This window comes from Streptomyces sp. SudanB182_2057 (assembly GCF_964272715.1).
GTDB classification, from domain to species: domain Bacteria; phylum Actinomycetota; class Actinomycetes; order Streptomycetales; family Streptomycetaceae; genus Streptomyces; species Streptomyces rubradiris.
Genome location: NZ_OZ186798.1, coordinates 114870 through 172540, shown reverse-complemented (window position 1 = coordinate 172540; position 57671 = coordinate 114870). Strand labels below are relative to the sequence as shown.

22 protein-coding genes and 4 pseudogenes (1 of these 26 only partly in view) are annotated in these 57671 nt (G+C 72.5%); 14 read left to right on the top strand and 12 right to left on the bottom strand.

Annotated features, from left to right (window positions below):
• The 3 genes from ACSURM_RS00520 to ACSURM_RS00510 form a co-directional block, all read right to left on the bottom strand.
• Positions 1-489: the 5' portion of an FAD-dependent oxidoreductase gene (locus tag ACSURM_RS00520; RefSeq protein ID WP_436952329.1), read on the bottom strand. Its footprint begins 906 nt before the window's first position; the window shows 489 of its 1395 coding nt (coding positions 1-489); it begins with the start codon at positions 487-489; its stop codon lies off the left edge, out of view.
• Positions 490-498: 9 nt separating this feature from the next.
• Entirely contained in the window at positions 499-894 is a 396-nt protein-coding gene (locus ACSURM_RS00515) for a YybH family protein (protein ID WP_436952327.1), read from the bottom strand.
• Positions 895-1143: 249 nt separating this feature from the next.
• Positions 1144-2052, bottom strand: coding sequence for an NAD(P)-dependent oxidoreductase (locus ACSURM_RS00510; RefSeq protein ID WP_436952325.1), 909 nt, complete (start codon positions 2050-2052; stop codon positions 1144-1146).
• A 64-nt stretch (positions 2053-2116) separates the two neighbouring features.
• On the opposite strand from ACSURM_RS00510, the gene ACSURM_RS00505 reads away from it, so the two are divergent.
• The gene (locus tag ACSURM_RS00505) at positions 2117-2557 is read left to right on the top strand and encodes a MerR family transcriptional regulator (RefSeq protein ID WP_436952323.1); all 441 of its coding nucleotides are present in this window, start codon (positions 2117-2119) and stop codon (positions 2555-2557) included.
• Positions 2558-2835: 278 nt separating this feature from the next.
• Here ACSURM_RS00505 and ACSURM_RS00500 read toward each other — a convergent pair whose 3' ends face one another.
• From ACSURM_RS00500 to ACSURM_RS00480, 5 genes are all read right to left on the bottom strand, one after another.
• Entirely contained in the window at positions 2836-3684 is an 849-nt protein-coding gene (locus tag ACSURM_RS00500) for an AfsR/SARP family transcriptional regulator (protein ID WP_436952321.1), read from the bottom strand.
• Between the two features lie 520 nt (positions 3685-4204).
• Complete coding sequence (locus tag ACSURM_RS00495; protein ID WP_436952319.1) at positions 4205-4396, bottom strand: hypothetical protein; 192 nt, start codon at positions 4394-4396, stop codon at positions 4205-4207.
• Positions 4389-5006 (bottom strand): flavin reductase family protein, encoded by a 618-nt coding sequence (locus ACSURM_RS00490; protein WP_436952317.1) that lies wholly within the window; start codon positions 5004-5006, stop codon positions 4389-4391. Before ACSURM_RS00490 ends, ACSURM_RS00495 begins: the two co-directional genes overlap by 8 nt.
• Positions 5007-5028: 22 nt before the next feature.
• Positions 5029-7260 carry a BTAD domain-containing putative transcriptional regulator gene (locus ACSURM_RS00485; protein ID WP_436952315.1) on the bottom strand — a complete coding sequence of 744 codons (2232 nt, stop codon included), beginning with the start codon at positions 7258-7260 and terminating at the stop codon, positions 5029-5031.
• A gap of 211 nt (positions 7261-7471) precedes the next feature.
• Positions 7472-9076 carry an aspartate aminotransferase family protein gene (locus tag ACSURM_RS00480; protein WP_436952313.1) on the bottom strand — a complete coding sequence of 535 codons (1605 nt, stop codon included), beginning with the start codon at positions 9074-9076 and terminating at the stop codon, positions 7472-7474.
• A 371-nt stretch (positions 9077-9447) separates the two neighbouring features.
• Here ACSURM_RS00480 and ACSURM_RS00475 point away from each other — a divergent pair, with 371 nt between their 5' ends.
• The 3 genes from ACSURM_RS00475 to ACSURM_RS00465 all read left to right on the top strand — a co-directional run bounded on the left by ACSURM_RS00475 (position 9448) and on the right by ACSURM_RS00465 (position 39355).
• On the top strand, positions 9448-23268 hold the full coding sequence (locus ACSURM_RS00475; RefSeq protein WP_436952311.1) for an SDR family NAD(P)-dependent oxidoreductase: 13821 nt from the start codon (positions 9448-9450) through the stop codon (positions 23266-23268).
• Between the two features lie 71 nt (positions 23269-23339).
• On the top strand, positions 23340-32741 hold the full coding sequence (locus tag ACSURM_RS00470; protein WP_436952309.1) for a type I polyketide synthase: 9402 nt from the start codon (positions 23340-23342) through the stop codon (positions 32739-32741).
• A gap of 41 nt (positions 32742-32782) precedes the next feature.
• Positions 32783-39355 carry a type I polyketide synthase gene (locus tag ACSURM_RS00465; RefSeq protein ID WP_436952307.1) on the top strand — a complete coding sequence of 2191 codons (6573 nt, stop codon included), beginning with the start codon at positions 32783-32785 and terminating at the stop codon, positions 39353-39355.
• Positions 39356-39412: 57 nt separating this feature from the next.
• Here the strand turns inward: ACSURM_RS00465 and ACSURM_RS00460 are convergent, their stop codons facing one another.
• Both ACSURM_RS00460 and ACSURM_RS00455 read right to left on the bottom strand, forming a co-directional pair.
• On the bottom strand, positions 39413-40096 hold the full coding sequence (locus tag ACSURM_RS00460; RefSeq protein WP_436952305.1) for a ScbR family autoregulator-binding transcription factor: 684 nt from the start codon (positions 40094-40096) through the stop codon (positions 39413-39415).
• 458 nt (positions 40097-40554) lie between these two features.
• Entirely contained in the window at positions 40555-41346 is a 792-nt protein-coding gene (locus ACSURM_RS00455; protein WP_436952303.1) for an aminoglycoside adenylyltransferase family protein, read from the bottom strand.
• Positions 41347-41368: 22 nt separating this feature from the next.
• Here ACSURM_RS00455 and ACSURM_RS00450 point away from each other — a divergent pair.
• Positions 41369-41575 (top strand): annotated as a pseudogene (locus tag ACSURM_RS00450) (IS630 family transposase); the annotation flags it as partial.
• A gap of 117 nt (positions 41576-41692) precedes the next feature.
• Here the strand turns inward: ACSURM_RS00450 and ACSURM_RS00445 are convergent.
• A complete protein-coding gene (locus tag ACSURM_RS00445; RefSeq protein ID WP_436952301.1) occupies positions 41693-42562 on the bottom strand; it encodes a helix-turn-helix domain-containing protein in 870 nt (289 codons plus the stop codon).
• A 301-nt stretch (positions 42563-42863) separates the two neighbouring features.
• Here ACSURM_RS00445 and ACSURM_RS00440 point away from each other — a divergent pair, with 301 nt between their 5' ends.
• The 7 genes and pseudogenes from ACSURM_RS00440 to ACSURM_RS00410 all read left to right on the top strand — a co-directional run bounded on the left by ACSURM_RS00440 (position 42864) and on the right by ACSURM_RS00410 (position 54403).
• Positions 42864-43778 (top strand): MBL fold metallo-hydrolase, encoded by a 915-nt coding sequence (locus tag ACSURM_RS00440; RefSeq protein WP_436952299.1) that lies wholly within the window; start codon positions 42864-42866, stop codon positions 43776-43778.
• Between the two features lie 21 nt (positions 43779-43799).
• Positions 43800-45290, top strand: a complete 1491-nt coding sequence (locus tag ACSURM_RS00435; RefSeq protein ID WP_436952297.1) for a carboxylesterase/lipase family protein — start codon at positions 43800-43802, stop codon at positions 45288-45290.
• Between the two features lie 658 nt (positions 45291-45948).
• Positions 45949-46627 (top strand): annotated as a pseudogene (locus ACSURM_RS00430) (replication-relaxation family protein); the annotation flags it as partial.
• A gap of 417 nt (positions 46628-47044) precedes the next feature.
• Positions 47045-48238 carry a trypsin-like serine protease gene (locus ACSURM_RS00425; RefSeq protein ID WP_436952295.1) on the top strand — a complete coding sequence of 398 codons (1194 nt, stop codon included), beginning with the start codon at positions 47045-47047 and terminating at the stop codon, positions 48236-48238.
• A gap of 601 nt (positions 48239-48839) precedes the next feature.
• Complete coding sequence (locus tag ACSURM_RS00420) at positions 48840-53570, top strand: glycosyl hydrolase family 18 protein (RefSeq protein ID WP_436952293.1); 4731 nt, start codon at positions 48840-48842, stop codon at positions 53568-53570.
• Between the two features lie 123 nt (positions 53571-53693).
• A pseudogene (locus tag ACSURM_RS00415) lies at positions 53694-53943 on the top strand (IS1380 family transposase); the annotation flags it as partial.
• Between the two features lie 49 nt (positions 53944-53992).
• The gene (locus ACSURM_RS00410; RefSeq protein ID WP_436961273.1) at positions 53993-54403 is read left to right on the top strand and encodes a hypothetical protein; all 411 of its coding nucleotides are present in this window, start codon (positions 53993-53995) and stop codon (positions 54401-54403) included.
• Positions 54404-55231: 828 nt separating this feature from the next.
• Here ACSURM_RS00410 and ACSURM_RS00405 read toward each other — a convergent pair.
• Positions 55232-55726: a TipAS antibiotic-recognition domain-containing protein gene (locus ACSURM_RS00405; protein ID WP_436952292.1), complete on the bottom strand. Its 495-nt coding sequence runs from the start codon at positions 55724-55726 to the stop codon at positions 55232-55234.
• A gap of 854 nt (positions 55727-56580) precedes the next feature.
• On the opposite strand from ACSURM_RS00405, the gene ACSURM_RS00400 reads away from it, so the two are divergent.
• Positions 56581-57063 (top strand): alcohol dehydrogenase catalytic domain-containing protein, encoded by a 483-nt coding sequence (locus tag ACSURM_RS00400; protein WP_436952290.1) that lies wholly within the window; start codon positions 56581-56583, stop codon positions 57061-57063.
• Between the two features lie 16 nt (positions 57064-57079).
• Positions 57080-57358 (top strand): annotated as a pseudogene (locus tag ACSURM_RS00395) (zinc-binding dehydrogenase); the annotation flags it as partial.
• Between the last annotated feature and the right edge of the window lie 313 nt (positions 57359-57671).

The following is a 57671-nucleotide window of genomic DNA, read 5'->3' as shown; positions in this document are numbered from 1 at the left end:
GCCGTCGTCCTGACGGGCCACCACGGCACCGGTGACCCGGTCGTGACCGGGCGTGGTGCACAGCCGCAGGATGTCGCGGCGCTCCAGGAACTCCACGTTGGGCAGGGCCTGGACGCGCTCACGGACATGGCGTTCGAGGAACGGCCGGCTGGACGTGAGTGCCTGTACCCCGGTCCGGCTCCGCCGCAGACGCACGCCGTTCACGTACCAGCGCAGGTTCCCGGCCAGGTCACCGAGATGGGCCCCGGCCCGCACCATCTCGTCCGTGATCCCGGGGAACAGTTCCTCGATGACCTGGTGACCGCTGGCCAGCAGGCCGTGCACCTGGCGTCCCTGGGGCACGCCCTTGCGCGGTTCGATCGCGCCGGTGAGGGTGTCCCGGTCGATGACGGTGACATGTGTGTAGGCGTCGGAGAGGACCCGGGCCGCGAACAGCCCCGCCATGCTCCCGCCCAGGACGATCGCCCGGTCTCCGCATTTCGTACCCACGGCCGGCGGTTATCCGGCCGTGTTGCGCGGGTCGCCGTACGGGGCGTCCACGGCGTAGCGCCAGTTGCCGTCCGCCCCGCGGGTCAGGACGTCCGTGCCGATGCCGGAGAGCCGCTCGACGTTGCCGTCCTCGCCGGGCGCCTCCATGGTCCAGTCGACGGTCAGCAGCGCGGTGTCACGGGTGACGTGGGATTCGCGGATCTTCGCCGTCAGCGTCGGCTTCAGCGCCAGGAACTCCGCGAGGCTGTCCTTGCGCGCCTGACCGGTCAGCGGCTTGTCGGGATCCCAGGCGGAGACCGCTTCGTCGGTGTAGTGCTCGTTGACGGCGTCGGGATCACCCGAGTTGAAAGCCCGGACGTAGACCTCGAGGTGCGCTTCGACGCCGCCAGCATGGGTAGTGGTCACAGTGAAACCGCCCCAACCAATCGTCGTGCTTCCACATTGACCGGATCGGGTCTTCGCATGACCCGAATCCGGCGAGAAGCCTATGAGCGGTGATCCACTGGCCGGACATCAGCGAGTAACGCGTTCTCCACCGCGGCCGTGACGCGGTGCCCCGGCCCGGTCCGGCGGAGTCACGGGGCGGAGAACAGACGGTCCCAGCCCCCGGGGCGGGGCTGGGACCGTCTGTTCGCCCTGATGGCTACAGGAGCGTCAGGGGCGCGGCGTCGCCTTCTTGAACAGCTCGTAGATCGCCAGGTAGCTCTGGCCGCTGTGGCCCTCGGCGATGGCGCGCTCGGCGAGTTCCTTCATCAGCCGCGGGTGGTCGGAGTGGACGCCCTGCTCCTCGCTGGTGCGGGTGATGTGGTCCAGTGCGTTGAGGTTCATCTCCAGGGTGTTCAGGGTGCCCGGGTAGTGGCCGGCGTCCAGGTCGGGCGCCTGCTTGGCCAGGCCCGCGTAGTCGACCACGACCGGCATGAACCAGCCGAGCGCCAGCTCCGCGAACTTCTCGGCCGACACGTTCGCCGAGCCGACCAGCGCGGTGGCGTGCAGCCAGCCGTTCAGGGTCGTGTACATCATGTCGAGCATGGCGGTGTTGTAGAGCACCGCGAGACCGGGGTCGTCCCCCAGGAAGCGCGGGTCGCCGAGGCTGGTCAGCGGCTCCAGATGCTGCTCGTAGACGGACTGGGAACCGCTGTAGAGGAACACCGCGCCCGGCTCGCCCACCAGGAACGGCGGCACCATGATGGCGCCGTCGAGGTAACCCGCGCCCCGCTCCTCGAACCACTTGACGGCCGCGTGCGCCTCGGTCGGCGTACCGGAGTTGAGGTTCACCAGGGCGCGGCCCCGCAGCGCCTCGGCGGCCGGCTCCAGGACCTTGTACATGGTCTCGTAGTCGGTGAGACACACGATGGTGACCGGGCTCGCGGCCACCGCGTCGGCCACCGTCGCCGCGCGCCGGGCCCCCTTGGCCACGAGGCCGTCGGCCTTCTCGGGGCTGCGGTTCCAGACGGTGAGGGAATGGCCCTTCTTCAGCAGGGTCTCGGCCAGGGCCATGCCCATCGGGCCGAGACCGATCAGGGTAACGGGCTTGTTCTGCTGGTCAGTTGACTGCGTTGTCATGACGATTAGGCTAGGGTCTCACATCGATGTGAGAGTCAACTCGAATTGGTGTGGTGAGCGACACATGCGCATCGGAGACCTTTCCCGTCGGACCGGCGTCAGTGTGCGCCTCCTTCGCTACTACGAGGAACAGGGACTGCTGCGCCCCCTGCGCCGCCCCAGCGGGTACCGCGAGTACTCGGAGGACGATGTCCGTACGGTGCAGAACATCCGTACGCTGCTGGGGGCCGGCCTTTCCACGCGGACGATCGGCGCCCTGCTGCCGTGCATGGTCGACGACGGCCAACTGCTGGCGCCGGCCTGCACCGGGATGCTGTCCGACCTTCAGCACGAGCGGGAGCGCATCGACCGGGCGGTGGCCGATCTCCAGGCCGCGCGCGTCGTGCTGGACACCATCATGACCGCCACGCTGCCGCGCGACGTCGTCGAGGACGGGGCCTGCCATGCGGCGTCGGAACGGGAACCGGCCGATTTCGAGGCACTGCTGCGCGGCGCGCACAGCTGAAGCGGGCCCGGCCTCCCGTCGCGGGCCCGCCAGGTCCCTGCTCCCGGCGGAAAACCGGGCGCCCCTTGCGGCCCGCTGGAACTCAGGACGGCGCACACGCCGGTACGGTCGCGGAAATCCCCAAACCGGATCGCGGACCGGTTACGGGCTCGCCCCGGCCTCGCCGTCCTCGCCGTCCACCCTCCCCCCGTACCGGACCGCGACCCGGTGACAGGGCGTGCGACGGCCCGCCGTACGTGTGACGGCGGACCGGGCGGTCGCACGAGCCGGCCGTGGGATCAGCCGGCCGCCGTGCAGGTCCAGAAGGGCGGGGCGCCGTGCGGCGCGGGCCGGCGCTCCTTGAACCGCGACAGCTGCGCGGGGATCTCGGTGACGGTGGAGTCCAGTATGCGGGCCTGGAGTTGGCGGAGTTCCGGCGCGGGTTCCAGGCCCAGCTCGCGCTTGAGGATGCGATAGAGGTTCTGGTACGCCTCCAGGGCCTCGGCCCGGCGACCGGCCCGGTACAGCGCCGAGATCAGCTCCCCGTGGAACCACTCGTGCAGCGGGTAGTCGTCGACCAGGGTGCGCAGTTCGGGGAGCAGCTCCCGGTGGCGGCCGAGACGGTTCTCGGTCTCCACCCAGAACTCCAGGGCACGCAGCCGCAGTTCCTCGAAGTGGGCGATCCGGGACGCCAGCACGCTGCCATGCGGCACATTGCTCAGGATGGGGCCGCGCATCAGCTCCCTGGCCGTGACGAGGTGTCTGGAGGCCTGTTCCGGCGAGCCCTCCGCGAGCTCCCACTGGGCGCGGCGCACCAGTTTCTCGAAGACGCCCACGTCGACCTCGTCCCCGGAGACGTCCAGGAGGTAGCCGGGCGCCTCGGTCGTCAGCAACTGGCGTCCGGAGGCGCTGACACGGGCGTCGTTGAGCATCCGGCGCGCGTGGTAGACGTGCGTCTGCAAGGTGCGGACGGCGCCGGCCGGCGGGTCCGCCCCCCACAGTTCCCGGACGAGGACGTCCGTGGTCACCGCCTTGCGTGCGTGCAGGGCCAGGACGGCCAGCGTCTGGCAGACCTTGGGCGCCTTGGGAGTGAGCCTCTCGCCGTCGTCGGTGATGATCTCGAACAGGCCGATGAGATTGAACCGCACTACGCACGCTCCTGTTCCAACGCTTGTCACGCCCCGGGGCGGGGTGGTGGTACTGCCCCGAGGGTAAGGAGTCATCGGGATAGGACGCCTGTATCTGACAAAGAGAGAGTCAAGTTACCGGATGGTAGTCCGGTATTGGTTACTCAAATGCCGCATCCGGCCGCTGGTGTACGGCGCGGTGGACGGGCCGGTCGGGACGCTGTGGCCGGGTGGAAGGGGTGGTGGGCGGATCGCGCGGGGCAGGGGAAAGCGGACGACGATACGGATTCCGGTCGCGCGCGCGGCCGGTCCCGGTGCCGCATGCGGGGTTCCGACGTTGCGTGCGAGCGTGGCCTGGCAGAGCGCGCGACACCGCTGCGTGCTCCGCCCCACACCCCGGCCCCTGACACCCTGGAAGAGGATCCCGGTCCTCTTTCCGCCGGTGCGCCTGGCGTCGGTCGGTGAGCATGACTGTGGCCCGGTCCGCACTCCGGTGCGGGCCGGGCTCACTGTCTTCGCCGCCGACGCTGGGCAGTGGTGCTTACGACGGAATGGCGGACCGGTGGGACGAGCGGGACCGGGCTCCGGACGGATGCTCGTCCGGCCGGCCGAGCCTGGTGGTGGCCCGTACCGCCGCCGACCGGGCGAGCCCCACGTTCAACGCCCGGACGATGAGGCCCGCGTTGGGGGTGCCTGCGATGTCGTCACCGTCCGGCCCGTCCTCGTCAGGCATGGGCCGGCTCCCCGGTGTGCCCCGCGCCGCCGGCCCCGGTGCCCAGGAACGCGCTGCCGAAGAAGAGCAGCCCCGATCCGCCGGTACGGGTCCTGGCATCGACGACCCTGCCGAGGAACAGCGTGTGGTCACCCGAGTCATGACACTCTGTCAGCTCACACTCGAGCCATGCCAGCGCGCCGTGCAGCAGCGGCGCCCGGCTGAACTCGCCCAGGTCCCAGTCGAGGCCGTCGAACTGCTCCGGCCCCAGGGGGCGCCGCTTGTCGGCGAAATAGCGGGCGAGTCGTTCCTGCCCCGCCTCCAGGATCGAGACGCCGAAGCGCCGTTGGGAAGTGAGCGCCTTGTGCATGACCGCGTCCTGGGCCACACAGCACAGGATCGTCGGCGGTTCCAGGGAAACGGAGGTGAACGCGTTGGCGGTCATACCGTGGATGTCCTCGCCGCCGACGCTCAGCACGGTGACACCCGTCGCGAAACACGACATCGCGTCTCGCAGGGAGGAGGAGGCCAGGGGGATGCGGTCGGTGGATTTCACGACGGACGCCGGATTCATGCCAAACCCTTCGTCGGACTCATGAAGCGAACATAGGCCGCTGCGTACCACGGACACTCATTCCCGGGTAACCGGATGATCAGCGGCCCTGCCCGCCGACCCGCTGGGCATGCTCGCCACGCGCCGCGGCCACCGGGATGCCCATGGACCGCTCGGTGCCGGTCCGCTCCGAGGGGCCCAGCGTCACGGTGGTGGCGTGAGCCAGGCCGCCGCTCCACGCGGGGCGCCGCAGCAGCAGTTCGGGCCTGGCGGTGGCGACCACGAACAGGGGCACCGGCGCGGTGTTCCCGGCCAGTCCCGCGATCGCGTCGATCACGGCGTCCCCGGCCCGGTGCAGGTCGTCGACGCACAGCACGAGGGGCTCGCCGCGTGCCGCGCGGTGGAAGAACTCGTGCCAGGCGTCCAGGACCTCGTCGGCGGGCGCGGGCGCGAGGGCCGGGTCGACGAGGGGCAGCAGCCGGGACAACAACCACCGCGCGGTCCGTTCGGAGCGGACCAGGGCCTCGGTCCGCCGGGTCACGGCGGCGCGCGCGGTGAGGGTGTCGTCGCCGGGGCGGACGCCGCAGTACAGGGAGAACAACCGGGCCTGCACGCGCGCCGGGCCGTCGTCCGGAGCCACGGCGGCAGACAGCACCCTGACCGGCACCGGCTGCCCCGCCATACGGCGGGCGAACTCCCCGAGCAGCCGGCTCTTACCGGTCCCGGCGCCGCCCACCACCGTGACCAGATGGGGCACCGACCGGTGGCGGGTGCGCTCGGCCAGGGCGCACAGGACGTCCGCCTCGGACGACTGGTCCGCCGCCAGAACACCGCCCCCGCGGGCCAGCACCTGCCGCGTGCCGATCGCCTGCCAGGGGGCCGCCGTGCTGCCCGAGGAACGGTACGCGACAGCGTCCTCGGTCAGGCGGCGGACGGCGTCGCTGACCCGCACCTCACCGGCGGGCACGTCGAAGAGCATCGGCTGGGACTCGTCGAGGACGGTGCCGATGACGATCGGCACATCGCTCTTCGTGGAGTGGCGCAGCAGCACCTCCCCGGTGTCCACGTAGGCGTGCACCGTCAGGCCGGCCGCACCGGCGGCCGAGGCCGAGCGGGACCCGAAGGTGTCACGTACGGCCAGAGCGGCCGACACCGCCTGGCGGACGTGGTCCTCGGCGGCGGAGGAGCCGATGCCGAAGAGGGCCAGCGAGACGGATCCCAGCGACGCCGTCACGGTCCCGCCGAACCGGGCGATCTGTTCGCCGACCACCGAGGCCGCGTCGTCCAGGAGGTCTTCCAGCCCCTCGCCGGACACCTCACCCGGCGGGGGCACGAACTGGGTCCGCAGCGCGACCACGCTCACCCACCGGCGTTCGGTGCCCCGGTCCGCCGTAGCGTCCGGGGAGCGGCCCTCCGGGCCCCGCGGGGCCGGACCGGCGGCGGGGCGGGCCGCCCGTCCCCCGTTCCCGGCGGCCGCCGGCGCGGACACCGCGACGGCCTTCCGCGGCTGGTCGCCGGTCAGGCCGGCGACGGTCAGACCGGCGACCGGGCCGGGCCCGGTGCGCAGGGACAGCGCCGGGTCCTGGGTGAGGATCGCCTGCTGCAACCGTTGCAGGGGCTGGCCCGGAACCAGCCCCAGGTCCTCGACCAGCAGGTTGCGCACACGGCTGTAGGTGCTCAGGGCGTCCGCCTGCCGGCCGCACCGGTACAGCGCCAGCATCAGCTGGCCGCACAGGCGCTCCCGCAGCGGCTCGGCCTGCACCGTCGTCTCCAGCTCCGCGAGCACGGTGTGGTGCCGGCCGAGGGTCAATTGCGTGTCGAAGTAGTCCTCCAGCACGTCGAGCCGGGAGTTCTGCACCGTGACCAGTTCGGGCCACTCGAAGCCGACCTCCACCAGGTCGGCGAGGGCGGGGCCGCGCCACAGTGCCAGCGCGTCGCGCAGCAGTTCCGCGGCCTCCTCCGGGGCGCCCTGCGCCTTCTTCTCCCGGGCCTGGGCGACCCACTTCTGGAACACATGCAGGTCGATCCGTTCCGGAGCCACCTGCAGCATGTAGCCGGGCGACCTGGTCAGCAGTCGCGCGGCTCCCGACGAGCCGTCGGACGCGGAAGCGAGGACGCCGCGCAGGGCGTGCACGGCGTTCTGCAGGATCTTCCGCGCGGTCCGGGGCGCCTCGTCCTCGTCCCAGAGCGCGTTCAGCAGCCGGCTGGCGGCCACCGTACGGTTGGCCTGGAGCAGCAGGAAGCCGAGCATGGCCCGCCGCTGGCTGCCGCCCAGTCTGACCTGATCACCGTCGTGGACGACCTCCATCGAACCGAGAACGCGAAACTCCATCGGTATCCCCCCATGTCAGTGTGCGCCCGTGGCACGAAGCCTGGGCGACAGGACGTACCTGTACCGGTGGCTACCATCCTGCGGCGGTCCGGTCCAAGCGCACACAAACCTCGGCCAAAGCGCCCCGGGAGGGGGCCGCGCGGCTCCCTGTCCGGATCGGAAGGGGGGACTTTTCCGGACAAGGAGCCGCGCCGTCGGCCGGGGACACGGTTCAGGACGTCGCGGGACCGCCTCCCAGGAAGCGCTGTCCGTCCTCGTCGCGCAGGACGGAGCACACCCCGCGCAGGGCTGTGCGGAGTTGCTCGATGCCGTCGTCGGTGAGCCGGACGGACGGTTCGAGGCGGAGGGTGTTCACGGCGCTGCCGGTCGGGAAGAGCCGGACGGAGTGCTCCCGCAGCAGGTACCCGGCGACGGCGTAACCGAGGAAACCGGACCGCGCCAGGTCCCGGACGGCGGGCGCGCCGGCATCGGACCGGTCGTGGAACTCCACGCCCAGCATCAGCCCCCTGCCCCGCACGTCCTTGATCACGTCGGGGAACTCGGCCCGCACCGCTTCCAGCGCGGCCAGCAGCTCGCGCCCCAGCTCCCCGGCCCGCCGGTACAGGGCGCCGCCGTCCGCCTCCAGCAGTTCGAGAACCTTCAGGGCGACGAGGCTGGAGAACCCGTCCTTGGCGAAGGTCGAACTGTGCACCAGCTCGAACTCCTTGTGGTAGTGCGACTCCCGGATCAGGGCGACGGAGGTCTTCGCCACACCGCCCCCCAGACTCTTGGCGAGGGTGTAGTAGTCACCGCGCAGCCCGACGGACGGGGCGGCGAGGAAGGAGCCGGTGCGGCCCATGCCGCTCTGGATCTCGTCCACGATGACCGGACAGCCGATGGCGTCGCAGACCCGGCGCACCTCCCGCGCGAACTCCGGCGGCACTTCATGGATGCCGCCCTCGCCCTGGAGCGGTTCGAGCACGAAGGCACAGAACACCGGGAAGTCCCGGTCGACCACGGTGACGGCCCCGTCCACGACCGCGACGTCGTACAGCACCCCCCGCTCGGCGTCGACCGTCTTCCGGATCGCCTCGGGCTGTTCGAGGGGGATGAAACGTGTCTGCGCGGCCAGCGCCCTGAAGGGGACCCGGAAGGCCTCGTTGTGCGTGAGCTGCACACTGCCCATCAGCTTCCCGTGGAAGGCGCCTTCGGGGGCGAGGAACAGCGGCGGCGCCGACAGCCGGCGCGCGTTGTGCCGCTCGATGCCCGCCACCAGGGCGTCGAACGCCGCCCCGGGGTCCTGGGGCCGCTCTCGGACACCGGCCCGGTCGAAGGCGCCGTCCGCCACCACGGCCTGTCCGGCACGCACCAGGGCGCGTGCCGCCTCCACGTTCGCCTCGATCTCACCGGTCAGGGCCGCCACCCGGAGCGTGCGGCCGAGTTCGGCGTGCTTGACCGCGGCCTCGATCGCCTCCGCACCGCTGTTGGCGAATATCGCGAAGTACCGTTCGTCGTCCCCGTGCTCCCGCTGAAGTATCTCGTTCAGCGCGGCGGCGAGCCTGTTGGCATGGGACGCCCGGGAGAACTGGGCATGGATCGGAAGTTGATTGTCGAGCAGTTTCCGGGCGTATGCGACGATCTCCGGATCGTTGTGCCCGAGGAGGACGGATCCGAATCCGCCGACGAAGTCGAGCACCGGGACTTCCCGGCCGTTGTCGTCGAGCCGGAAAAGATGGTTTCCCGCCGCACGTACATACTCGACGTCCAGGCTGACCGTCGTCAGAACTTCGGCCAGATGGGGTTCCGCAAGGCCGGTTTCCGGTGCTCCAGGGTTCATTGTGGCCCTCGCTGTATTCGGTCTCGGTGCGCCGCCGGCGCGAATCTGAAACAGGGTAAGCGCGTTCCCTCATCACGGGTCAATCAGCGGGTAACGGCCCGGCCATCGAATCGGCGGAACAGGAATTGTCGGTTGATGACTGCACATTGACCTTGCCTGTCCCGGGCGCCGCTAGCATCGCTGGCAGCACCAATTAAACGTTCTTATCAGGGCTCTGCGGAAAGCTGAGCGGGATCGAAATACCTCGCCCGCTGGGGCGGCTAGGAAAGGGCGGACGAGCGGTGACGGCACCTGAGCAGGCTGAGTCAGCGACGTCGTACGAGGAAACGGACCGGGCAGTCGCCGTCATCGGAATGTCCTGCCGACTGCCGATGGCCGACGGCCCCGCGGAATTCTGGGAACTGCTGCGGGACGGCCGGAGCGCCGTCACCCGGGCACCGGCCGGCCGGTGGGACACGACGGCGCCCGGCGAAGAGAACGGGGACGGGAACGGGAACGGGAACGGAGAAGGGCACGGGGAGGGCAACGGGGAAGGGGAAGCCGCCGGACCGCGGCCCGGTGAACGGCCGTACCAGGGCGGCTTCATCGACGGCGTCGGTGACTTCGACGCCGCCTTCTTCGGAATCTCACCGCGCGAGGCCGCGGCCATGGACCCGCAGCAGCGGCTCGTCCTCGAACTCGCCTGGGAGGCACTGGAGGACGCGCAGATCGTCCCGGCCACCCTGCGCGGCAGCCGCACCGCCGTCTTCGTGGGCACGCTGCGCGACGACTACACGAGCCTGCTCTACCAGCACGGCACCGACGCCATCACCCAGCACACGATGGCCGGGGTGAACCGGGGCGTCATCGCCAACCGGGTCTCGTACCACCTCGGTCTGCACGGGCCCAGCCTCACCGTGGACTCCGCCCAGTCGTCCTCCCTCGTCGCGGTGCACCTGGCCTGCGAGAGCCTGCGCAACGGCGAGTCCTCGCTGGCGCTCGCGGCCGGCGTCAACCTCAACATCCTCGCCGAACACGCGGTCACCCAGGAGCGGTTCGGCGGCCTGTCCCCGGACGGCCGCAGCCACACCTTCGACGCCCGCGCCAACGGCTTCGTCCCCGGCGAGGGCGGCGGCGTCCTGGTGCTCAAGCCGCTGGCCGCCGCCCTCGCAGACGGCGACACCGTCCACGGCGTGATCCGGGGAAGCGCCGTGAACAACGACGGCGCCACACCCGGACTGACGGTGCCCAGCGAACAAGCCCAGGCACAGGTGCTGCGCGAGGCGTACCGCAGGGCCGGGATCGAGCCCGGCGAGGTGCAGTATGTCGAGCTGCACGGAACCGGCACACCGGTCGGCGACCCCATCGAGGCCGCCGCGCTCGGTGCGGTGCTCGGCTCGGCGCGCGACGCCGGCGAGCCGCTCAGGGTCGGCTCGGTCAAGACCAACATCGGGCACCTGGAAGGTGCCGCCGGGATCGCCGGCCTGCTCAAAGTGCTGCTCAGCCTGCGCCACCGAAGGCTGCCCGCCAGCCTGAACTTCGAGACCCCCAACCCCCGCATCCCGCTGGACCGGCTGGGACTGTCCGTACAGGCGGAGCCGGGCGACTGGCCGCGCCCCGACCGGCCGCTGATCGCCGGGGTCAGCTCGTTCGGCATGGGCGGCACCAACTGCCACGTGGTGGTGTCCGAGGCACCCGCGCCGGCCGGCCACCGCGCGGAGGGGTCCGCGTCCTGCCCGGCCGCCGAAGGCGGTCCGCTGCCGTGGGTGCTGTCCGCCCGCGACCCGCGGGCGCTGCGCGCCCAGGCCGGCCGCCTGCACGCGCAGTGGAGCGGTGACTTGGGTCCGGGTGCCGCGGACATCGGCTGGTCCACGATCACGACTCGCACCGTCTTCGAGCACCGCGCGGTGCTCATCGCCGACCCCGGGGAGCTGTCCGCGGGGCTCGCCGCCCTCGCCTCGGGCGACCCGGCGCCGGGAGTGGTGACCGGCACCGCCCGGCCCGGCCCACTGGCCCTCCTCTTCACCGGCCAGGGCGCCCAGCGGGCGGGCATGGGAGCCGGACTGTACGCGCGTTTCCCCGTGTTCGCCCAGGCCTTCGACGAGGTGTGCGCACAGCTCGACCCCTTGCTGGAACGGCCGTTGCGCGAGGTGGTCTTCTCCGGGGAGGGCCTGGACGGCACCGGATGGACCCAGCCCGCGCTGTTCGCCCTGGAGGTCGCGCTGTTCCGGCTGGCGGAGTCCTGGGGGGTGCGGCCCGGCCTGCTGGCGGGCCACTCGGTCGGCGAGGTGGCCGCCGCACACGTTTCCGGGGTCCTCTCGCTGGGCGACGCGGCCCGGCTGGTCGCCGCCCGCGGACGGCTCATGCAGGAACTGCCCGAGGGCGGGGCCATGACCGCCGTACAGGCGAGCGAGGAGGACGTGCTGCCGCTGCTCGCCGGACACGCCGGCCAGGTCGGGATCGCCGCGGTCAACGGGCCGCGGGCGACCGTGGTCTCCGGGACCGAGGAAGGCGTCCTCGCGGTGACGGCCGAGGCCGCGGCGCGCGGATGGAAGACCAAGCGGCTGACCGTCAGCCACGCCTTCCACTCGCCCCTCATGGAACCGATGCTGGACGACTTCCGGCGCGTGGTCGGGACACTGGCCTTCGCCGAGCCCCGCATCCCGGTCGTGTCCACGGTGACCGGTCGCGAGGTGGCCGCGGGGGAGTGGAGCTCCCCGGAGTACTGGGTGGAGCAGGTGCGCCGTCCGGTCAGGTTCCTGGACGCCGTACGCACCATGGAGGCCGCGGGGGCCGGCACCTTCCTGGAACTGGGGCCGGACGGGGTGTGCTCCGCCCTGGCCGCCGAATCCGTGCTCGACCCGGAGTCGGCCGGCGCGTTCGCGACGCTGCGCCGCGGACGCCCGGAACCGGAGTCGTTCCTGACGGCACTGGCCGCCGTCTTCGCGCGCGGGGCCGAAGTCGACTGGACCGTGGCCTACGAGGGCACCGGCGCCCGGCGCACCGCGCTGCCCACCTACCCGTTCCAGCGGGAGAGGTACTGGATCGACGGCGCCCTGCGCGCCTCGGCGGCGCACGGGCCCACGGCCCGGCCCGCACCCCTGCCCGGCCGCGACGCCCCGCGACCCGCGGCGGAGCGCGACGGATTCGCCGGCCGGCTCGCGCAGCTGCCGCCCGGCGAGCGCCCGCGCGCGGTCACCGAGCTGGTGGCCACGCACACCGCGGCCGTCCTGGACTACGCACCGGGCCAGCAGGTCGACCTCCGGGCGGCCTTCGCGGACCTGGGCTTCGACTCCCTGATGGCGGTGGAACTGCGCGACGCGCTCGCCGCCGCCACCGGCCTGCCGCTGCCCAGCGGCCTGCTGTTCGCCCACCCCACCCCGGACGCCCTCGCCGCCCACCTGCTCACCGAACTGACCGATGCGGCCGGCGACGACGCGGCGGACCCGCCCGGCACCGGGGCCGACCCCGGCGAACCGATCGCGATCGTCGGCATGGCCTGCCGGTTCCCGGGCGGTGTCGACACCCCCGAGGCCCTGTGGCGGCTGGTCGACGAGGGCGGCGACGCCATCTCGGCGTTCCCCGGCGACCGCGGCTGGGACGCGGATCTGCACGACCCGAACCAGCCCGGAGGCGGCCGGAGTTCGGTCGGCTCGGGCGGATTCCTGCACGACGCGGGCGCCTTCGACGCCGCCTTCTTCGGCATCTCGCCGCGCGAGGCGCTGGCCATGGACCCCCAGCAGCGACTGCTGCTGGAGACCGCCTGGGAGGCCGCCGAGAGCGCGGGCATCGACCCGGTGTCCCTGCGAGGCGGCCGTACCGGCGTCTTCGTCGGCGGCACCGCCCTCGAATACGGGCCCCGCATGCACGAAGCGTCCGACGGCGTCGAGGGCCACGTGCTCACCGGCACCACCCCCAGCGTCATGTCCGGCCGCATCGCCTACCAGCTCGGACTGATCGGACCGGCGCTGACCATCGACACCGCCTGCTCGTCGTCGCTGGTGGCGCTGCACATGGCGGTGCGCTCGCTGCGGTCGGGTGAGACCGGCCTCGCGTTCGCCGGCGGCGTCACCGTGATGTCGTCACCCGGCATGTTCGTCGAGTTCTCCCGGCAGCACGGGCTCGCCGCCGACGGCCGGAGCAAGTCCTTCGCCGCCTCGGCCGACGGCACCTCGTGGGCCGAGGGCGTCGGACTGCTCCTGATGGAGCGGCTCTCGGACGCGCGCCGCAACGGGCACGAGATCCTCGCGGTGATCCGCGGCAGCGCCGTCAACCAGGACGGCGCCTCCAACGGCCTCACCGCGCCGAACGGACTGTCCCAGCAGCAGGTGATCCGCCAGGCCCTGACGGACGCGGGCCTCACGGCCGGCGAGGTCGACGCGGTGGAGGCGCACGGCACCGGCACCCGGCTGGGCGACCCGATCGAGGCCGAGGCGATCCTCGCCACGTACGGCCGCGACCGCGACGGCCGGGAACCGGTCTACCTGGGGTCGCTGAAATCGAACATCGGGCACGCGCAGGCCGCCGCCGGAGTCGGCGGCGTCATCAAGATGGTCCAGGCCATGCGGCACGGCACACTGCCGAAGACCCTGCACGTCGACGAGCCCACCCCCCACGTCGACTGGTCCTCGGGCGCGGTGGAACTGCTCACCGACCGGCGCCCCTGGCCCCGCACCGACCGGGTACGGCGCGCGGCCGTGTCCTCCTTCGGCATCAGCGGCACCAACGCGCACGTCGTCATCGAGCAGGCCGACACCCCCGCGCTCCCGCAGCGGGCCGGGGCACCGGAACACCCCGGATCCGCGGAAGCGCCGGCCGCCGTACCGGTGCCCTGGGTGATCTCCGCCAGGGACGACAAGGCGTTGCGGGCCCAGGCGGCCCGGCTGCGGGACCACATCGCCGCACTGCCCGAGGTGCCCGTCGCCGGCGTCGGCCGGTCGCTCGCCGCCCGGACCCGCTTCGAACGGCGCGCCGTCGTGCTCGGCCGCGACGCCGCCGGCCTCCTCGCCGGCCTCGACGCGCTCAGCCGCGGGACCAAGCACCCGAACGTGGTGGAGGGCGACGCACACCGCACCTCGCTGACCGCGTTCCTGTTCACCGGCCAGGGCGCCCAGCGCGTCGGCATGGGCCGGGAGCTGTACCGCGCCCACCCGGTCTTCGCCGCCGCCCTGGACGCTGTGGCCGCCGCGACCGACCCCCACCTGGAACGCCCGCTGCTGCGGGTGATGTTCGCCGAGGACGGCACCGAGGACGCCGGCCTGCTGCACCGCACGACGTACACCCAGCCCGCGCTGTTCGCCGTGGAGGTGGCGCTGTACCGCCTGGCGGAACACCACGGTCTGGTCCCCGACCGGCTGGCCGGCCACTCGGTCGGAGAGCTGGCCGCCGCACATGTCGCCGGGGTGCTCACCCTGGAGGACGCCGCCGCGCTGGTGGCCGCCCGGGGCCGGCTGATGCAGTCCGCGCCCTCGGGCGGAGCCATGATCGCGGTCCAGGCGGAGGAGGCCGAGGTGGCGGCCGACCTGGCCGGCCACGAGGACGCCGTCGCCGTCGCCGCGGTCAACGGGCCCACCGCGCTGGTCGTCTCCGGGGACGAGACCGTCGCCGGTGAACTCGCCGACCGGTGGCGCGCACGGGGACGCAAGACGCGGCGGCTGCGGGTGAGCCACGCCTTCCACTCACCGCACATGGACGGCATCCTGGAGGAGTTCCGGGCCGTCGCCGCCGGACTCGACTTCCGGCCGCCCGCGATCCCGATCGTCTCGACCCTCACCGGCGCCCTCGCCGACACCGGCGAACTGACCTCGCCCGACTACTGGGTGCGGCAGATCCGCGGCACCGTCAGATTCCTGGACGCCGTACGGACCCTGGAGGCCGACGGGGTCACCCGGTTCGTGGAGATCGGCCCCGACGCCGTCCTCACCGCCCTGGCCGACACCTGCTTCACCACCGGCACCGCCACGGCCGTCCCCCTGCTGCGCGCCGGCCGCGACGAGACCGCCACCCTCGCCGCCGGCCTCGCCACCGCCCACGTCCACGGCGCCGCCCTCGACCTCACGTCCTTCTTCCCGGGCGCCACCCGGACCCCCCTGCCCACCTACGCCTTCCAGCGGGAGCACTACTGGCTCGTGCCCCGGGGCCGCGCGGACGCCACCAGCCTCGGCCTGACCCCCTCCGGCCACCCGCTGTTCACGGCCGCCGTCGAACTCGCCGACCGCGGTGAGCTGCTGTTCACCGGCCGGCTCTCGCTGAGCGAGCACCCCTGGCTGGCCGACCACACCATCGACGGCAGCGTCCTGCTGCCCGCGACCGCCTTCGTCGAACTGGCCACGGCGGCGGGCGAACAGGCGGGGACGGCACGCGTGGACGACCTCACCCTGGAGTCCCCGCTGGTGCTGCGGGAACACCGCGCCACCCAGGTCCAGATCGCGCTCGGCGCACCCGACACCACCGGCGCGCGCACCTTCACCATCCACTCCCGCCCGGACTCCGGCACCACCGGGCAGGCGCCGTGGACCCGGCACGTCTCGGGAACCCTGACCCCGCCGGCGGCGGGCGCGCCCGCCGCCGGGGAAGCCGGGGAACCCGCCGCCTGGCCGCCCGCCGGGGCGGTGCCCCAGCCGCTGACCGACGTCTATCCGCGGCTGGCCGGCCACGGTTACGCCTACGGCCCCGCCTTCCAGGCGCTGCGCGCCCTCTGGCGCGACGGCGAGGACATCTACGCCGAACTGCGACTCGCCGAGGAACACCACGAGGCCGCCGGTCTCTTCGCGGTCCACCCCGCGCTGCTCGACGCCGCCCTGCACCCCCTGGTGCTCGACGCGGCCGACCGAAGCGGCGACGCCACGCGGATCCGGCTGCCCTTCGCCTGGTCCGGAACGACGGTGCACGCCACGGGCGCGACCTCGCTCAGGGCCCGCCTCACCCCGGCCGGACCCGACAGCTTCACCCTCGCCCTGGCCGACCCCGCGGGACTGCCCGTCGCGACCGTCGAACGGCTGACCCTCCGGCCGGTCCCCAGAGACCGGCTCGCCCGGTCCGCCGCCGACACCGCCGACGCGCTGTTCACCGTCGACTGGCCGGCCGTCGCCGCACCGGAGAACCCCGGGACACGCCTGGTGGTGGCCACCGGCGAGGAACTGCCCGACCCGGACGGCGCCGACGCCGTCATCGTGACCTGCGCCCCCGAGACCGGGCGGGAAGACTCCGCCGAAGCCGCCCACGCCGCCGCGCACCGGGCACTGCGGTGGGTCCAGGACATGCTCCGGGACGACCGGTACGCCCGGACCCCGCTGGTGTTCGTGACCCACGGAGCCGTCGCGGCGCTCCCGGGCGACCCGGTGCCCGGCCTGGCACAGGCCCCGGTGTGGGGCCTGGTACGCGCCGCGCAGTCCGAGCACCCCGGCCGCGTCCTCCTCGTCGACCTGGCACCCGGCGACGAGGAGAACGCCCGGGACCTGCTGCCCGCCGCCGTCGCCTGCGGCGAACCGCAGGTCGCCGTACGCCACGGCCGGCTGCACACGCCGAGACTGACCCGGACGGCACCCGGGACCGGCGCGGCGCGGACCGCGCTCGACCCCGAGGGCACCGTCCTGATCACGGGCGGCACCGGTGGGCTCGGCGCCCTGCTGGCCCGGCACCTCGTGGTCCGCCACGGCATCCGCCACCTGCTGCTGGCCAGCCGCCGGGGCCCGGCCGCCCCGGGCGTCGACGCGCTGCGCGAGGAACTGACCGGACTGGGCGCCGACGTCACCGTCGCGGCCGTCGACGCCGCCGACCGCACCGCCCTGGCCGCCGTGCTGGCCGGCATCCCCGCCGCACACCCGCTGACCGCGGTGGTGCACACCGCCGGAGTCCTGGCCGACGCCACCGTGGAATCCCTCACCGGCGAACAGCTCGACTCCGTCCTACGGCCCAAGACCGACGCCGCCTGGAACCTGCACGAGCTGACCCGGGACGCCCACCCGGCCGCCTTCATCCTCTTCTCCTCCATCTCCGGCATCACCGGCACGGCCGGCCAGGCCAACTACGCGGCGGCCAACACCTATCTGGACGCCCTCGCCGCGCACCGCCGGGCCCAGGGCCTGCCCGCCACCTCGCTCGCCTGGGGACTGTGGAACGGCGACCACGGCATGGGCGGCTCGCTGAGCCAGGCCGACCTCGCCCGGTGGGCGCGGTCGGGCGTCTCGCCCCTGACCCCGCACCACGGCCTGGAACTGTTCGACACCGCGCTCGCGGACGGCGGCACGCTCCTCGTCCCCGTCGCGCTGAACCCGGCCCGGGCGGCCGCCGACGGCACCGAACCGCCCGCCGTGCTGCGCGCCCTGGTCCGGTGGCGGCCGCGCGCCACCGCGGCGCCCGCCGCCGGGGACACCGACTCGTCCTGGGCCCGGCAGACGGCACAACTGCCCGAGGAGGAGCGGCGGGAAGCCGTGCTCGGCCTCGTCCAGCGCACGGTCGCGGCCGTGCTCGGGCACAGTGATGTCGGCGCCGTCGACCCCGACCGCTCCTTCAAGGAGGCCGGCTTCGACTCGCTGTCCGGCGTGGAACTGCGCAACCAGCTCGCCGCCGCGACCGGCCTGCGGCTCTCCGCCACCGCGGTGTTCGACCACCCGTCACCGGCCGCTCTGGCCGGCTGGCTGGACGACCGGCTGGCGGGCACCGGCCCGGCCGCCGCCCCGGCCCGGACCGCCGTGGCCGCCGCCGACGAACCGATCGCCATCGTCGGCATGGCCTGCCGCTTCCCCGGCGGCGCCGGCAACCCCGAGGAACTGTGGCGGCTCGTCGCCTCCGGCACCGACGCGATCAGCGAGTTCCCCGTGAACCGCGGCTGGGACCTGTCCCGCCTGTACGACCCGGACCCGGCCAAGCCCGGCACCTCCTACGTGCGGCACGGCGGCTTCCTGCACGACGCCGACCGGTTCGACCCGGCTTTCTTCGGGATGTCCCCGCGCGAGGCCGTCGCGACCGACCCCCAGCAGCGGCTGCTCCTCGAAACCGCCTGGGAGACCTTCGAGAACGCGGGGATCCCGCCCGCCTCGCTGCGCGGCACCCGCACCGGCGTCTACACGGGAGCGATGTACGACGACTACGCCTCCCGGCTCGCCGCCACCCCCGAGGAGTTCGAGGGCTTCCTGCTGGCGGGGAACCTCTCCAGCGTGGTGTCCGGCCGACTGGCGTACACCTACGGGCTGGAAGGCCCGGCGCTGACCGTCGACACCGCGTGCTCCTCCTCGCTGGTGGCACTGCACCTGGCCGCGAACGCGCTGCGCACCGGCGAGTGCGACCTGGCCCTGGCCGGCGGCGTCACCGTGATGTCGGGCCCGAACACCTTCATCGAGTTCTCCCGGCAGCGCGGTCTGTCCCCCGACGGCCGCTGCCGGTCCTTCGCCGCGGACGCCGCCGGCACCGGATGGTCCGAAGGCGTCGGTCTGCTCCTGGTCGAGCGGCTGTCGGACGCGCGGCGCAACGGCCACCGGGTCCTCGCCCTGCTCCGCGGCTCGGCGGTCAACCAGGACGGCGCCTCCAACGGTCTCACCGCGCCCAACGGCCCCTCGCAGGAGCAGGTGATCCGGCAGGCCCTCGCCAACGCGGGACTCACCGCGTCCGACGTGGACGCCGTGGAGGCCCACGGCACCGGCACGGCGCTCGGCGACCCGATCGAGGCCCAGGCCCTGCTCGCCACTTACGGCCAGGACCGGCCCGCCGGCCGGCCGCTGTACCTGGGCTCTCTCAAGTCCAACATCGGCCACGCGCAGGCGGCGGCCGGCGTCGGCGGCGTCATCAAGATGATCCAGGCCATGCGGCATGCCACACTGCCCAAGACCCTGCACGTCGACGAGCCCTCCCCGCACGTGGACTGGGAGTCGGGGGCCGTGGAACTGCTCACCGAAGAGCGGCCCTGGGCCCGTGTCGGCGACGGGCCGAGGCGCGCCGGAGTGTCCTCCTTCGGCATCAGCGGCACCAACGCGCACGTCATCCTGGAGGAACCCCCCTCCGCGGAACCGGCGGAACCGGCGGAACCGGCGGAACCGGCGGAACCCGCGGAAGCCACCGGCACCGGCACCGGCACCGGCGCCGCCCGGGCGCCGCACGACGGCGCCGTACCGTGGATCCTCTCCGGCAAGGACGAGGCGGCGCTGCGCGCCCAGGCGCTGCGGCTCCACCGCCACCTCACCGCACACCCCGGAACGCGATCGGTGGACGTCGGATTCTCCCTGGCGACCACCCGGTCCCTCCTGGAGCACCGCGCGGCGGTCGTCGCGGACCACCCGGAGGAACTGCTGCGCGGCCTGGAGGCCCTGGCACACGGCGAGAGCACACCCGCCGTCGTCCACGCCCCCGGCTCCCGGCGCGGCAAGCTCGCCTTCCTGTTCACCGGGCAGGGCAGCCAGCGCCTGGGCATGGGCCGCGAGCTGTACGGGAGTTCCCCGGTGTTCGCGCAGGCACTCGACGCCGTCTGCGAGCGGCTGGACCCCGCGCTGCCCCGGCCGCTGAAAGACGTGCTGTTCGCCACCCCCGGGTCCGAGGAAGCGGCGCTGCTCGACCGGACGGTCTTCGCCCAGGCCGCGCTGTTCGCCGTGGAGGTGGCGCTGTTCCGGCTGCTCGAACACCATGGCGTCACCCCGGACCTCCTGCTCGGCCACTCCATCGGCGAGGTCACGGCCGCGCACGTGGCGGGCGTCTTCACCCTCGACGACGCCTGCGCGCTGGTGGCCGCCCGCGGCCGGCTCATGCAGGCGGCCCGCGCCGGCGGCGCGATGGCGGCGGTGCAGGCGAGCGAGGAGGAAGTGCTGCCCACCCTCGCCGGCTACGGCGACGCCCTCGCGATCGCCGGGATCAACGGCCCCCGGTCGGTCGTGCTCTCCGGCGACGAGGACGCGGTGGAGGCCGTCGCCGCCCTCTGGCGGGAGCGGGGACGCAAGACCAAGCGGCTGCCGGTCAGCCACGCGTTCCACTCCCCGCACATGGAGGAAGTCCTCGACGAGTTCCGCGCCGTCGCCTCGAAGGCCGCCTTCCATGAACCGCGTATTCCGCTCGTCTCCAATGTCACCGGGGCCCTCGCCACGGCGGAGCAACTGCGGTCACCGGACTACTGGGCCCGGCACATCCGCACGGCGGTCCGCTTCCTGGACGGCGTGCGCTGCCTCGCCGGCCAGGGCGTGACCGACTACGTGGAGGTGGGCCCGGACGGCGTCCTGACCGCCCTGGTCCAGGACTGCCTGGAGGAGGCCGCCGGCTCCCTCACCCCGGTGCTGCGCTCCGGCCGGCCCGAGACCCACACGGCCGCCGTCGTCCTGGCACGGCTGTGCCTGCGGGGCGTGCGGCCCGACTGGTCCGCGCTGTTCCCCGGGGGCCGCCGGATCGACCTGCCGACGTACGCCTTCCAGCACGCCCGCTACTGGCTCCAGGAGCCGGCCGCGTCCGCCGACGCGACCGGGCTCGGCCTGGGCCGCACCGGTCACCCCTTGCTCGGCGCGGCCGTACGGATGGCCGGCCGCGATTCCCTCCTGCTCACCGGCCGGATCTCCCGGGACACGCAGCCCTGGCTGTGGGACCACGCCGTCCACGGACTGGCCCTGCTGCCGGGCACGGCCTTCGCGGACCTCGCCCTGCGCGCCGCGCGGGAGGCCGGCTGCGACCGGGTGGAGGACCTGACCCTGTCGGCACCGCTGCCCCTGCCCGAACGGGAGGGCGTACAGGTGCAGGCCGTCGTCGGCGAACCCGACGACGAGGGACACCGCAGCGTGGAGATCCACGCACGGCCCGACACCGACGACACCCTGCCGTGGGCGCTGCACGCCACCGGCCGGCTCGCCCCGGGCACCGGTCCGCGACCGGCCCCCGACCCGTCGCCCTGGCCGCCGGCCGGGGCCCGGGAGGCAGACCTGGAGGGCGCGTACGACCGTCTGGCCGGGCACGGCTACGCCTACGGCCCGGCCTTCCGGGGCCTGCGCCGGGTGTGGCACACGGACACCGAGCTGTTCGCCGAGGTAGCCCTCGCCGACGAACAGCACCGGGACGCCGCGCGGTTCGTCCTGCACCCCGCGCTGCTCGACGCCGCCCTGCACACCCTGCTGCCGGGGGTGGCCGGCGAGGACCGGGCCGCGGTCCTGCCCTTCGCCTGGTCCGGCGTGGCCGTATGGGCGTCGGGTGCCACGGCCCTGCGGGTCCGGCTCTCCCTGACCGGCACCGACACGGCCTCCCTGACCGTCACCGACACGACGGGGGAACCCGTCGCCTCGGTGGCCGAACTGGCGCTGCGGCCGCTGTCCGCCGAGTCCCTGCACGCGGCGGCGCGCGCCCACCACGACGGACTGCTCGCGGTGGAGTGGACCCCCGCCGCCCCCGCCACGCCCCCGGACCGCCGGGCCTGGGCGGTCGTCGGCGAGGACGGCCCGGAGTTCGACGGGCTGGACAGCCATCCGGACCTGAAGGCGCTCACGGCCGCCGTGGACGCCGGAGCGCCGGTGCCCGACGTGGTCCTGCTGCCGCTGCGGTCCGCCCCCGGGGAAGCGGACGAACACCTGCCCGGCCGGGTGCACACCGCGACCCGGCAGACGCTGGAACTCCTCCAGTCGTGGCTGGCCGAGGAGCGCTTCGCCGGCACCCGGCTCGTCGTGGTCACCCGCGGCGCGGTCGCCGCGGGCCCCGAGGACGTCACCGACCTGGCCCACGCCGCGCTGTGGGGCCTGCTGCGCACCGCGCACAGCGAGCACGCCGGCCGGTTCGCCCTGCTGGATCTGGACGGCGCGCCGGCCTCCGCCGAGGCGCTGGCCTCCGCCGTGGCGACGGGCGAGCCGCAGGCCGCCGTCCGCGCCGGGACGGTGCTGGTGCCGCGGTTCGTCCGCGCCCACCCGGACCAGGCCGCCGCGGAGAACACCCCCGACCTGTCCGGCGGCACGGTGCTGATCACCGGAGCCACCGGCGCCCTGGGACGGATCCTCGCCCGGCACCTGGTGGCGCGCCACGGCGCGCGCCGGCTGCTGCTGCTCAGCCGGCGCGGCGCGGACGCCCCCGGCGCGGCCGCCCTGCGGGACGAACTGCACGCGCTGGGCGCGGAGGCCACCTTCGCCGCCTGTGACGCGGCCGACCGGGACAGCCTGGCCGAAGCCGTCTCGGGCATCCCGGCCGAACACCCGCTGACGGCGGTCGTGCACACGGCCGGCATCGTGGACGACGGGCTGCTCACCGGGCTGACGCCGGACCGCCTGGAGGCCGTGCTGCGGCCCAAGGTCGACGCCGCGTGGCACCTGCACGAGCTGACCCGCGACCTGGACCTGACCGCGTTCGTGCTCTACTCCTCCATCGCCGGTCTCCTCGGCACCGCCGGACAGGCCAACTACGCGGCCGCCAACACCTTCCTGGACGCCCTCGCACAGCACCGCCGGGCCCACGGCCTGGCCGGGGTCTCGCTGGCCTGGGGACTGTGGGAAGGCGACGGCATGGGCGGTTCCCTGACCGACGCCGACCTGCGCCGCCTGGCACGCACCGGCCTGCGGGCCCTGCCCGCCGACACGGCGATGGACCTCTTCGACACCGCCCCTGCCACCGGCCGGGCCGTCCTGGCGGTCACCGGCCTGGACCTCGCGACCCTGCGCACCCAGGACGCGGAGCCGCCCGTCCTGTTCCGCGGCCTGGTGCACAGGCCCGCCCCGCGCGCCACGGCGGCGGCCGGCACCGGACGGTCCGGTCCCACGCTGGCCGAGCGCCTCGCCGCACTGCCCGGACCCGAACAGGACCGGCTGCTGGTCGACCTGGTCCGCACCGAGGTGGCCGGTGTCCTCGGCCACGCCGACCGCGGCACGGTCGGCGCCGAACGGGCCTTCCAGGACCTGGGCTTCGACTCGCTGACGGCGGTCGAGCTGCGCAACCAGCTCGGCAAGGCCACCGGCCTGCGACTGCCGACGACGCTGGTCTTCGACCATCCCACTCCGGCGGCGCTGGCGGCCTTCCTGCGCCCGCAGCTCGTCGCGGACACGGAGCCGGCCGGTGCCGCGCTCGACGGCCTCGACCGGCTGGAGGACCTCATCCGCTCGGCCGGAGCGGACCAGGACGCGCGGCACCGGATCCGTACCCGTCTGCGCGAGCTGCTGGACATCACCGACACGGCGGACCGGGGGGACGGCGAGGACAGCGAGAAGCCCGGCCATGACGACCTCGATTCCGCGTCCGACGAGGATCTGTTCGCCCTCGTGGACGGACTGGACTGACCGCGTGCCGCGGCCCGCGCGCCGGGCGGCACCCCGCACACATGCTCATTCGATTGGGGAGTTGACCACAGGTGGCTGACGAGAAGGAACTTCGCGACTACCTCAAGCGGGCCATCGCCGACGCGCGGGACGCCCGCCGGAAGCTGCGTGAGGTGCAGGACAAGGCACAGGAGCCGATCGCGATCGTCGGCATGGCCTGCCGGTACCCGGGCGGGGTCGCCTCCCCCGGGGACCTGTGGCGGCTGGTGGCCGACGAGACCGACGCCGTCTCCGGCTTCCCCGACAACCGCGGCTGGGACCTGGAGAAGCTGTTCGACCCGGACCCCGAGCGGGTGGGCACCTCGTATGTGCGCGAGGGCGGGTTCCTGCACGACGCGGACCAGTTCGACCCCGGGTTCTTCGGGCTGTCCCCGCGTGAGGCCCTGGCCGCCGACCCGCAGCAGCGCATGCTCCTGGAGACGACCTGGGAGGCCCTGGAACGGGCGGCCATCGACCCGGTCTCGCTGCGCGGCAGCAGGACCGGGGTCTTCGCCGGGCTGATGTACACCGACTACGGCGCCCGGCCGCAACTGCCCGTGGAGGGCTTCGAGGGCTACCTCTACAGCGGCAGCGCGGGCAGCATCGCCGCGGGCCGCATCGCCTACACCTTCGGGTTCGAGGGCCCGACGGTGGCGGTCGACACCGCGTGCTCCTCCTCCCTCGTGGCACTGCACCTCGCGGTCAACGCGCTGCGCGCCGGGGAGTGCGACCTGGCCCTGGCCGGCGGCGCCGCGGTGATGTCGACGCCGGTGGCCTTCACCGAGTTCTCCCGGCTGCGGGGCCTGGCGCCGGACGGACGGGTCAAGCCGTTCTCGGCGGCGGCGGACGGGACGGCGTGGTCGGAGGGGGTGGGGCTGCTGCTGGTGGAGCGGCTGTCGGACGCGCGGCGCAACGGGCACCGGGTGCTGGCCGTCATACGGGGGTCCGCCGTCAACCAGGACGGTGCCTCCAACGGGCTGACGGCGCCCAACGGCCCGGCGCAGGAACGGGTCATCCGCCAGGCCCTGACCAACGCGGGCCTGGGCCCGGCCGACATCGACGCCGTGGAGGCGCATGGCACCGGCACCCGCCTCGGTGACCCCATCGAGGCGCAGGCCCTGATCGCCACCTACGGCCAGGACCGCCCCGCCGGCCACCCCCTTCACCTCGGCTCCCTGAAGTCCAACATCGGCCACACCCAGGCCGCCGCGGGCGTCGGTGGCGTGATCAAGATGGTGCAGGCCATACATCACGGTGTGCTTCCCCGCACCCTGCACATCGACGAGCCCACGCCGTTCGTGGACTGGGACTCCGGCGCGGTCCGCCTGCTCACCGAGGCCACCGAGTGGCCCCGCAAGGACGACGGCGGGCCCCGGCGCGCCGCCGTCTCCGCCTTCGGCATGGGCGGTACCAACGCGCACGTGATCCTGGAACAGGCACCCGACCCCGCCGGTGATGGTGACGGCGGTGGCGAGAACGGCGGTGCGACCGTGGGTGCGGTGGTGCCGGCGAGCCTGCCGTGGCTGCTGTCGGCCAAGTCCCCGAAGGCGCTGGCCGCGCAGGCCCGGCGGCTGCTGGACCACATCGAGGGGCTCGGTGCGGACGCGGCCCCGCTTGATTTGGCGTACTCCCTGGCGGTCACCCGCAGCGCGCTGGACCACCGTGCCGTCCTGGTCGCCCCGGCCGACACCCTCCCGCGGGAACAGCTCCAGGCCCTCGCCGACGGCACCCCCACACCCGATACCGTCACCGGCAGTGCCGGCGAGCCGTCCAGGACGGCGTTCCTCTTCCCCGGCCAGGGCTCGCAGTGGACGGGCATGGCCGTGGCCCTGATGGACACCTCACCGGTGTTCGCCGCCCGGATCGCCGAGTGCGGCCGGGCCTTCGCCCCCTTCGTCGACTGGTCCCTGGAAGACGTCCTCCGCCAGGCCGACGGGGCCCCCTCGCTGGACCGGGTGGACGTCGTCCAGCCGGTGCTGTTCGCCGTCATGGTGGCACTGGCCGAACTGTGGCGAGCCCACGGGGTGCAGCCGTCGGCCGTCGTCGGGCACTCCCAGGGCGAGATCGCCGCCGCCTACGTGGCGGGCATCCTCTCCCTCGACGACGCCGCCCGCGTGGTGACGCTGCGCAGCCAGGCCATCGGCCGGGTCCTGGCGGGCCTCGGCGGCATGGTGTCCGTCGCGCTCCCCGTCGAGGAGGTGCGCGAGCGCATCGCCCCGTGGCAGGAGCGCATCCAGATCGCCGCGGTCAACGGCCCCGCCTCCGTCGTGGTGGCCGGCGAGGTCGAGCCCCTGCAGGAACTGCTCGCCGCCTGCAAGGCCGACCGGGTCCGGGCGCGCGCCGTCCCCGTGGACTACGCCTCCCACTCCAAGTACGTGGAACTGCTGGAGGAGGAGCTCGCCACCCTGCTCGCCCCGATCAGCCCGCGGTCGACGAGCATCCCCTTCCTCTCCACGGTGACGGGCCGGTGGGTCAAGGGCCCCGAGCTCGACGCCGGCTACTGGTACCGCAACCTGCGCCGGCCCGTGGAGCTGGAACAGGCGGTGCGCTCGCTGCTGGAGGACGGCTTCGGCACGTTCGTCGAATCCAGCCCGCACCCGGTGCTGGCGGTCGCCGTCCAGGAGACGGCCGAGGCCACCGGCCACGACGCCGCGGTGATCGGCTCGCTGCGCCGTGACGAGGGCGGCCTCGAACGCTTCTGGCTCTCCCTCGGCGAGGCCCACAACCACGGCGTCGCCGTCGACTGGCAGACGGTCTTCGCCGCCACGGGCGCACGGCGCGTCACCCTGCCCACCTACGCCTTCCAGCGCACCCGCCACTGGCTGGAGACCTCCTCCGCGCCGAGCGACGCCTCCGGCTTCGGGCTCGGCTCCGCCGACCACCCGCTGCTCGGCGCCGCCGTCGCGGTCGCCGACCGGGACGGATTCCTGCTCACCGGCAAGCTGTCCCGCCGCACCCACCCGTGGCTGGCCGACCACACCGTGTACGGCTCGGTGCTGCTCCCCGGCACCGGTCTGGTGGAGCTGGCCGCCCGGGCCGGCGAGTACGCCGGCTGCGAGCGGATCGAGGAACTCACCCTTGAGGCCCCGCTGACGCTCCCCGACACGGAGGCCCTGCAGATCCAGCTCGTGGTCGGCGAAGCCGACGAGGACGGGCGCCGCAGACTCGGCGTGTACTCCCGGCCCGAGTCCGCCGCGCACGACCGCCGGGCCTGGACCGCCCACGCCGGCGGACTGCTCGCCCCCGACACCGGGGAAGCCCCCGCCGGGCTGCTCGCCTGGCCCCCGGCGGGAGCCCAGGAGGTCGACCTGGACGGTGTCTACGAGCGGGTCGCCGAACACGGCTACGCCTACGGCCCCGCATTCCGGGGACTGCGCCGGTTGTGGACGGCGGACGGCGAGCTGTTCGCCGAGGTCGCCCTCGGCGAAGAGCTCCAGGCCGACGCCGGGAAGTTCGCCGTGCACCCCGCGCTGCTGGACGCGGCACTGCACAGCCTGCTGCCCGGCGTGGCCGGCGACCGGCCCGCCCTGCTGCCCTTCGCCTGGTCCGACGTGACGGTGCACGCGGCGGGGGCGTCCGTCCTGCGAGTGCGGATCACCCCGACCGGACCCGAGTCCGTGACCCTCCTGGTGGCGGACGGCGTGGGCGAGCCCGTCGCCACCGTCGGATCGCTGGCGCTGCGCCCGCTGTCGAAGGAGGCGCTCGCCGCGGCGGCCGACGCCCACCGGGACGGGCTGTTCCGGGTGGAGTGGACCCGTCTCGCCGATCCGGACCGGGACGTCGACACCAGCGGCTGGGCCGTGGTCGGCACCGGCGACCCCGTTCTCCCGGCGGGCACCGGGCACACCTGGCCCGACCTGGCCGCCCTCACCGCGGCCGTCGACGACGGGGCACCGGTGCCCGACGTGGTGCTGGTGGTGCCGGCCGCGCACGACACAGCGGCCGGGGAACTGCCCACCACGGCCCGGGCCGCCATCCGGCACCACGCCGGACTCGCCCGGGACTGGCTCGCCGACGAGCGGTTCGCCGGCACCCGCCTGGTCGTCGTCACCCGCCAGGCGGTGGCCGCGGGCCCCGACGACGAGGTGACCGACCTGGTCCACGCCGGCCTGTGGGGACTGTTCCGCTCCGCCGAGACCGAGAACCCCGGCCGTTTCACACTGGTCGACCTGGACGGCAGGCCCGGCCACGCCGACGCCCTGGCCGCGGCCGTGGCCTCCGGCGAGACCCAGTCCGCGGTGCGGGACGGCACGGTCGTCGTCCCCCGCCTCGCCCGGGTACAGCGCGGGCGGACGCCCCGGGACGGCGCGCACACCTCACCCTGGGAGCGGGGCACCGTCCTGGTCACGGGCGCCACCGGCACGCTCGGCCGGCTGCTCGCCCGGCACCTGGTCGTCCGGCACGGCGCGCGCCGGCTGCTGCTGCTCAGCCGGCGCGGCGCGGACGCCCCCGGCGCGGCGGAGCTCCGCGACGAACTGGCTGAGCTGGGCGCCGAGGCCGTCTTCGCGGCCTGTGACGCCGCGGACCGCGAGGCGCTGTCCTCGGTGCTGGACACCATCGGCGCCGAGCACCCCCTGACGGCGGTCGTGCACACCGCCGGCGCCGTGGACGACGGCCTGCTCTCCGGGCTGACCCCCGAGCGGATGGACGCCGTACTGCGGCCCAAGGTCGACGCGGCCTGGCACCTGCACGAGCTGACCCGCGACCTGGACCTGTCCGCGTTCGTGCTCTACTCCTCGCTGGCGGGTCTCCTCGGCACGGCGGGACAGTCCAACTACGCGGCCGGCAATACCTTCCTGGACGCGCTCGCCGCCCACCGCGCCGCCCACGGTCTGCCCGCCACCTCGCTGGCCTGGGGCCTGTGGGAGGAGGGCAGCGCCAGCACCAGCCACCTGGACGAGGTGGACCTGAAGCGCATGGCCCGCTCCGGGCTGCTGCCCCTGTCGTCCGAGGACGGCCTGGCGCTGTTCGACGCCTCCCTCACCACCGGTGAGACGGTCCTCGCGGTCACCGCCCTGGACCCGGCCGCCCTGCGCCACAACGCCGAACCGCCGGCCCTGCTGCGCGGACTCGTGCCCGCCGCGCGCCGGCGCGCCCGGGCCGGTGCCTCCGCGGGCTCCTCGCCGGCCGAACAGCTGGCCCGCCTCTCCGCGGACGAGCGACGCCGGGTCCTGGTCGATCTGGTGCGCGGACATGTGGCGGGGGTCCTCGGCCACTCCGACCCCCAAGGCCTGGACGCCGACCGCGCCTTCAAGGAGCTCGGCTTCGACTCGCTGACCGCGGTCGAACTCCGCAACCGCCTGGGCAGCGCCACCGGGCTCCGCCTGCCGACCACGCTGGTCTTCGACCACCCGACACCGGCCGCGATCGCCGCCCACCTGTCGGGGCTGCTCGCCGGCCGGGAGGAGGACGAGCGGCATCCGGCGGCCGGTCCGGTGCCGACCCCCGCCCCGGCGGCCGACGACCCCGTCGTCATCGTGGGCATGGCCTGCCGCTACCCGGGCGGAGTGTCGACGCCGGAGGACCTGTGGCGCCTGGTGGCCGATGGGGTGGACGCCATCTCGGAGTTCCCCGACGACCGCGGCTGGAACGTGGCCGCGCTCTACGATCCTGAGCCGGGCCGTCCGGGCCGGACGTACACCAAGAACGGCGGATTCCTTTACGACGGCGACCACTTCGACCCCGCCTTCTTCGGGATGTCCCCGCGGGAGGCCCTCGCCACCGACCCGCAGCAGCGCCTCCTGCTGGAGACCGCCTGGGAGACGCTGGAGAACGCCGGCATCGACCCGTCGACCCTGCGGGGCAGCCGCACCGGGGTGTACGCGGGCGTGATGTACCACGACTACGCGTCGCGGGTGCGCGACGTCCCCGAGGACATGGAGGGCTATCTGCTCAGCGGCAACGCGGGCAGTGTCGCCTCGGGCCGGGTGGCGTACACCTTCGGCTTGGAGGGACCCGCCGTCACCGTCGACACCGCGTGCTCCTCCTCGCTGGTCGCCATCCACCAGGCGGCGAACGCGCTGCGCGCCGGGGAGTGCGACCTCGCGCTCGCCGGGGGCGTGACGCTGATGTCGACGCCCCTGGGCTTCGTCGAGTTCTCGCAGCAGCGGGGCCTGTCGCCGGACGGACGCTGCCGGTCGTTCTCCGACACGGCGGACGGCACCGGCTGGTCCGAGGGCATCGGACTGGTCCTGGTGGAGCGGCTGTCGGACGCGCGGCGCAACGGGCACCGGGTGCTGGCCGTCGTCCGGGGGTCCGCCGTCAACCAGGACGGTGCCTCCAACGGGCTGACGGCGCCCAACGGCCCGGCGCAGGAACGGGTGATCCGCCAGGCCCTGGCCAACGCCGGGCTCACCCCCGCGGACGTGGACCTGGTGGACGCGCACGGCACCGGCACCCGCCTCGGCGACCCCATCGAGGCGCAGGCCCTGCTGGCGGCCTACGGCCAGGACCGGCCCGAAGGACGCCCGCTGTACCTCGGGTCGCTGAAGTCCAACCTGGGCCACACCCAGGCCGCCGCCGGTGTCGGCAGCGTCATCAAGATGGTGCAGGCCATGCACCACCGGACGATGCCGCGGACCCTCCACGTGGAGAGCCCCACCCGGCACGTCGACTGGGAGGCCGGCGAGGTCGTCCTGCTCACCGAGGCACGGGAATGGGAGACGGCGGACGCTCCGCGTCGTGCCGGTGTCTCGTCCTTCGGTATCAGCGGCACCAACGCGCACATGATCCTCGAAGAGCCGGAGCCGGCCGGGGCACCGGCGGACGCGGAGCCCGACGGCACCGGCCGCACACTGCCCGTCGTCCCGTGGCTGCTGTCCGGCAAGACCCCCGAGGCGCTGGCGGGGCAGGCCCGAAAGCTCCTCACCTACCTGGAGGACCACCCGGAGACGACCGACCTGGACGTCGCCTACTCGCTGGCGACCACCCGTGCCGCACTCGACCACCGCGCCGGTGTCACCGGCACCGACCGGGACGAACTGCTCGCCGGACTGCGCACCGTGGCCGCCGGCACCGCGACCGCCGTACGCGCCCGCGCCGACCTGTCCGGGGGAACGGCCTTCCTGTTTACGGGGCAGGGGGCTCAGCGGGTGTCGATGGGGCGGGAGTTGTATGGGGTGTTTCCGGTGTTCGCGGAGGCGTTCGATGCGGCGTGTGGGTGTTTGGACAAGGGGTTGGAGCGGCCGTTGAGGGAGGTGGTGTTCGCGGAGCCGGGGAGTGTGGAGGCGGGTTTGCTGGAGGGGACGGGGTATGCGCAGCCGGCGTTGTTCGCGGTGGAGACGGCGTTGTTCCGGTTGGTGGAGTCGTGGGGTGTGCGGCCGGATGTGGTGGTGGGGCATTCGGTGGGGGAGTTGGCCGCGGCGCATGTGGCGGGGGTGTTGTCGTTGGAGGATGCGGCGCGGTTGGTGTGTGTGCGTGCGGAGTTGATGCAGGCTCTGCCGGGTGGTGGGGCGATGGTGGCGGTGGAGGCGTCGGAGGGTGAGGTGTTGCCGCTGTTGGCGGGGCGGGTGGGGATTGCTGCGGTGAATGGTCCTCGGTCGGTGGTGGTGTCGGGGGATGAGGGGGCTGTGGAGGGTGTGGTGGGGCGGTTGCGGGGGTTGGGGCGGAGGGTGAAGCGGCTGGCTGTGTCGCATGCGTTTCATTCGCCGTTGATGGAGCCGGTGTTGGAGGAGTTCCGTGCGGTCGCTGGTTCGGTGCGGTTTCAGGAGCCTGGTATTCCGGTGGTGTCGACGCTGACGGGTGGGGTGGCGTCCGGGGATGATCTGGTGTCGGCCGGGTACTGGGCGGAGCAGATCCGTGGCACGGTGCGTTTCGCCGATGCTGTCAGGGTCCTGGCCGAACGGAACGTCACCGCCTTCGTCGAAATCGGCCCCGACGGAGTGCTCACCGCGCTGGCGCAGGAGGCACTGGACGACGCGCCCTTCGTATGGCCGCTGCTGCGGCGGGACCAGCCCGAATGCGCCTCCGTCGTCCGGGCGGTCACCGACCTGCACGACCTGGGTGTACCGGTGGACTGGCGGGCGTTCTTCTCCGGCACCGGTGCGCACCGCACCGACCTGCCCACCTACGCCTTCCAGCACCGGCGGTACTGGCTGGACGCAGGGCAGGACACCGCCGACGCGAGCACGTGGGGACTGAGCCCGACCGGCCACCCCTTCCTCGGCGTCGCCGTACCGCTGGCCCGGGAGGACGGCGCGGTGTTCAACGGCAGGCTGTCACCGCGGCGCACGCCGTGGCCGGCCGGCCACCTGTCCGGCGACACCACCGTGCTGCCCACCGCGGCCCTGGTGGAGCTCGCGGTCCGGGCCGGTGACGAGTTCGGCTGCGACGTCCTGCGTGAACTCACCGTCGCCGCACCCCTGACGGTGCCCGCCGAGAGCACCGTCCACGTCCAGGTCGCCGTCGGCGCGGCCGACGCGGACGGCGACCGCCCGGTCACCGTGTTCGCCCGCCACGGGGACGGCCCGTGGGAGGAACTCGCCGGGGGAACGCTCGGGACGGACCCCGCATCCGACGCCCCGGCCTCCGGGACCGCGTCCCACGAGATCGAACTCCCCGAGGAACTCCGCGAGGAGGCGGCCGCCTTCGAACTGCACCCGGTCCTGCTGGACGCGGCCGTCGGCAACCCCCCGCACGACCCCGCCCCGGGCCATGTCACGGTGGCGGCCGAGTGGCGCGGGGTCCGCCTCCACGCGGCCGGCGCCACGGCGGCGCGGGTGGAGCGCACCGACGCCGGCGACGACCGGCTGGGGCTGCGCCTGACCGACCCCGCCGGCGAACTCGTCGCCACCGTGGCCTCGGTCGCCTTCCGGGACGTCCCCGAAACGCTGTTCACCCGTGCCGGGGGCGAAACCGGCGCGGCGGACGCCCAACCGGTCAAGGTACCCGTGCGGCGCCGCGCCGGAACCCGGACCGAACCGGTCCGGTCGCTCGCGGACCGGCTGGCCGGGCTGAGCGAGACCCAGCGGTACGACCTGGTGTCCGAGGTGGTGCGCGACACGATGGCCGCGGTCCTCGGGCACACCGACCCCGCCGCCATCGACGAGGAACGCTCCTTCCAGGAGCTGGGCTTCGACTCCCTGACGGCCGTCGACCTGCGCAACCGGCTCCGCCACGCCACCGGAATCGGCCTGGCCGCCACCGCGGTCTTCGACCACCCGACACCGGGCGCGCTGACCGCCCATATGCTCGCGCAACTCGCTCCGCCGTCCGCCCCGGGCGACGGGGACACCACGGTGGCCCTCGAACTCGACCGACTGGAAGCCGCCCTGGGCTCGCTCCCGCCGGAGAGCGACGACCACGCCGCCGTGGCGCAGCGGCTGCAGTCCCTGCTGTCCCGGCTGCCCATACCGACGCCGCAGGCGGTGGACCGGCGGCCCGCGGAGATCGAAACCGCCTCGGCGGACGAGATCTTCGACTTCATCGACAACGAACTCGGCCGTACGTCCGGCTGACCAGTCACACCTATTCGGTTCCGAGGAGATGTGGGTGTCCCATGGCTGACCCAGACAAGGAAGAGAAGCTCGTCGAGTACCTCAAATGGGTGACTGCCGATCTTCAGAAGACCCGCCGGAAGCTGGCCGAGCTGGAAGCGAGCACCACCGAGCCGATCGCGATCGTGGGCATGGCCTGCCGCTACCCGGGCGGGGTCGCCTCCCCCGGGGACCTGTGGCGGCTGGTGGCCGACGAGGTGGACGCGATCTCGCCGTGGCCCACGGACCGCGGCTGGGACATCGAGGGGCTGTACGACCCGGAGCCCGGCACACCGGGCGCCTCCTACGTCAGGGAGGGCGGCTTCCTCGACGGCGCGACCCGGTTCGACGCGGAGTTCTTCGGCATCTCGCCCCGCGAGGCGCTGGCGATGGACCCCCAGCAGCGGGTGCTCCTGGAGACCGCGTGGGAGACCTTCGAACAGGCGGGCATCGATCCCGCGCCGCTCAAGGGCAGCGACACCGGTGTCTTCGTCGGCGTGGTGGAGGAGAGCTACCTGGGCCTCGACGCCCCCGTGGAACTCCAAGGCCACCTGATGACCGGCAAGCTGAGCAGCGTGGCCTCCGGACGCATCTCCTACACCTTCGGGTTCGAGGGCCCGGCGGTGTCGGTCGACACCGCGTGCTCCTCCTCCCTCGTGGCACTGCACCTCGCGGTGCAGTCGCTGCGGACCGGGGAGTGCGACCTGGCCCTGGCCGGCGGCGCCACCGTGAACGGCGACCCCGGCGGCTACGTCGACTTCTCCCGGCAGCGGGGCCTGGCGCCGGACGGACGGATCAAGTCCTTCTCGGCGGCGGCGGACGGGACGGCGTGGTCGGAGGGTGTGGGGCTGCTGCTGGTGGAGCGGCTGTCGGACGCGCGGCGCAACGGGCACCGGGTGCTGGCCGTCATCCGGGGGTCCGCCGTCAACCAGGACGGTGCCTCCAACGGGCTGACCGCGCCCAACGGCCCGGCGCAGGAACGGGTCATCCGCCAGGCCCTGACCAACGCCGGTCTGGGCCCGGCCGACATCGACGCCGTCGAAGCGCACGGCACCGGCACCCGCCTCGGCGACCCCATCGAGGCCCAGGCCCTGCTGGCGACCTACGGCCGGAATCGCCCCGCCGAACAGCCTCTCCACCTCGGCTCCCTGAAGTCCAACATCGGACACACCGTCGCGGCGGCCGGCGTCGGTGGAGTGATCAAGATGGTGCAGGCCATGCACCACGGTGTGCTTCCCCGCACCCTGCACATCGACGAGCCCACGCCGTTCGTGGACTGGGACTCCGGCGCGGTCCGCCTGCTCACCGAGGCCACCGAGTGGCCCCGCAAGGACGACGGCGGGCCCCGGCGCGCCGCCGTCTCCGCCTTCGGCGTGAGCGGTACCAACGCGCACGTGATCCTGGAACAGGCACCCGACCCCGCCGGTGATGGTGACGGCGGTGGCGAGAATGACGGTGCGACCGTGGGTGCGGTGGTGCCGGCGAGCCTGCCGTGGCTGTTGTCGGCCAAGTCCCCGAAGGCGCTGGCCGCGCAGGCCCGGCGGCTGCTGGACCACATCGAGGGGCTCGGTGCGGACGCGGCCCCGCTCGACCTGGCGTACTCCCTGGCGGTCACCCGCAGCGCGCTGGACCACCGTGCCGTCCTGGTCGCCCCGGCCGACACCCTCCCGCGGGAACAGCTCCAGGCCCTCGCCGACGGCACCCCCACACCCGACACCGTGAACACGGCGGCGGGCTCCCGACGGGGCAAGGTCGCCTTCCTGTTTACGGGGCAGGGGGCTCAGCGGGTGTCGATGGGGCGGGAGTTGTATGGGGTGTTTCCGGTGTTCGCGGAGGCGTTCGATGCGGCGTGTGGGTGTTTGGACAAGGGGTTGGAGCGGCCGTTGAGGGAGGTGGTGTTCGCGGAGCCGGGGAGTGTGGAGGCGGGTTTGCTGGAGGGGACGGGGTATGCGCAGCCGGCGTTGTTCGCGGTGGAGACGGCGTTGTTCCGGTTGGTGGAGTCGTGGGGTGTGCGGCCGGATGTGGTGGTGGGGCATTCGGTGGGGGAGTTGGCCGCGGCGCATGTGGCGGGGGTGTTGTCGTTGGAGGATGCGGCGCGGTTGGTGTGTGTGCGTGCGGAGTTGATGCAGGCTCTGCCGGGTGGTGGGGCGATGGTGGCGGTGGAGGCGTCGGAGGGTGAGGTGTTGCCGCTGTTGGCGGGGCGGGTGGGGATTGCTGCGGTGAATGGTCCTCGGTCGGTGGTGGTGTCGGGGGATGAGGGGGCTGTGGAGGGTGTGGTGGGGCGGTTGCGGGGGTTGGGGCGGAGGGTGAAGCGGCTGGCTGTGTCGCATGCGTTTCATTCGCCGTTGATGGAGCCGGTGTTGGAGGAGTTCCGTGCGGTCGCTGGTTCGGTGCGGTTTCAGGAGCCTGGTATTCCGGTGGTGTCGACGCTGACGGGTGGGGTGGCGTCCGGGGATGATCTGGTGTCGGCCGGGTACTGGGCGGAGCAGATCCGTGGCACGGTGCGTTTCGCCGATGCTGTCAGGGTCCTGGCGGAACGGAACGTCACCGCCTTCGTCGAAATCGGCCCCGACGCCTCACTGAGCACCGCTGCCCGCGAGACCCTGGCGGAGCACGACACCGACCACCTGGTGGTGCCGTTGCTGCGACGGGACCGGAACGAACCCGAAACCCTGCTGACGGGGCTCGGCACACTGCACGCCCACGGCATCGCGGTGGACTGGCCCGCGTTCTTCCGTCCGATGCGCCCCGGCACGGTCGACCTGCCCACCTACGCCTTCCAGCACCGGCGGTACTGGCGGGACAGGAAACACCCGCACACCACCACGGGCGCGTCGGCACCGGGCGCGACCGGACACACGCTGCTCGGCACCTCCATCGCGCCGGCCTCCGGCGAAGGGATGCTGTTCAACGGCCGTCTCTCCCGGTCGACCGTGCCCTGGACACCCCGGCACACCGGCCTGGACACCCAGGTGCTCCCGGCCGCCGCTCTCGTGGAGCTCGCGGTACGGGCCGGTGACGAACTCGGCTGCGACGTGCTGACCGAACTGACCGTGCAGACCCCGCTGCCCCTGCCGGAGCACGGCACCGTCCACCTCCAGGTCGCCGTCGGACCCGACACCGCCGGCAGCCGGACGGTGACGATCCACGCCCGGACCGACGAGAACGTCCCGTGGACCCTGCACGCCTCCGGAGAACTCGGCTTCGCCGGCCGGCCGGCCCCCTTCGGTCTCACCGAGTGGCCCCCGGCCGACGCGACCGCACTCGACGGCACGGCGGCCTACGACCGGCTCGCCGAAGCCGGGCTCGCGTACCCCGAGGCGCTGCGCGGTCTGCGCACGGCATGGCGGCACGGCGACGACATCCTCGCCGAGGTACACCTGCCCGAGACCGCCGAATCCGGCGCCGACGGCTTCGAACTGCACCCCGCCCTGCTGGACGCCGCCGCGCACGCCGCGCGACTCGACCAGGCGGCCGGAGCACCGTACCCGGCGGAAGCCCTGGCCTCCCGCTGGCGCGGTGTACGCGTGTACGCCACCGGGGCCACGGCCGTCCGCGCGCGGCTGCGGCGCACGCCGGACGGGGCGCTGTCGATGTGGCTCACCGACGCGGCCGGGCAGCCGGTCGCCTCGGTGGACCACGTGGAACCCCGGCCGGGCGCGGCCGCCGTGGACATCCACGCCCACGCGCGCCTGCTCGGATCCCTGTTCACCCTCTCCTGGCGCCCGCTCACGCCCACCGGACCGTCCGGCACCCACCGCTGGGCGGCGCTGCCCGCGGTGCTCCCCGGCTCCGGCGGGCCCGGTCCGGACCTCGCGGACCTGGAGACCTTCGCCGACGTGGCCGCGGTGCGGCGCGCCACGGCGGCCGGCCGGACGCCGGACGCGGTGGCCGTGTGGTGCGCGCCCGACGACACAGGCGGCGCCGACGCCGCGCACACCGCGACCCGCGCCGTGCTGACACTGGTCCAGGAGTGGCTCGCCGACGACGAACCCGCCGGAGCCCGGCTGGTGATCCTCACCCGTGGCGCCGCGGTGGTCGCCCCCGGCGAGGACGTGAACCCCGCGGCGGCGGCGGTCTGGGGGCTGCTGCGCTCGGCGCAGTCGGAGGCACCCGACAGGATCGTCCTCCTCGACGTCGACCTCGACAGCGAGCCGGTGACGACACGGACGCTGTCGCGGGTGCTGGCGTCCGGTGAACCGCAGGCGGCCCTCCGCGCCGGGCGCGTGTTCGTACCCCGCCTGGGCAGGACCACGGCCGACGCGGTACGGAAGGCGTCCGGCGGCTGGGACCCCCGGGGCACGGTCCTCGTCACCGGCGGCACGGGCGCCCTCGGCGGACTGTTCGCCCGGTACCTGGCCGCCGAGCACGGCATCCGGCACCTGCTGCTGGTCAGCAGGAGCGGACCGGACTCACCAGGCGCCGGCGAACTGCGCCGTCAACTCACCGAACTGGGCGCCGAGGTGACGATCGCGGCGTGCGACGCCGCCGACCGCGACGCACTCGCCGAACTGCTCGCGACCCTTCCCGAGGACCGGCCGCTGACCGGTGTCGTCCACCTGGCGGGCGTGGTGGACGACGGGCTGGTGTCGACACTCACCGGGGACCGGCTGGCGGGGGTGCTGCGCCCGAAGGCCGACGCGGCCTGGCATCTGCACGAGCTGACCCGGGAGCTGAACCTGTCGGCGTTCGTGCTGTTCTCGTCCGCCGCGGGCGTGATCGGCGGCCCCGGCCAGGGCAACTACGCCGCCGCCAACGCCTTCCTCGACGGGCTCGCCCAGCACCGGGCCGCCCGCGGGCTGACCGCCACGTCCATAGCCTGGGGCCTGTGGGCCCAGACCACCGGGATGAGCCGCCACCTGGAAGAGGCGGACTTCAAACGGATCGCGCGCAGCGGCCTGCTGCCGATCACGGAGCGAGCGGGAACGGCCCTGCTGGACGCGGCCCTCGCCGTCGGCGAACCGGCGGTGACCGCGACCCCCGTGGACCCGGCGGCGTTGCGGGCGAACGCGGCCCAGGCACCGCTGGTGATGACGGGCCTGGTACCGGCCCCGATGCGGCGCGCCGCCCGCAACTCGGGCGGGGAAGCCGTGCCGCTCCCGCGACAGCTCGCCGCCCTGGACGAGACCGCGCGGCAGGAGCGGATGCTGGCCCTGGTCCGGGCCGGGATCGCCGGCGTGCTCGGCCACGCGGACGCCGACGGCGGCACGATCGGCCCCGACCAGCCCCTGAACACCCTGGGACTCGACTCGCTCACCTCCGTCGAACTGCGCAACCGGCTCAGCGACACGGTCGGCACCCGGCTGCCCGGCAGCCTCGTCTACGACCACCCCACTCCGCGCTCCCTCGCCGGCCATCTGCTGGACGTGGCACTGCGCGGACCGGACGCCCTGGACACCTCGTCCCGGCCCGCCGTGGACTTCGCGGCACAGGTCCGGCTCGCCGATGACATCAGTCCCGCGCGGGAGGTCGTCCGGGCCGTCACCGACCCGGCGGAGGTGCTGCTGACCGGCGCGACCGGCTTCCTCGGGGCCTTCCTGCTGCGCGACCTGATGCGCGACACCCGGGCCACGGTGCACTGTCTGCTCCGCGGCACCGACGCGGACGAGGCCCTGGAACGGCTGCGGACGAACATGGAGTGGTACCACCTGTGGGACGAGGTGGATCCGGCCCGGCTGCGGATCGTGGTCGGTGATCTGGCCCGACCCGGACTCGGCCTGGAGCCCGCCGAGTTCGACCGCCTGGCGCGCGTGGCCGACGTGGTCTACCACGCCGGGGCCCAGGTGCATTGGCTGCGCCCCTACACGGAGCTGAGGGCGGCCAACGTGGACGGCACCGAGGAGATCCTGCGCCTCGCCGCCCGGCACCGCACCGTACCCGTCCACCATGTCTCCTCCGTCGGTGTGTTCCCCGGCCCGGTGACCGAGGGAGAGCCCGTGCGGGAGACGGACCCGACCGGTCCCCCCGAGGCACTGGCCACCGGCTATGTGCAGAGCAAGTGGGTCGCGGAACAGATCGTCGGCCTGGCCAGGGAGCGGGGCCTGCCGGTATCCGTGTACCGCGTCGACGTGATCTGCGGCGACCAGGTGAACGGTGCCTGCCAGACGGCCGACTTCGTGTGGCTGAGCCTCAAGGGGCTGGTGCAGGCCGAAGCCGTTCCCGCCGGGCTGTCCGCGGCCGTGCACCCCGTCCCGGCGGACTACGTCAGCAAGGCGATCCTCACGGTCTCCCGGGTGCCCGGGGCCGCCGGCGGGACGTTCCACCTGTCCAACGGGAGCAGCCTGGACTTCGGTGAGTTCGTCGACCACCTCCGGGCGAGCGGGTACCGCCTGGACGAACTCGGCTGGGACGCCTGGAAGACGAGGGTGGCCGCCGACCCGGACAACGCCGTGAACCCGCTGCTCGACGCGTTCGAGGCACTGGCGTCGGACACCGGCAGGTTCTACCCGGTCTTCGACACCTCCGCGACCCGGGCCGCGCTCGAAGGGACCCCGGTCGTCTGCCCGGAGATGACGAAGGAGCTGTACGCCAAGTACGTCGGCTTCTTCGTGGACCGTGGGTACTTCCCGCCGCCTCCGGCCGGGCACGGGGAGTGACACACGCGGGCCGGGGACCGAAGCACCGCTTCGGTCCCCGGCCCGTTCGTGGCGCCGTCAGGCGACGCCGCAGACCTGTTCCCTCTCCTGGCCGCCGGCGCCGACGCCGGCGGTGCACCACAAGGGCACCGTGACTCCTTCGTGGTCGACCGGCGGCGCCGTGCCCTGGGCCACCAGGTGGGGGAGCAGCAGGCGCCAGAAGCCGGTGACGGAGCGGTCCGGGCTCCGCTCGGTTCCGGAGCGGGCCCGCACCTCCAGGCCGGCCAGGAACGACGTGATGATGGAGACGGCCTCGTCGATGCCCACGTCCGGTGACAGGGCGCGCTGGTCCCTGGCCACCACCAGCATCAGCTGCACCCAGTCCTGCCACTGCTCCCACAGATCCACCGTGCCCTGCCAGGTGGGGTCGCCGCCGAGGCTGAAGCCGGCCCGCAGCACCGGGTCCCGGACGATGCACCCGGCCAGCGCCTTCGAGGTGTCCACCAGGAGCTGTAACGGCGCGGGGTGACGCAGCGGGACACGACCGGTGATGTGCAACAGCGTCCGTGCCGCGGCCAGTTCGACGGCCTCACCCAGGGCACGCTTGCTCTTGAAATGGAAGTGGAGCGCGCCATTGCTGACACCGGCCCGATGGCTGATCGCGGAGATCGAGGCCTCGGCGTAGCCGACGTCGTCGATGACCTCCGCGGCCGAGCGGATCAGGTCTTCACGGGTTCTGAGGGCACGGTGCTGTCTCGCCATGAAAGTGCACTCCCAAAAGGATGAGTGAGCGACAGATCAAGCGCACGAGAAGGCGCCACAGAACGAACGCGCGCACCGCCGCGGAAGTCGGCTCGGCGGTCCCGGACAGCAGGAAGACGGGTCTGTCCGCATCCGGTGGCCGCCGCGTCGTGGACGGAAGTCGAAACGCACTGCTTCGGCCCAAACATGCACCGGATCACTGTAAGACCCGTCAGACCGGTTCGTACCGGGGTCCACGAATCCGGCGCGATATCGATCTCCGCGGACGCCGGCGGATCCGCAGCGCACATGAGGGGAACGACCGCCCCGGTGAAGGTGGCGCGGAGTGTGGTCCCTCACGCGGTCCCGGCCGGCACGGGCACCACCCTGCGGCGCCCTGGACGAGGCGGTGGCCCCGGACGGCCGGAAACCCGCCACCCGTCTCTCCCCGTCCCCGCCCACGCCGGCCCGGTGCTCCCTCACATGCGCGGGGTACGGGTGAGCAGCCGGTCGATCTCGGTGAGCACGTGGTCCACATGCGGACGCACCCGCGCCCGCAAGGCGTCGCTCCAACTCTCCTCGGAGTAGGGGCAGTCGAGATAGAGCTGTCTGGCGTGTCCGAGGACGGCGCGGTGCTCGGGCGGAAGCCGGGCGAGGGCCCAGTCGGCGGCGGCGTCCTTCGACCTGATCCGGCCGGTGGCGAGCGTGGTCCAGATACGGGCGAGGGTCAACAGGACGTTGCGGGTGTCGCTGTCCAGTTCGTCCAGCAGGCCCGGAATACCCGCCACGCTCGCCCGGACCAGGTCGGCCCGCGGAACCGGGTCGAGGACCCGCGCCGGGCGGAGGCCGGTGAGCGGGTGGTCCCCGCTCAGCACCATGGTGATCAGCAGGGCGAGATCGGGCATCGGCTCCGGCTGGGGGACCAGCCCCGCCTCGTACTCGCCGCGCAGCCACTCGCCGTAGAGGAAGTCACAGGTGGGCGGGTACCGCCACGGCCGGACCTCGGACTGTACGACCACGGTGAGCTCGACCGGGCGGACCTGGTTTCCGGAGCCGGAGATCCCGAGCAGTCCATCGAGGAGCGTGTGCCGGGCCCGCTCGTCCATGCGCCGTCGGGAGACGACCAGTACGTCCACGTCGCTGGCCGGGCTGAGTCCACCGAGCACGGAGGAGCCGTGCAGGTAGGTGCCGATGACATCCCGGCCGAGCACACCACCGGCCAGCTCCACGACCCGCCGAACCTGATCCACCGCACCAGCCTCTCCCACCATCCGGCCGACCGCACCGCATTATGTGGAGCGGGTCATCGTCAAGACGTGGGAGGAGCAGCCGCCGGACGCCACGCACTGGTCGACCCGGTCGATGGCGGCGGCGACCGGGATGTCCCAGTCGGCCGTTTCAAGGATCTGGCGTGCCTTCGCCCTCGCCCCGCACCGCTCCGAGAACTTCGAACGGTCCACGGACCCGCTGTTCATCGACAAGGTCCGCGATGTGGTCGGCCCCGCTGCGGAGTTCGAAAAGTTCCTGGCCGCCTACTGCCGGTGAATCTCTGACTCAGGTCACTGGGGCCGGGCCGTGCGAGTCGTCCAGTGCCCCCGGGCAGACGTCGTCGGCGCTTCACTCCTGACGGACCGACGGGACAGTCACCAGGGCGAGCTGGCGGAGGGCGGCCTGTGACGGGGAGCCGGGTTCGGCGATGGCGAGGACGATGTGCCGTTCCTCGTCCTGCGGGGGACGCAGGCTGTGCTGCCGGACGGTGAGGCTGCCGACCAGCGGGTGGTGCATCTCGTACACCGCGGAGTCACAGGGGCTGACCCTGTGATCGGCCCACATGGCGGCGAACTCCGCACTCCTCGTGGTCAACTCGTCGACGAGCGAGGTGAGAAGCGTGTCATCGGGGTGCCGGCCGGCCGTCATACGGAGGTTCTCGACGGCGGCCCTCGCCTTGCTCGGCCAGTCGGCGTACAGCGCGCGGGTGTGGGGGTCGAGGAAGATCAGGCGGACCAGGTTGGGCCGGTTGCCGGGATCCGCCGGGCCGGCCGGGTCGAGGTGGGAGGCGAACAGCGCGTGCCCCGTCCGGTTCCAGGCCAGGACGTCACCGCGCCGCCCGCTGACGAGGGCGGGAACGTCACCGACAGCCTCCAGCAGGTCGAGGGTCGCCGCGTCCAGGTGTTCGGCGGGCGGGCGGTGGACGGCCGTACGCCGCTTCGCGCGGTCCGCCAGGTCGTGGAGGTGGCGCTGCTCGGCCTTGTCCAGGTGCAGCGCCCGGCCGATGGCGTCGAGGACCTCCGGTGAGGGGCCCATGGACTGGCCCTGTTCCAGACGGGTGTAGTACGAGGAACTCACACCGGCCAGCAGCGCCAGTTCCTCACGGCGCAAGCCGGGCACCCGGCGCCGGTCTCCGTAGTCCGGCAGCCCGACATCCTCCGGACGCAGCCGAGCCCGCCGAGTCCGCAGGAAGTTCCCGAGTTCTCGCTGTCCGCTCATGTGGCCCAGTATGCGGGCCTCGCGTGCCGGGAACCTGACCCGGCCGGGGATAGGCACGGTCAGGTCTGGCGCGGTCGCCGTGATGCGGCTGGCATGGGTTCCGCACCGTTCACCCGTCGCGACGACGGCACCGGCGTGCGCCGCACCTCTCGTAAGGACGTCCACATGACCGGGCTCTTCGGCACCGCCGCTCCGTCCGGGGCGCCATTGCGGGAGCTGTCCGGCCGAGACCGCCGACGCGTACGGGCCGTGCCACGCCGGACAGCCTCGTCGCCCCTTGAGAAAGCGCAGGGAAAGCCACATGAACACCATCACCCTGGGTGACGTCACCCTCACCCGTGTCCGGGAGTACTTCGGGCCCGTGGACATGACCCCCGAGATGTTCTTCGCGGACAGCCACGCGCAGACATGGGAAGAACACCGCACCATGCTGGTCCCGGACTTCCTGGACGACGGCACCGGGATCGTCAACGCGGCGATCCAGACCTGGCTCCTGCGCAGCGAAGGCAGGACCATCCTCGTCGACACCGGCGTGGGCAATCACAAGGAGCGCCCCTACGCCCCTGTATGGAGCCGGATGGACACCGGATTCCTCGACAACCTCGCCCGCGCCGGAGTCCGCCCCGAGGACGTGGACATCGTGATCAACACACACCTTCACATCGATCACGTCGGCTGGAACACGTATCTCGACGGGCGTACCTGGGTGCCCACTTTCCCCAACGCCACCTACCTGATGCCGAAGGACGACTTCGACTTCTGGAACCCGGAGAACGGCCACACGAGCGTACTCGGCCGCGGCAACCAGAACGTGTTCGAGGACAGTGTCGCCCCGGTGCACCAGGCCGGCCAGACACTGCTGTGGGAGGACAGCCACCAGATCGACGCCGCTCTGCGCCTGGAGTCCGCCCCGGGGCACACCCCCGGGTCCTCCGTACTGATCCTCACCTCCGGGACGGACCGCGCGGTCTTCGTCGGCGACCTGCTGCACAGCCCGGTACAGATCCTCGAACCGGACTGCAACAGCTGCTTCTGCGAGGACCCCGCGCGGGCACGCGCCACCCGCCGCAAGATCCTGGGCTGGGCGGCGGACCACCACGCCCTCGTCGTGCCCGCGCACCTGGGCGGCCACGGCGCCGCACACGTGGTACGCGACGGCGGCAACTTCGCGATCAAGGACTGGGCTTCCTTCGTCCCCTACCCCGAACAGGGCTGAGCCCTGCGGAAAGGCACTCCGGTGAACCCTCGCACCAACCCCGTCGTCACCACGACGCGGGGACCCGTCCGCGGCCTGCGCCGGGGCGGCGTCGCCGCGTTCCTGAACATCCCTTACGCCGCCCCGCTCCGTGGCGCCGGACGGTTCGCGGCGCCCCGCCCGCACGAACCATGGGACGGCATACGGGACGCCACGACGCCGGGGCCCAATGCTCCACAGCCCGGACGCGAGTTCGGCCGTCTGGACATGTCCCCCTACTTCGGGGCCGGTTGGAGCCGTGGCGAGGACTACCTCACGGTCAACGTCTGGACGCCCGCCGACCCGGACGGCGACCTGCCCGTCATGGTGTTCGTCCACGGCGGTGGGTTCGTCGCCGGGTCGACGCGGTCCGCGCTGTACGACGGTTCCGCCTTCGCCCGCGACGGTGTCGTCCTCGTCACCCTCAACTACCGGCTCGGCATCGCGGGGTTCCTCGACCTTCCCGGGGCGCCTGCCAACCGCGGGCTGCTCGACGTCGTGGCCGCGCTGCGCTGGGTACGGGACAACATCGCCGCCTTCGGCGGTGCCCCGCACAACGTCACCCTGTTCGGCCAGTCGGCGGGGGCGACCGTCGTCGGGGGCGTCCTGGCCACTCCCGAGGCCGCGGGACTGTTCCACCGGGCGATCGTCCAGAGCGGCAACGGTCTGGGCGCGTTCACGCCCGAGCAGGCCGCCCGCGTCGCCGGGGCGGCGGCCCGGACCCTGGGCGTCGAACCGCACGTCGACGCCTTCGCGGAGATCCCGGACGCCCGCCTGGTGGAAGCGGCCTCCGCGCTCGCCGGCACGGACCTGCGGACGGCCACCCACCACGACCCGCTGGTCGGGCTCAGCCCTTTCAGCCTGGTCCTGGACACCCAGCCCGCGCAATCCGTCGCCGCGGGCCCCGGCGCCGGCGTCGACCTGCTCGTCGGGACCAACACGGAGGAGGGAAACCTCTACCTGGTCCCGATGGGCACCTACGCCACCTCGACCCGTGCGGACGTCGATGCCCTCGCGGCACGTGTGCATCCCGATCCGGTCCGGCTCGTGGACACGTACCGCAGGACCCGCCCGAGGGCGGCCTTCGGCGAACTGCGGTCGGCCATCATGGGCGACGCCCTGTTCGGCGCGGGCAGCCGGGCCCTGGCCGACGCACACACCGACCGGTCCGGTGGCGCCACCTACGCGTACGAGTTCGCGTGGCGCTCCCACGCCCTGGACGGACAACTGGGCGCCGCCCACGCGGTGGAGCTCCCCTTCGTCTTCGATCTCACGCACCTGTCCCGGCTGCACGGTGCCCATGCCCTGCTCGGCCCCGACAGACCGCCCGCCGGTCTCGCCCCCCGTATGCACGAGACATGGATCCGGTTCGCCAGGACCGGTGATCCCGGCTGGGTCCCGTACGACACCGTGCGCCGGGCCACCATGCGTATCGACGCCGACTGGACGCAGACCGACGACCCTCGCGGCCGGGAACGCCAGGCATGGACCTGATCGGGCACGCACGCCGTGCGACGCGTTCCTTCACGAGGCGAGCTGTCCGCACCGGGCGAGTGCGACAGCCATGGGTCGTGACGGGAGCCGTTCCCTCCAGAGCGCCGACGGACCGCGCGAACCAGTCCTCCTCGAACCGTTCGGCGGCGACTGCGGCGGCTCTGGCAACGACCCGGAGCATCTCTTTGCCGAGGGACCGCATTTCGTGCGAGCCCCGCAACGTTCTGCGGCGTGAAGGGCCTGCGGTGCTCGGTGCCGGTGCCGGTGCCAGGCCGAGGGACGGGTCAGCGGGAACCGTCGCCTGGATGGTCGGCCCTCGCCCGCCGCCGATCCGGCCGCCCTGGGAATGGTCTCGTTGATGAGGCCGGCCAGGCGGTGCAGCTGTGCGGCGAGTACGCGCTGCTCCTGCGGAGTGAACTGCGACAGGGCCGCGTACTGGCGCGCGCAGCTGGGCCCGCATGACCGCGAGGTGTGCGGCGCCTTCCTGGGCGAGGCGGATGAGGACCTGGCGCTCGTCGCGCGGTGAGCGGCGCTGGGTGACCACGCTCCTGCCCTCGACCGCCCGCAGCTGAGACGGCCACGGTCTGAGACGGCTCATGCGGGGTACCGTCCTCGCCGAACAGCGGCACCCGCGCCACGTCGGGATGCCGACGAGGTCCTGGACGACGTACGCGACTACGTCGTCGAACACCTCGCAGACCCAGAGGCCGTTCTGATCGTGGATGACACCGGGCCTGAAGAAGGGCGTCCGCTCGGCCGGTGTGCAAGGGCACAAGGAAGCCAAGCCGCTGCTGCCGAAGACGGTGCGGATCTCCGCGCTGCGCAAGCTCCGGTTCGACGCCAAGGGCCGGCCGGTGAAGGACGATGGCTACGACGAACACGCCGCCGCCGTCACGACGACCGCGGCCGTGCTCACCGGGGCCGGCTACGGCATGCCGCTGTCCTGGCAGACCGAGATTGCCCACCGCCTGCCGTACGGCTACACCCAGCACGCCGACCTGACGATGCGTGCCCCGGACGCCGGCGTGCCCGCGATGCTCCTGGAGGTCGACCGGGTCACCGAGCCCGTCGACGACCTGGTGGACAAGTTGCGTCGCTACACCGAGTGGTTCGAGCGCCTGACGCAGAAGGCCGACGCGCTCAAGGAGATGATGGCCCGTCAAAAAGCCGAGACGGTGCACGACTTCCGGCCGTGGTCGCGGCTCTACCCCGCGACGGGCCGCGAGGGTTACGTGCCGGTGGCGTTCGTCTTCACGCGTAAGACCGCCGCGCAGCGCGAGAGCCGGATGCGGCGCCTGGAGCAGGCCGCCCGCCGCTACTTCGCCGGCACCCCGCACCGGGCGAAGGGAGGCCGCCGACCGTACGGAGGCTGAGCGCGTCGCGCGCCGCCGGGCGGAGGAAGCCGAACGCGCGGCATCCAAGCGCCGGCCGTGAAGCCCCGCAGCCGGTTCGACATCGGGCGCCGCCGGTGGCGGCTGGAAAGCTGATCGCGTGAACGGAGACGAGCAGCCGCTGAACCGGCGCGTCTACGGCGATACGCCCTGACCACGGCAACAGAATGAGGCGGTACCGCACCCACGTTGGCCGTGCCGTTGAGAGCACGCTGCGGTGGAGCCGGGCTTCCTGCCGGTCACTTCCGACCCCCGAGTATCTGGTTGATATTAATCATTTGTAGATCGAATGGAAATCGGGGCCCATGAGGATGTCTGTGCCGTCTGATCACAGACTGCTACGCCAAGAGGAAAGGCATTCTCATGAGATACGGCAGAACCAGCCTGTGGGCTGCGGGTTCGGCCCTGGCCGCGGCGATGGCGCTCGTCGGCACCCTCGCCCCGGGCGCCAGCGCCGAGCAGCAGCGCGACGGTAACAGCGAGAAGAGCGTCCCGATCTCACAGGTTGTCGGCGCCGACAACCTGCGGAAGATGAACGAGCAGCGACCCCTCGTCGCCGCTGCGAGCATCCTCGCCAAGGCCCAGGAGCGGGGCCACTACGAGGGCTACACGGGCATCGGCCTTCAGGAAGACCACGTCACCCTCTGGTGGAAGGGCGACCTGCCCGAGCCCGTACAGCGGGCCGCGGAGCGGGCCCGCAGAACCGCCCCCGTGCACATCGTCGCCGCGGACCACTCGCTGGCCGAACTCAAGGACGCCTCCGAGCTGTTACAAGCCCGGCTGGAGAAGGACCCCTCGCTCGGCCACAGCGTCAAGATCCCCACTGACGGCAGCGGACTGGTCCTGGCACAGGACACCACCCGCGCAGCACGCACCGCCTCCGTCGGGCAGGACCACAGCACGGTCGACCGGATCGCCGGCGTGTCCGTGAAGACGATCAGCGAGGAGCCTCTCCAGGAACGCTCGCGTGTGAACGACGGTGCGCCGTGGTCGGGCGGAGCACAGATAAACTTCGATGGCGGGGCGTGCACGGCCGGGTTCGGTGTGCGTGACGTAAGTGCGACCTACCTGCTCACCGCTGAGCACTGCGGTCGGAGCGGCAATCGGTTCACCAACCCGCAGGGCACCTACATCGGCACCTCCACCAAGTCCAGTGACGACCACGACGTGATGCTCATCCCCACGAACTCCGACAACTTCATGTACACCGGAGGACCCGACAGCGACGCGGGCGTGCGGGTCGACGGCTGGGACCACGTCTTCCCGGGTGAGTACCTGTGCCAGTCCGGGATCACCAGCGCACGGGCCACGGGCGGCCCGGTCTGCAACATGAAGGTCCTCTTCTTCTACAACGACTCCGAAGACCTGGTGGAGGCGGAGCAGATGGACGGCCGGGAGGCGGCCCGCAGCGGTGACAGCGGCGGCCCGATATACACCGCCTCGGCCGCCGGCGGCGCGATCGCCAAGGGCACGGTGACCCGTAGCGCGGGGGCGCGCCTGGGCTTCCAGGACTTCTACACGGCCACGCGGGACTTCGGCATCTGGATCAACAGGTAGATCCGTCCTCGCGGCCTGTGCCAGGGCCCGCCCGGCGTCCTCGGCGGCCGTGAAGGCCGGGAGGACGCCGGCTTCCGTCGCGGCGGCCTCGTCGAGCCGCAGCGCGGGCCGGTGGTGGGAGCCGAGGCGGGACGGCTGTCAGTGCGGCAGTTCCTGTCCCCGTACCAGGGGCAGGGTGCCGGCGAGCCGGACCGCTGGTGGGCCAAGCGCCGCCGGACGGGGCCGGGGACGCCCGGCAGCCGCAGCAGCCGCTCGCCGGCGGCGCGCAGGACGCGATTCTCGAAGGTGTCAGCCGTATACGTTCCGTAGCCGTACACCAACGCGGCGGCGGCCGAGGAGGAGTTGCACTGAGCGGCGGCCGGTCGCTCCGGAGCGGACGGGAGGCGCCGACGAGCCCCCCGGAAGGACCACTCCTGGATCAAGACGGTGGATCAGGGCTCAGCCTGCCCCGACTCCGGTAGGCCATCGGAACTAACACCCAGGTATGGCCGATAAGTCGACGTAGCCCCAGGAACGATCGAGACGTACCTTGAGAAGCCGACTAGTGCCCAGCGAGCGATCACTCCCGATCCGTTGGATGTGAGAAACGGGGAGGAACTCTTTGTTCCGCCGATTAATCGCCGTAGTGACGATGATGGCCGGGCTGGCAGCGACACTTGTCGTTCCGGCCTCCGCCACCGATTTCCCTGCGGCCACCACGCCCTTGGTCTCCTGGAACATGGAGGGGGCCAACAACGGCGCACCGACGGGCAGCAAGTGGACCAACACGGTCCGGCAGTTCGCGCTGCAGGCGCCGATCGTGATGGTTCAGGAGGCCGGCCCGCAGCCTCCATTGGGCAGCACCGCACAGCCCAACGGGACCTACACCACGGTAGACAGCCAGGGCAACACGCATCAGCACACCGTGCTGCACCACACCTGGGTCGTCGACTCCAGTTGGCGCAATCCCATCCCGACCCGTGAGGTCTACTTCCTGCCGACCGACGACGACGCGACCAACCTGCGCCGGATCGGCGGCCGGGTCAACGTCGCGCTCGTCCTGAGTGAGGGGCCCGACGAGATGACAGTCGTCGGCAACCCGGTCGACGCCGGCCGGAACGCGCTCGGGGCGCGGTTCGGCGACGAGTGGTACTTCACCTTCCATGGCCTGTCCGGCGGCGGCGGTGACTCCGTGCCGATGCTGAGAGCCATCAACGACTGGATCGCGGCCCTCGGGACCCAGCGTGGTGTGACCTACCACGCGACGATCGGTGGCGACTTCAACGTCAATCCGGAGGACCTCTCCGCGCGGGCCAACTTCCCGCAGGGCATGCAGATCCGCAGCTCGGGTAGGGCGACCCACCAGGGAGGCCGTGAGCTGGATTACTTCGTCACCACCCACCTGAATCTCGATACCCCGGTCGATGTCCGCTCCGAGGGCAACTCCGACCACCGGCCGGTCCAGTTCGGCCGGCTCAACGCGGCCGGGCCCACTCCGTCACCCGCCGCCAGTCCGATCGAAGAGCTCCGGGTGATGCCGGTCGGTGACGGGATCACGGTCGGTGCGAACAGCACCGACGAGACCGGCTACCGGGACGGACTGAGCACCCAGGCGGAGGCCATGACCATCGCCGCGTTGTTCGGTGGCGCGCTCAGTGTCATCTTCGGGCGCACGGATTTCGTCGGTGAGCAGAAGACCGGCAAGCGCGGCGACCCCGACCACATGGGGTTCGTGGGCAAGGGAATCGACGACATCAAGGCCCAGACGATCCCCGCGCTGACAACACTGCGGCCGAACATGATGACCCTGATCGCGGGCACGGCCGATCTGACCGGCGGTGCCGACGGCGCCGCGACGGCCGGGAAGATGCGGGGCTTCCTGGACGAGATCTACCGGACCTCGCCGACGACGACCGTCCTGCTCGGCACCCTGCCGCCGTCGACGAACCCGACGTACCAGGCCCGGATCGACGCCTACAACAGCGCGCTCCGCACGATGGCCTACGACAAGATCCAGGACGGCGCACGGCTGGTGCTGGTCGACATGGGCGCGGTGACCACGGAGGACATCACCGACGAGATCTACCCGACCGACGCCGGCTACAAGAAGATCGCGGACGCCTTCGCCGCGGGCACTCGGATCGCGCTCCTGCAGCACATGATCAGCGGCCGCTCGTACGCCTGGAAGCCGATCGGCAAGATCCGGGACGCCGCCGCGACCGGCTCGAAGACCGCCTTCCCCGACCTGAACGGCGATGGCAAGGCCGACTACGCGGTGGTCGGAACGGACGGCAAGGTCACCGGCTGGCGCAACGACGACCCGACCAAGGAAGCGGTCTCACTGGGCGACATCAGCCCGGCCGACCGCGGGAACAACCCGGATGAGGTCTACTTCGCCGACCTGGACGGTGACGGCAAGGACGACTACATCCGGATCCTGCCGCCGGCCGACTCACCGACCGGCATCGTCGCGATGCGGATGTCGCGCAACACCAGCAGCGGCGACAGCATCAGTTGGGGCACCGCGACGATCGTCGCGAACAACCTCGGCTACCCGCCGCAGATGTACTTCGCCGACCTCGACGGTGACCACCGCGAAGACCTGATCACGCTGGACCGGATGAGCTTCCCGACCGCCTGGCAGAACAAGGGCGAGGAAATGCCGACTCCGGGCGGCTGGAGCAAGATCTCGGGCTTCGCCACTCCCGGTGAGTCGCCCGCCGGGCAGGTCGCCTTCGCCGACATCACCGGTGACGGCAAGGCCGATACGGTCCGGGTCGAGTTCACCACCGGTGACGTCCGGGCCTGGGAGAACACCGGCTCGCCGTGGACCGTCACCTCCGGCTGGAAGTCGCTGGGCGTGATCCGCGCCGGCGACCCGTTCCAGGGCACCACCGGGACCTTCGCCGACCTCAACGGCGACAGGATCCAGGACTTCACCCTGACCCGCTCCGGAACTACGACTACGGCTACGACGGCGAAGACCGCCCTCAAGGCAGCCAAGGCGGCCCAGGAGGCCACGGCGAGTGGTGCCGGTGACATCGAGGGCTGGCTGGTGCCGAGCTACGGCGACGGCAGCCGCACCGACGGAGGTGCCGGTGATCTCGGTGTCAACGGCGGTGTCGGCGACCCTATGGAGTCGCACCCCGGTGGCGACGACGGCGGTACGCGGCCGGCCGCGACCGGCGACTGCCGACCGGACGGTCTGGCGACCACTCCGGGTGTGGCGACGCCGTACTGCAAGATCTACCAGAGCGACGGCCGCGAATGGCTCGGTGAGGGACGCAGCCGCCGGGTCGTGGGCTACTTCAACGGTGGCCGCACGGGCGCCGACGGCACACCGCACTACCTGGTGAAGAACATCCCGTGGTCGAAGGTGACCCACCTCAACTACGCGTTCGCGTCGGTGGAGAACAACAAGATCAAGGTCGACTCGAACGCCACCCAGAAGGAGTGGCCCGGCGAGGCCGGCGCCGAGATGGATCCCTCGCTGCCCTACAAGGGGCACTTCAACCTGCTGACGAAGTACAAGCGCCTGCACCCGCGGGTGAAGACGCTGATCTCGGTCGGTGGCTGGGCCGGTTCCGGTGGCTTCTACACGATGACCACCAACGCCGACGGCTCGGTCAACCAGGGTGGGATCGACACGTTCGCGAGCTCGGTCGTGGACTTCCTGCGGACCTACGGGTTCGACGGTGTCGACATCGACTTCGAGTACCCCACGGTCCTCGAGGACACCGGCAATCCGGCCGACTGGGCGGTGTCGAACCCGCGCCGCAAGGGCCTGCCCACGACATACGCCGCGCTGATGAAGGCGCTGCGGGACTCGCTGAACCGGGCTTCCGTCGCGGACGGCAAGTACTACCTGCTCACCTCGGCGTCGTCGGCCTCCGGCTACCTGGCCCGCGGGATGGCGAACCAGACCGCGCTGAAGTACCAGGACTTCACCAACCTGATGGCCTACGACTACCACGGCACCTGGAACGACGTCGTGGGCCCGAACGCGGCACTGTTCGACGACGGCAAGGACCCCGAACTGGCCGACCAGTACGCCACCCCGGAGTACGGGAGGATCGGGTACTTCAACACCGACTGGGCGATGAAGTACATGCGTGGCGCGATGCAGGCCGGGCGCGTCAACATCGGTGTGCCCTACTACACGCGCGGCTGGCAGAACGTCACCGGCGGCACCAACGGCCTGTGGGGTACGTCGTCCAAGCCGAGCGGCTGCGAGCCGGGTACGGGCATCAAGCGGCCGTGCGGTGACGGTGCCTTCGGCATCGACAACATCTGGCACGACGAGACCAGCAACGGCAGCGAGCTCGGCTCCGGGACGAACCCGCTGTGGCACGCCAAGAACCTGGAGAAGAACATCACCCCGGTCTACGCCCCCAGCGTCGGGCTGAAGCCGCACACCGACGTCACCGACCGGCGCACGGGTTACTACACCCGGTACTGGGACGACACCACCAAGACGTCGTGGCTGTGGAACGCCGAGAAGAAGGTGTTCCTTTCGACCGAGGACGAGCAGGGCATCGACGCGGTCACCGATCTGGTCAAGTCGACCGGTGCGGGCGGCGTGATGATGTGGGAACTCGGCGGCGACTACGCCTGCCCGGCCGACGTCCAGCCGGACACCCCGTGCGGGATGGGGTACACGCTGACCACCCGGCTGAACCAGAAGCTGGGCAATGCCACTGCCTACGACAACGATCTGCGCACCGGCAGCAGCGGTGCCGCGCCGGCAGTGACGGCCAACGTGAGCGTCGAGTTGGTCAACTACCCGACTTCGACGGCGAACCTGTGGCCGTTGCAGCCGACCGTCCGGATCACCAACAACACCGGGCGCACGCTCGGCGGTGGCAAGGACACGAAGCTGTCGTTCGACATCCCGGCCTCGACGTCATGGCTGGTCAAGGACGGCAACTGGCAAACCGATGCCCAAGGCGGCCAGTGGAAACTGACACCCGGTGCCACGCTCCACCGGATCAGTACGACGCTGGACTACTGCCAGATCATCCCGGCCGGGAAGTCGCTCGACTTGCCGATCATCTACTACCTCCCGATCACCGGTCCGGTGAACACGAGTCTGTCGATCGGCGGTACGGCGTACGCACCGGTGACCGACAACCTCAAGGGACTCGGTACGGCGACCCCGCCGGCCGGTGGCTGCAGCGCCGGGAACTGGGACGCGACCAAGGCCTACTCCCCGGCCAGCCAGCCGATCGAGCAGACCACGGTCAAGTACAACGGCAAGGTCTGGAAGGCCAAGTGGTGGACGCAGGGCGATGCCCCCGGCACCGGGGCCGACGCCGACCACGAGCCCTGGAAGCTGATCGGCACCGCCAGCTGACCGTTTCCAGCCACCCCGCCTGACACTCCACGTCCTGACCACATAACCGGAGAGTGCTTCTGACCCGCAACGATGGGACATGTGCAGGGTCCTGTTGGCTGCACGGAGAGAAGCACTCTCCAGGTGAGCAAGCGTGTCGGGTTGTACCCGCGGGCTCGTGTCGAGGGCGGTGGCAGTGGGTTGGTCTCGCAGGCCGGGGCGGTGCTGATGGTCGGAACGGTCCGCAAGGTGGGCCTGGACACCGCGATATCGGCGGCGCCGACGCCGTGGCGCAAGCCGCTGACGGTGCACGACCCGGGCACGGTCCTGCCGGATATCGCGCTCTCGACGGCTCTGGGGGGACTGCCTGGCCGATGTCGCCATGCTGCGGGCCCGAGCGCGGCAGAGTGCCGGCCTTCCTGGCACGCTCGCGTGCTCGCAGCATGGACTCGGCGAACGCCTGCACCGGCGGTCGCAACGGGAGCGGGACGGCGTGGAACCGCGACCTCGAGGGCGAGACGGCGTCCGCTCCCTACGCCGTCGACCACCCAGACCGGGATGCCGCCCTGACCCCGGCGCAGCGGGCCGCCGCCGCTCAGGCCCACCGGCAGGCCGCGATGCCCGAGGAGTATCTGGAGGGCCGCACGACCGACCTGGCGACGTGGCGGCGCACACCGAAGAGCCTGGACCAGCTCGCCGCCTTCACCCGTGCCGCCGACACCCGCCGCCGCGTCATGGAGGACAGGAAGGCCGCGGCGGCCGCCCCTACCAGCCGTGTCGACCAGCACCGCCAGGAGCACGAGCAGCAGCGCCAGCAGCCGGGTCACGACCAGGGCCACGGTTCCCGGCCGTGACCGTCCGGCGGGACGCAGATCGAAGCCGCCGCGCCAGAACCCGGGACACGACCGGCGCTCCGGCTCCAGAGACATCAGGGCGCAGCGAAAGTACGGGGACCCGCGCGAACGAGGAGTAAGCATCGTCGACCTGATCCTGATACGGCTCTCATCGGAGCAGCGGGAGCACCTGGACCGGCTCACCGACGCCAGCCGCCTGCGACGGGCGGAGTTGTCGACACCGGCGCCGCTGCCCGTCCGGCGCCGGCGTGGAACTCCGCCGCGCGGCCTTCTCCTCCTTACTGCCCTGCTCCTGCCGCACCAGCTCCACGTAGTCGCAGGCCCGCAGGATCTGAACGGGGACGAGCTGGGGCCCCTTCGGCGATGTCGTCTCCTGTTCGCTGGCCGGATGCCTGCTGCGCCCGGCCGGTTGTCCTACGGTGCGCGCCCGGCCCTGTGGACAGAGACCGCACTCCGTGGCACGGCGCAGATGTGACGCCAGTCACCGGTAAACCCGTACTGCAAGGGACGGTCGAGGGGGAATCGGGCGCTTGTTGTCGATGGCCGTCAGACCGCGGACAAGGGGTGGCTGCACACGGTAGCTCCCGTCCGTGCGCAGATCCGCGCTCGGGCCGGACGACTGCCGACCCGGCCGCGTACGGCCGGGGAAACCCGAGGACGTGATGACCACCGCACCCGACCCGCACACCCTGCTGGCCCTGGCGGACTCCGCTGCGACGGCGGGCCTCACCGACACAGGACTGGCCATCAACTTCTGATCAGCGAAGACGGCACCACGAGTTCAACCTCAGTAACCCGTCCATGCATCTCCTGGCCCGTACCGCCCGACTACGCCGAAGCCTCGGCCCCTGCGCTGGGGGCGAATCCGCTCCCCTGCTCGGCGAACACCTTGATCGCGGCGCCCAGGAAATCCACCAAACCGGGGTGATAGAAATCGTGGAACGCCCTCATGGCCTCGTCCTCGGCGTAAAAGAGCGACATGCCGACATAAGCCTCCCTGGAGGGAGTGTAGAACCGGCAGGCGATGTCGAAGTGCCTGCGGACGAGCTCCTGGATCTGCTGGTCCCCTGGCAGGGAGCCGCCGTCCAGCAAAATTGTGATCTCCCGGTACAGGACGTCCCAGTCCCGGTGGACCTGCTCCCTGTCCACATGTTCCCAGTTGTTGGTCCCGGCAAGGCTCTTCGCCTGCTCCTCGGCCAACGACCGGCGACACTCGTCCTCGTAATTGTTCCCCACGGCACCGGTTCCCATCGTTTCGTCACCTCTCCGGTGGAACCCCGAGAGGCCGCGACATGTCAACATCGACCGGCCGCCGATGATCAACTGCCGCTCCAGGCCGAACGGTGACACACAGCCACCGGGTCGGCAAACCATTTCCTGGACCCTACGGCGCTCCGTCCCGGTCAGCCGGCGGCAAAAGGCGCCGCCCGAATTCCCGCGGTGACCTTGCGCGGCGGGACGAGCTCGGCTGGCACCGGGTCCGGTTCCATGACGGCCGGTCGACCGGTCTCCACGACGGAACACGGGTTCGGACGCGGAACCGTACGGTGCGGGTCTCACCACCGCGGTCTGCTCGTCCGCCGAGTCGGCGGCCGCTTCAGGGGACTCGGTGCGGGGCCGGTCCTGCGATCGCGTCATAGCCGGGGACCATAGCGGCAAGCACTGACAAGCCGGGCGACCTGCGGGTATTCGACAACACCGACATCCCTTCGCCGTGACCACCCTGCCAACCCACGCGCGCGCCTACGCCTTCGGCAGTTGCCCGGCCGCCCGTCCGAGCCCCGGTACATCAGCCCTCCGATCCGCTCGCCGACTACGGCGGCCAGCCGCTGTACCTTCGTTTCGACGTCGGCGAGCCAGGCAGACCGCGGATCGGCCAGGGCTTGCTGCATCCGCTCGGCCGGCCGCTGGCCAAGACGCGCCTCTACGTCGGCGAGGTACGCATTCAGGTCGCGCCTGATACTGCACCGAGCTCCCCAGAGAGTCGATGGCGTCCCGCATCGGCTCCCACTGGGATATCGCGGCGGCGGCGCGCCGGGCCGCGTCAGGCAGGGGCTGGGAAAGGTCAGAAGACGACCTGAGATCACCCTGCCATGGGGCCCTGACAGACCGCCGGGCGACAACGTGGTAACCGGTCCAGGCTGCGCGAGGCGGCGATCCGGGTCCTCGCTCAAGAGATGGGCCTGAGGTGCTGCTGTCGGTGGCGTACTGCGAGATCTGCGGCGCGACCTGCACGAGTACACCGACGGCCCCCACTTGGTGCCGGTCGGCAGGCCCCACCCGGCTTCGGGCGCCCGCGCCCCACTCGTCCTGGGGCACGAGTTCTGCGGCACGGTCACCGCCGTCGGCTCGGCCGTACGGAGCTGGCGACGGGTGACCGCGTCGGGGTCGAACTGCACCACCGCTGCGGCGCCTGCCCGCGCTGCCGGGCGGGCGAGTACGACATCTGCCGCTACTCCGGCTTCGCCGGGCTGGTGGGTCACGGCGGGCCGGCCGAGTACGCCCGGTCCCCTCGTACATGGCACACCGGCTGCCCGGCGAGGTGCCGCTGGAGCAGGCGGCCCTCTTCGAACCGGCCTCGGTCGCGCTGCACGCGCTGCGGCGCGGCGGGGACGCCGACAGCGTGGCCGTCGTGGGCCTGGGCCCGGTCGGGCTGCTGACCGTGCTGCTCGCCGCGTGGCGGGGAGTCCGGCGGATCGTCGCCTCCGACGTCAACCCCGTCCGGCTCGGCCGGCGCGCCTCGGCGCGGCCGAGGTGGTGGACGCCCGGGAGGAGGAAGCGGGGCTCCGGGCACGTGCCGCCTGCGGAGGCGAGGGCGCCGACGTGGCCTTCGAGGTGGTCGGCGCCCAGGCGGCGCTGGACACCTGCCTGGCGGCGACCCGTCGCGGCGGGCGGACGGTGCTGGTGGGGCTGGGGCGCCGCGTCGGCTTCGACTCCTCCGCGCTGGCCGACAACGAGCACGCGATCGTGGCCAGTGTCGGCTACCGGGACACCTATCCGGAGCTGATCCGGCTGCGTCGGGACGGAGGGCCTGGACCTCCGTTCCGTGGTGACGTCCGTCATCGCCCTCGACGACGTGGTGCGCGAGGGGTTCTTGTCGCCGCTGGACGGCGGCGATCAGATCAAGGTCCTGGTGTCGCCCTCTGCCCCGGCCTCGAAGGAGCACACCCCGGAGACCCCGGCGCACGCCGCCCAGCGATACGGACAGATGGTCGGCTGCGCACGACCGAGCCCGTGGTGCGGTCCGGCAACCGGCGTTGTCGGACCG

Bases quoted from the DNA above. Each gene is read 5' to 3' on its own strand.
- ACSURM_RS00510 (WP_436952325.1), bottom strand. From the start codon at position 2,052: ATGACAACGCAGTCAACTGACCAGCAGAACAAGCCCGTTACCCTGATC.
- ACSURM_RS00505 (WP_436952323.1), top strand. From the start codon at position 2,117: ATGCGCATCGGAGACCTTTCCCGTCGGACCGGCGTCAGTGTGCGCCTC.
- ACSURM_RS00495 (WP_436952319.1), bottom strand. From the start codon at position 4,396: ATGCCTGACGAGGACGGGCCGGACGGTGACGACATCGCAGGCACCCCC.
- ACSURM_RS00485 (WP_436952315.1), bottom strand. From the start codon at position 7,260: ATGGAGTTTCGCGTTCTCGGTTCGATGGAGGTCGTCCACGACGGTGAT.
- ACSURM_RS00480 (WP_436952313.1), bottom strand. From the start codon at position 9,076: ATGAACCCTGGAGCACCGGAAACCGGCCTTGCGGAACCCCATCTGGCC.
- ACSURM_RS00475 (WP_436952311.1), top strand. From the start codon at position 9,448: ATGGCCGACGGCCCCGCGGAATTCTGGGAACTGCTGCGGGACGGCCGG.
- ACSURM_RS00465 (WP_436952307.1), top strand. From the start codon at position 32,783: ATGGCTGACCCAGACAAGGAAGAGAAGCTCGTCGAGTACCTCAAATGG.
- ACSURM_RS00460 (WP_436952305.1), bottom strand. From the start codon at position 40,096: ATGGCGAGACAGCACCGTGCCCTCAGAACCCGTGAAGACCTGATCCGC.
- ACSURM_RS00455 (WP_436952303.1), bottom strand. From the start codon at position 41,346: ATGGTGGGAGAGGCTGGTGCGGTGGATCAGGTTCGGCGGGTCGTGGAG.
- ACSURM_RS00445 (WP_436952301.1), bottom strand. From the start codon at position 42,562: ATGAGCGGACAGCGAGAACTCGGGAACTTCCTGCGGACTCGGCGGGCT.
- ACSURM_RS00440 (WP_436952299.1), top strand. From the start codon at position 42,864: ATGAACACCATCACCCTGGGTGACGTCACCCTCACCCGTGTCCGGGAG.
- ACSURM_RS00425 (WP_436952295.1), top strand. From the start codon at position 47,045: ATGAGATACGGCAGAACCAGCCTGTGGGCTGCGGGTTCGGCCCTGGCC.
- ACSURM_RS00410 (WP_436961273.1), top strand. From the start codon at position 53,993: ATGGACTCGGCGAACGCCTGCACCGGCGGTCGCAACGGGAGCGGGACG.
- ACSURM_RS00400 (WP_436952290.1), top strand. From the start codon at position 56,581: ATGGGCCTGAGGTGCTGCTGTCGGTGGCGTACTGCGAGATCTGCGGCG.